This window comes from Malikia spinosa (assembly GCF_002980625.1).
GTDB lineage: Bacteria > Pseudomonadota > Gammaproteobacteria > Burkholderiales > Burkholderiaceae_C > Malikia > Malikia spinosa.
Genome location: NZ_PVLR01000016.1, coordinates 53454 through 109441, shown reverse-complemented (window position 1 = coordinate 109441; position 55988 = coordinate 53454). Strand labels below are relative to the sequence as shown.

Sequence of the window (55988 nt, the reverse complement as noted above, 5' to 3'; positions counted from 1 at the left end):
TGCCTGTAATTATCAAAATAGGTCCCAGCAGGGCCAGTGCCTTGATGGTCCAATGGACGGGAGGGGTGAGGGTGCCACCGTTATGTTTTGCAGCCCATGTTTGTTGACTGGAAAATGCAATCAGCAGCATCTCTACCAAGGCAATCAAGGCAGGGATGTATGTCCAGCAGAAGAGCAGGTACAGAATACCTGAGACAGTTTTCCCGAGGTAAAAACGGTGCGCACCAAAGCCTCCAAGGAAGCCGCACCACAATCCGGCTACCGTCTGGGATTTGAGGGTGCCCGATACAACCTGCTGCAAAGCTCCACAGTGTGGGCAAGTCGGCGCTGTTTCGTGGATTTCCTTGCCGCAACCCCGGCAATAGACCATGGCCATTTTTTACTTCTTTCTTGGATTTTTGTTGTCAAATTCTCTCATGGATTTGCACAGCATTCTGGTCTAGCATGAGGTCGTGCTGCAAGGCCGTGGCCGCCAGCAGTCTGTCGATGGTGGGCAGCGGTCTGTGCCGGCCTGGGCCATCAGGCGGTCCCTGCAGGTCGAAAAGTTCGCGGGAAATCATGACTGCCACCGAACGGCCATGCACTCACCACCGCGTCAACTGTTGCAGCGGTGGTGTACGACTTCAAGTAGTTCAAGACCGTAGTCTGGTCCTGCCACAGATTTATCCAATATGACAAGGTATCATCTTTTCAAATGGATGCCAAACTGTCAATTCTCATGATCGCGACCCTGTTCTCCTGCGCTGCCCAAGCCCGAGACGCGGCGCAGGAGTCTAGCGATGGCTGGCGCGGCTTTCTCCTCGACAACGTCACTTTCCAGCAGAGTACGCAAGACGCCCTGCGCAACCGGCACAGCCCCTTCCGGCCGGATCTCGTGACCGACCAGGGCGGGCGCCTGCAGAACCTGTTCGTGCTGCAGTTCAAGCAAGGTGACTGGACCGTCATGGGCTCCTATGCCGACAACCGCACGCTCGGCGGCGGCAGCGCCTATTCGCTCACCAATCCGATGGCTTTTGGTGTCAACACCGTCGAGACCGTCGGGACCTCGCGCGAGGCCGTCGACTACAAGTCTGGCCTGCACGAACTGGCGGCGACGTACCTGAAGGGCGGCACGATGGTGATGTTGGGCAAGATCGATACCTCGAACTGGTATCTCGCCGATCCGATCTTCGGCGGTGATCTGAACCATGGCAACGACTACGGCAACGCCGCCACCCGCGTCGTCGCGCCTCCCTTCCCCTCGGTGGCTTTGGTTGTCAAGCAGGACTATGGCAATGGCCTGTCCCTCACCGGCATCGCTGGCGACGCCTTCGGCGATCGTGAGACCCTCGATGCTGCGCGTAATCTGGTCAAGGGCGATCCGGCCTATGTTGTCGAACTGAACTTCCAGGACCAGCAGCAGCACTACCAGCTGACCTTCAACCACATCGACGCCTTCCGTTTTTTCGACAAGGACGCCGTGTGGCCGGTTCCGGGTGAGAAAGCGCCGCAGGTCAACGCCGTGATGGCCTCCGCCAGCTACCGTTTCAACAAGAGCTGGGCGGGCTTTGGCCGCGCCAGCTATGCCAAGGGTGAAGGGCAGCTCGAGGATGTGAACTTTCTCGTCGGCATGCGCTACGACCTCGGCAAGTTCTACGCGCTGGTTTCACAATCGGCAACGCGCGTCGGCACCGACAACACGCCATACCAACAGGGTGCCAAGGGCGATATCACTTTTGTGAGCGAGCTCACGCTCAACTACAAGCTCAATTCGTTCGTCACCCTGGGCATGACCTACGACATGTACCACAGCAGCGGTGATTCGCTGCTTGCCAAGGATGGTGGCTGGAACGGGGCCAAGCGCAACCAGGTCATGGGTTTGCGCGTGACCTCTTTCTTGCCCTTCTGATTTCCATCGGTCAGGGTAATGGTCACAATGCCGAAAATTTTCAGCGGTGAGCCATCACCAGTACACCCATCGCTGCAGCCGTCCCTGTTCAAGATTTACGGTGCACTGCTGGTCTTTTTCATGGTTCTTGGAGGATGGCTCGCCTTCGATCTGCAAAAAGGATACGTGAAGGTTCTGGCCGACCAGTCGTATCGAGCCATGCAGCGCAGCCAGATCATTGGTCAGTCCTTTCGTACCCAGGTACTTGCTACCGATTACGTTTTGCGCGACCTGCTGGGGAGAATCCAGCCGCAGGATATTGTTTATCCGGATTACGATCGGAATCATGCGCAACGCATGACCCAGTTGCTGAAGGAGAAATCCGATACGGTGCCTGATTTCTTCCTGGTTGTTTTCAACAAGGATTGTGTATTTACAGCAACCGAATCCGGTGATCATACGGGCGCCAGTTCAAAGCCGGCACTTTGCGAGGCCCGCAAGGCGCACGCCGGCCCTGGTCCGCTGGTCAGTTATGTTTCCGGGGCGAAGTCGGCCTCGGGATCGAGCGTGCTGATGCTCTCGAGAAACTTCACATCGCCGACAGGCGACTTTCAAGGCGGTGTGATGGCTGTCATGGAGCTTGAGAAGGCGCAACACTGGTTTGATTCACTGAATCTCGAGTCTGGTGATTCTATTGCCCTGCTTGATGATGCTCAGATCCTCCTTGCTCGCCGTCCCCTGTTGGAAAAATCCATGGAAGAAAAGGCGACTGACCTGAGTATTCCAGGTCCTCTGATCTCAACGGCAGCGCAGTCCGCTGCCCTGACCCGACTGGATCTTGATGGAAGCGAGCGCATATTTGGATTCAGCCAGATCGAGGGATTCCCCTTTTTCGTCGCTTTTGGTTTTGATAAATCAGGAGTGATCGAGGAGTGGCAACATCGTGCCGTGGAACTGACAACAGGATTTTGCATCCTGCTGCTGCTGGCGTTGGCCGTTGCGAGGTCGCAATGGACGATGCTGCACCAGCGTGAGGAGCTACGTTCCAGCGAAGAGCATTTCCGCATGCTGGCAGAAAACATGGCTGATCTGGTCTGGTGTACTGATGCACAGATGCAGTTCACCTATGTCAATGCGGCAGATCAGCGTGTGCGTGGATTTGCTCGCGAGGAAGTTGTCGGTACCCACATCATGGACAACCTCACCCCGCAGGGGAAGGATATCTTCGCTACCATACTCCAGGAGCGCCGTGAACTCGAATTGTCATCCCATCACGGCCTGGTGCTGAAATATGAATTGCCGATGAATCTGAAGAATGGGGGTGAGGTTTGGATAGAAATGACCTCGGTACCAATCTATGATAGCCATGGTCGTATCAGCGGCTATCAAGGCGTGGGCCGTGACGTCAGCAAGCGCAGACAGCATGAAACCAATTTGCTGCAGTCGAAACAACAACTTGAAGAGCAGCTTCTCGAGGCGGCAGAAGAAACTTCCGCCTTGCATGAGCTTGCAACTCACGATGCGCTCACTGGCCTCTATAATCGCCGATTTCTTGATGCCACTTTACCGCGCGAATTCGCTCGCGCGAAACGCGACGGCGACCGGTTGGCAGTCATCATGCTGGATCTTGATCATTTCAAGCTGGTCAATGACAACTTTAGCCATGCCGCAGGTGACAAGGTCCTTGTGACGCTGGCTGATTTAATGAAGGCAGGTGCCCGTGAAAGCGACTTGATTTGCCGCTATGGTGGGGAAGAGTTCGCTGTCATTATGCCGGGCATGTCGGTCGATCAGGCGCTGGAGCGGGTCGAATCGTGGCGAAGGCAACTGGAGGAGATGCTGGTAGTCTACGGTGATTTCAAAATCAGTATCACGCTTTCGGCCGGCGTTGCAGTCTTTCCCGATCAAGGTGACAGCCCCGGTCTGCTACTCGCCCTTGCTGACCAGATGCTGTACAAGTCCAAGAAGGAAGGGCGAAATAGAATCTCGGTTTGCTCCTTGTAATGACTTTGGATGTGCGCGTCATGCGCCTGTTGGTATTGACCCAGCGCTTTCTGCTCAGTCGCGCAGCGCGTCCGCGTGGTGGCTGAAGTGGTCGGCCAGGAAGCTGGCGATGAAGTAATAGCTGTGGTCGTAGCCCGGGTGGCGCCGCAGCGTCAGCGGATGACCGGCGTGCTGGCAGGCGGCTTCGAGCAGTTCGGGGCGCAACTGGCTGGTCAGGAATTCGTCCGCCTCGCCCTGGTCCACCAGCAGCAGCAGCCGCTCCGTTGCATTGGCAATCAGTGCCACCGTGTCCCAGTCCTGCCAGCGGCTACGGTCCTCGCCCAGGTAGGCCGTCAGTGCCTTCTGGCCCCAGGGCACCTGGCTGGGCGCCACGATGGGCGAGAAGGCCGAGACGCTGCGGTAGCGGCCTGGATGCCGCAGCGCCGTCACCAGCGCACCATGGCCACCCATCGAATGGCCGGAGATGCCGCGCGCTGCGGTCGCGGGAAATTGCGACTCGATCAGCGCTGGCAGTTCGTCGGCCACATAGTCCTGCATCCTGAAATGCGACGCCCAGGGCGCTTGGGTGGCGTTGACGTAAAAGCCCGCCCCCTGGCCCAGATCGTAGGCCGGGTCGTTGGCGACCGCTTCGCCGCGCGGGCTGGTGTCGGGCGCGACGACGATCAGCTGGTGTTGCGCCGCATGTTGCTGCGCCCCGGCCTTGGTGATGAAGTTCTGCTCGCTGCAGGTCAGGCCCGACAGCCAGTACAGCACCGGGCAGGGCTGGCCGGCGAGCGCGGCCGGCGGCAGGTAGACCGCCAACCGCATCGCGCAGCCCAGCGTGACCGAGTCGTGCTGCCAGACTTCCTGGCGTCCGCCGAAGCTGGCGTGCTGTTCTATGCGTTCCATGGCAGCGTTCATCCGTAGTGGACCACGGAGCGGATCGACTTGCCTTCGTGCATCAGGTCGAAGGCCTCGTTGATTTCGGTCAGTGGCATGGTATGGGTGACGAAGGGCTCGAGCTGGATCTTGCCGGCCATCGCGTCCTCGACCATGCCGGGCAGCTCGCTGCGGCCCTTGACGCCGCCAAAAGCGGTGCCCAGCCATTTGCGGCCAGTCACGAGCTGGAACGGACGGGTGGAGATTTCCTGTCCCGCACCGGCCACGCCGATGATGACCGACTGGCCCCAGCCGCGGTGTGCGCATTCGAGCGCGGCGCGCATCACGTTGACGTTGCCGATGCACTCGAAGCTGTGGTCCACGCCCCAGCCCGTCATCTCGACGATGACCTGCTGGATCGGCTTGTCGAAGTCCTTCGGGTTGACGCAATCGGTAGCGCCGAAGGTGCGCGCCAGGTCGAACTTGCCGGGGTTGGTGTCAACCGCGATGATGCGACCGGCCTTGGCCAGCTGCGCGCCCTGGATCACGGCCAGGCCGATGCCGCCGAGGCCGAACACGGCGACCGTGTCGCCTTCCTGCACCTTGGCGGTGTTCTTGACCGCGCCCAGGCCGGTGGTCACGCCGCAGCCCAGCAGGCAGACCTGCTCCGGGTTGGCGTCGGGGTTGACCTTGGCCAGCGACACCTCGGCCACCACGGTGTACTCGCTGAAGGTCGAGCAGCCCATGTAGTGGTAGATCGGCTCGCCGTTGTAGGAGAAGCGCGTGGTGCCGTCGGGCATCACGCCCTTGCCCTGGGTGGCGCGCACGGCCACGCACAGGTTGGTCTTGCCGCTCTTGCAGAACAGGCATTCGCCGCATTCGGCGGTGTAGAGCGGGATCACATGGTCGCCCGGCTTGACGCTGGTCACGCCTTCGCCGACCTCGACCACGATGCCCGCGCCTTCATGTCCCAGCACGGCAGGGAAGATGCCTTCTGGGTCGTCGCCCGAGAGCGTGAAGGCGTCGGTGTGACAGACGCCGGTGTGCGTGATCCGGACCAGCACTTCGCCCTTTTGCGGCGGTGCGACGTCGATCTCGACGATTTGCAGGGGTTCTCCAGCCTTGAAGGCCACGGCGGCGCGGGATTTCATGAACGGACTCCGGAAAAAGTGGGATTGAGGAAAGTGGAATGGAAAGGGCCATGAAGGCCAGGGCAGCCGGTTGTTCTCATTTCAGGTAGGAGCGCACCAGGCGCATGAGCTGCTCGATCTCGGCCTCCATCCCGGGTTTGGCGTCCTGGGCCTGGCCAAAGGTCTCGCGCAGGTGGCTGTCGAGCACCTCGGCCATCAGGCCGTTGGCTGCCCCTCGCAGTGCAGCCAGCTGCTGCAGCAGCGATCCGCAGTCAGTGCCGGCCTCCACGGCGCGCTCCATGGCCTCGGCCTGGCCACGAATGCGGCGCAGCCGGGTGATGACGCGCTTCTTTTCCTGCGGGGAATGTGGCATTGCAACGGGTTGTATTTTGTACTGGGGGGTAGTATATCAACAGGCCCATGAAAATGCCACTGAAGGCATGAACCTCAACCTTGCCGGCCTGGTGGGCGGCCGCACCGTCGGCGCGCAATTAGCCGCTGATCTCACCGCCAGGACGTCACGCTCACTTCGTGCCAGCAGATGACTGAAGCTGTTCGAGCGAGACAAAATCCAGCGCACGCCGGTGCGTGGATTCCAGAACGACTGGGGGTGCCAGGCCGGCATCGAAGGCCTCCTTCCAGCGCATGGCACACAAGCACCATCGATCACCGGGGCGCAGCCCTGCAAAACGGTATTCCGGCCGCGGCGTGATCAAGTCGTTGCCACGTGACAGCGAAAACTGCAGGAACTCCGCTGTCAGGCGTGCGCAGATCACATGCGATCCCGTGTCGTCGGCGCGCGTGTTGCAGCATCCATCCCGGAAATACCCGGTCAACGGGTCGTAGGAGCACGGGACCAGGGGGGTTCCCAGAACGTTCAAGGCAGGTGTATTCATGATTGGTCGTGTTGGCCCAGCGAATTCGTCGCTGTGGTTTTCTACCGTCTTGGTTCAGGCACTCGTGTGCTCGCAGTCTTCCCAGGGCAGCACCTTGCAGCCGCAGCCAGCGATCACAGCCCCATGGGTGACGATGGGGCCGGTCGTCTGCTCGGGGCTGGTGGAGGCGGGCGAGTCTGTGATCCAGCGCGCGAACGGGGTCAGGTCGGCGACGTTCTGGATGTACCAGCATTTCTTCTTCGGGTCCCAGCGGGCGCCGAGTGCCTTGGCTTCTTCCTTCTCGGCGAAGGGTGTCTTGAGGTTGATCCGCATGGCGCTATTGTGATCCGCCATCCCGGAGTCGGCATCGTGGTGCTGTCGGTTGGCGCGCTGATGGTCGTGACTGCAGCCTTGTCATGCCACTGCCATGAACCTGGGGTAATCCCCAGCATCCGTGCCCAAAGCTGTGGACAAGCTTGGAAATCAGTGGCTAAGTGACTGTCGTGCTTGGATTTCATTGCCCTGCTTAAAAAACGGGCGTAATGGGTCAGCCGTGCCGCTGGGGGCGCATCAAGCCGCGGGCCAGCAGTGAACCCTGCGCGTTTACCAGAAAAGCCTCGGCCATCGCAGGGTAGGCACCGGTCAGCCCGGTCATGATGACCTGGTGCGTGACCCATACCTCCAGCTGGCCTGCAGGCAGTTGCAGCAGGCGTTCGCGCAGCATTTGCAACTGCTGCTCGTGTTGACCTTGGCCGGCAAAGGTGGAATTCAGGGCCGGCCAGTCCTGCTGGCGGCCGAAGGCCAGCCGCGCCGTGTGCTGGCAGCGGCACCACTGGCTGCTGAGCACGGTCTGCGCTTGCAGTCGCTGCTGCCTGAACCATTCGCCCATGGTTTGGGATTCGGCCCGGCCGACCTCGGACAGGTTGCGCTGGCTGCTGCATTGGCCGAGGGTGAAGCCGGGCGGATCGCCCAGGCCGGGCTCGGTGCTGGCATGGCGGACCAACAGCACCCCACCCCGGCGCGCTTGCTCGGCCAAGTCATGGGCAGGTGTTTCACCGAAAGCCGCAGAGGCCAGGGCCCACAGGCCCGATCCGATGAGCAGCGAGCGTCGATGCATGGTCAATTCTCCCAATTCCGCACAGTGCAGACCAGGAGCCAGCGAGGTCGCACAAGTGATCGATCCTGCTGGCCGAGGTCATGGGGGTACTTCACAAAGCCCTGATCTTGCCCAAATCCGGGGCGATTTGCTCCAGCGGCGACCAAGACCCCATTGGCGCAGGCAACGCGCTGCTGCCCCGCTGTCCGTACCCGTCAAACCCAGCCCATGATCCCCAGCATGGCGCCAGCGGCCAGCAGCCACAGCATGTGCAGCCGGGTGCGCCAGACCAATATCGCACAGACCAGAGTCAGCAGCCAGAGCCGGCCATCCTGTGCCGCTTGCCCGCCCGAGCGGCCCAGCAGCCAGCTGGTCGCCAGCAGCAGCCCGACCACGATCGGGGCCAGGCCCTGGCGCAACGCCTGGACTGTCAGCCGTTCGCGGTGCTTCTGGCACCAGCGCGTGGCGACCAGGGTCAGGATCGAGCTCGGCGTCATGACTCCCAGCAGGCAGACCAGCGCACCGGCCGCCCCCAGCAAGGTCGCCAGCCAGGCCGCGGCAGCGGGACCGGCCGACTGGAAACCGACGTTCCAGCCCATCATGGCCACGAACAGCACATTGGGGCCTGGCGCGGCTTGCGCCAGCGCCATCGACTGATTGAATTGCGCCTCGCTCAACCAGCCTTGTTCGCTGACCAGCTTGCGGTGCAGATCGGGCGCCAGCGTGATGGCGCCTCCCACTGCCAGCAGCGACAGCGACAGGTGGTACAGCAGCAGTTGGGCCCAGTCCGCCCCGTTCATTGAGCGACTCTCCGGCGCAGCAACCACCAGGTCAGGCCGCAGGCCAGCCCGCCCAGGCCCAGCACGATCAGGTGCAGCGCCAGGTGCAGCCACACCACGCCTGCGAAGGCGGCGCTCGCCAGCAGCAGGACCAGGGGAAAACCCAGCGCATGCTGCCGCAGGCCAAGCAGCAGTTTCAAGGCCGAGCCTGCAATCAGGCCGGCAGCGACGGCACCCATGCCGCGCAAGCCACCCGCAACGGCGGCCTGGTCCGTCAACTGGCCCATCAGGGCGCCCAGGCTCAGCAGCAGCAGCAGCGGCAGTGCCAGCAGTCCCGCCAGCGCCGTGATGGCCCCGCGCCAGCCAAAATGGCGATCGCCGAACATCAGCGCCAGATTGCACACGTTCGGGCCGGGCATCACCTGCGCGATGGCCCAGTCCTCCAGAAAACCCTCTGGCGTCAGCCAGCCGCGCTTTTCCACCAGTTCCCGGTGTACCACTGCCAGCACCCCGCCAAAGCCTTGCAGCGACAACCAGGAAAAGGCCCAGAACAGCTCGCCCAGATGGGCCGGTGTGGGCGCAGCTGGCGCTTTCATCACTTGGAGGTGAGCGCGGCGCGGTGGTTGACGGGGTCCAGACCGGTGGCGCGCACGATGTTGGCCACTGCCGGCGAGGTCAGGAAGGTCAGCAGATGGCGCGCGGCCTGCGGTTCCTGGGCACCTTCCACCATGCCGGCAGAAAAGAAGATGGTCTGCTGCACGGCAGCAGGCAGGGTGCCGATGAAATCCAGCTCCTTGAAATAGATCAGTTCACTGACCTGCTGGAAGCCGATCTCGGCGTCGCCGCGCGCCACCACGGCGCCGACCCGCTCGCTGTAGATCTTCTTCCCGGTCTGGGCCAGCCGGTCCTGCACCCCGAGCTTGGGGAACAGCTCGCTCGACAGGTAGGTGCCGCTGGCGCTGGCCGAGTAGGCGACGGATTTCGCCTCCAGCAGGGTCTGCTTGAGCGCTTCGACCGTGCTGATGTCCGGCTTGGGCGTGCCCTTGCGCACGGCAGCCCCGATCTGCGAGCGCACGACATCCACGCGCGAGCCCGGCACCAGCTTGCCCGCACTCATCAAGGCTTCCAGCCCGCCTTCGGACAGGATGACCAGATCGAACTTCTCGCCGCGCGCAAAGCGGCTCGGGATCGAGTCCGGGGCGTTGCCGATCGACGCGCCATAGGAACTGATGACCTTGTGCCCCGAGGCCTCCTCGAAGATCGGCACCAGCTGCTTGTAGGCTTCGGTGAAGGCACCCGAGGTGACGACCCGGATCTCGGCCGCCAGCGCCGATTGGCTGACCAGTACGGCCAGCAGCATTCCGCCCAGGGCGCGGCGGGTGATGGATTGGAAGAATTTCATGTCTGTCTCCTCTGTACCGATTGTCTTGTTGGGTTATTGGTTGATCGTGATCTTGCGGTCGCGCACCACGCGGCCCCAGGTCATCGACTCACGCTCGATTTCCTTGGCCAGTGCCTCGCGCGTGCCGGGCTGGGGCGGCATGCCGTGCTTGTTGAGTTCGGCCACCACGTCCGGCGACTTGAGCACCTTGACCAGCTCGGTGTTCCAGCGCTCCAGCAGCGGCGTCGGCACCTTGGACGACGCGACAAAGGCATACCAGTTGCTGGCGCTGTAACCGGGATAGCCCGATTCGGCGATGGTCGGTACCTTGGGCAGTTGCGGCAGGCGCTGGGCGCCGGTCGACGCCAGCGGGATCAGCTTGCCGTTGTCGATATGGGCCTGGGCCGTGTTCAAGGTCGAGTAGTACATGGCGACCCGGCCGCCAAGCAGGTCCTGCAAGGCGGGCGCGCCGCCCTTGTAGGGCACGTGCACGGTGTCGATCTTGGCCATGTCGTCCATCAACTCGCCGGCCAGGTGCGAGGCCGAGCCCGCGCCGGTGGAAGCGTAGTCCAGCTTGCCCGGGTTCTTCCTGGCGTAGGCAATGAAGTCCGCGAAGGTCTTGATGCCCAGGTCGGCGTTGACCACCAGCACGTTCGGGAAGTTGACCCCCATCGTGATCGGCGCCAGGTCCTTGACCGGGTCGTACGGCAGCTTCATCAGGTGCGGGGCAATCGCCAGCGGGCCGACCGAGCCGAACAGCAGCACGCTGCCGTCGGTCGGGGCGGTCTTGGCGACATACTGATGCGCGATGTTGCCGCCTGCGCCTGGCTTGTTCTCGATGATCACCGGCACCGCCAGTTGATCACCCAGTTTCTTGCCGATCAGGCGGGCGGCAGCGTCCGCCGCGCCGCCAGCGGCAAAGCCGACCACGATCGTGACGTTCTTCTTGGGCGGAAATTCCTGGGCTTGCACCCAGGAAGCGGCCAGCAGCGCGAGGGTGGTGCCTACGCCTGTGCGCAGCAGATGTCGTTTGTTCATTGTTGTCTCCTTGGTTGACGCGAAAAAATCGGCTCAGTCGGCGCCCAGGCCGATCGGGTTGGGCTGGCGCTTCTCCACCGCGTGGCGCAGCAGCGAGGCGGTGCGGAATACCCCATGGGCGAACTTGCCGTAGGGCAGGGTGGCGAACAGCGCCATCACGGCACCCAGGTGCAGGCACAGCAGCAAGGCCAGTGCAGGTGTGGCGCGTGCCAGCCACAAGGCCAGGCCGCTGGCCGCGACCAGGAACAGCAGCGCGATGAAACCCAGGTCCATCGGCTTTTGCTTGGCATCGCCGTGCATCGGGTGGCGCTTGCGGTTCAGCTGCCAGAGCCCGGCCGTGCCCAGCATCAGGCTCACGCCGCCCACCGCACCCAGCAGCTTGGGCAGCGACGGCAGGTCGTAGGGCGCTTCCCAACCGAACAGGTAGTGGTAGAGCGTGGCGACGCTGGTCGCGGCAAAGCACAGCGCAAAACCGTAGAAGGTCAGGTGATGGAAGCGGCGGCGCTGCAGCGTGTAGGCGTCGTCCTCGTTGTGACAGCCTTCGCCGTGACCGCCGTCGAGATACTTCAGCTTGAGCACATCGTGGGTGGCCTCGGCGGCTGCCGGGGGACTGACGTCAACGCCACTCGTGACCGGCTTGATGTCCGACCAGAAACGGCGCACGCCCATGCTCAGGGCGAACACCACGAACAGGAATACCGGTGCGAACATGCCCACCAGCAGGTTGTGCGGGAACAGCTGGTAGAAACTGCCCTGCAGCTGTTCGCCCCAGAGGGCGCCCAGGCCACCGCCTTGCAGCAGCACGGCCAGCAGCAGGAACAGCGTCAGGCCGAACACCAGGGCCAGCGACAGCGTCAGGCCGTTGCGCTGGTAGAGCTTGCCCAGCGCCGGCGGCCAGGCATATTCGGCATAGGTCTGGCCACGCACCTCGGCCATGGCCTTGGGGATGTTGATGGCGAATTCGTGCGGCGGCGCGTACTGGCAGGCGTGCAGGCAGGCGCCGCAGTTGTGGCACAGGTTGGCCAGGAAATGCACGTCAGCCTGGCCGAATTCGAGCCGGCGCGTCATGGCCGGGAACACGGCGCAGAAGCCCTCGCAGTAGCGGCAGGCGTTGCAGATCTGCAGCGCGCGTGCCACTTCGGTCTCGGCGGCGCTGCTCACGGGCACGATCGGGATCACCCGGCCCTTGGGGGGGGAGGAGTTCAGTTGTTGCATGGTTCAGACCTCGTCTTTCACGGCGCCCGCCAGCGCGGGCTTGCCTGCTGCGGCCAAGGCGGCGTTGCGACCCGCGATGCGACCGAAGGCGGTGCCGATCGACATGCCCACGCCGGCGGTGTAACCCTTGCCCAGCACGTTGCCGGCCATCATTTCGCCGGCCACGAACAGGTTGCGGCTGGGCTGGTCGGCAAAGCGCACGGCGCTGGTGTCGTCGACCTTCAAGCCGAGGTAGGTGAAGGTCACGCCGGGGCGCAGCGCGTAGCCGTAGAACGGTGCCGTGTCGATCGGGCGCGCCCAGTGGGTCTTGGCCGGGGTCACGCCTTCGGTGTGGCAGTCGTCGAGTGCGGTGTGGTCGAACTTGCCGACGCGACAGCCGGCGTTGTAGCGGTCGAGCGTCTGCATGAAGGTCGCCCGGTCGAGCCCCAGCTTGTCTGCCAGTTCGGGCAGGCTGTTGGCGGTGACGCCCGGGAACACCGGCGGCATGAAGCGTCCGATCGCCTTGGCGTCGATGATCGAATAGGCAACCTGGCCCGGCTGCTGGGCGACCAGGCGGCCCCAGATGGCGTAGCGCTTGGGCCAGAAATCCTCGCCCTCGTCGTAGAAGCGTTTCGCCTCGCGGTTGACCACCACCCCCAGCGACACGCAGTCGATCCGGGTGCAGATGCCGCCGTCATACAGCGGTGCCCGCGCGTCGATCGCCACCATGTGGGCCTGGGTTGGGTCGCCAATGCCATCGGCCTGATGCTGTTCCAGCATGTGGCGCAGCAGCACGCCCTGGTTGTAGGCGGTGCCGCGGATCAGGAAGTTGTCCGAGGGCCATTCGCCACGCTCGTTCTGGCCCCAGGCTTCGCGCAGCCAGTCGCGGTTGGACTCGAAGCCGCCGGCTGCCAGCACGCAGGCCTTGGCACTGATGCGCTCGCCCTTGCACCAGGCGGCGCGGAACTCACCGTTCTCGATTTCCAGCCGGTCCACCGGCGACTCGTAGCGGATCTGCACGCCGAGCTTTTCCGCGCTGCGGTAGTAGGCGTTGACCAGCGCCTTGCCGCCGCCCATGAAGAAGGCATTGGTGCGCGCCACATGCAGCGCGCCCGAGAGCGGCGGCTGGAAATGCACGCCATGCTTGCGCATCCAGTTGCGGCAGGTCGACGAGGCGCGGATGGTCAGCCGGGCCATGTGTTCGTCGGTCAGTCCACCGGTGACCTTGAGCAGGTCCTGCCAGAACTCCTCTTCGGGGTAGGCGTCGACCAGCACATCCTGTGGTGCGTCGTGCATGCAGCGCAGATTGCGCGTGTGGGCCGAATTACCGCCGCGCCAATCGCGCGGGGCGGCCTCCAGCAACATCACGCTGGCCCCCGCTTCGGCAGCCATCAAGGCTGCGCACAAGGCGGCATTGCCACCGCCGATCACAAGCACATCGGTGCCCATAGAGACTGCCTCCAAAAATATGAGGCTGATTCTCCAGGGCTGAGATTATTTTGAGAAATGAATCATGAGTCTTGATTATTGCGATAAACGCATAAGAATCAAAGCTGGGCAGACAGCTCGCGCAGCACTTCGTGAAACGCCTGTGCCGCTGGCGACAGGCCGCCGCGGCGCAACTTTAGCAACACCACCTTGCGCTTGACCGTGGGGTGGTTCAGCGGAATCTTGCGCACATCCGGGCGGTCACCTTCCTGGAAGCAGGAGGACGGCAGGATGGCGCTGCCGACTCCGGCGGCCACCAGGTTCATGGCGGTGGCATGGTGCTGGACCTCGTAATTGCCATGCAGGCGGATGCCCCGCTTGGCCAACTGGTAGTCCATGAAGATGCGGGTGGCCATGAAGCTGCTGATGCCGATCAGGTCGGCGTCGCGCATGTCGTTCCAGCTCACGCTCTTGCTGGCCTGCAGCGGGTGCGAGCTGCGGCAGATGAAGACCAGCGGGTCGGCGAACAGCACCGTTTCGCTCAAGTCGGGGTGTTTTTCTCCCTGCACGGCAATGCCCAGTTCGGCTTGACCGCTCAGGACCGCGGCATGCACTTCGTGCGACGCACCATCCAGCAGCCGGATGCGGTTGTCGGGGTGCTGGGCCGCGTAGCTGCGGATCACCTCGGGCAGCACATGCGAGGTCATGGAGGGGATGCAGGCCAGGGTGAAGTTGCCCTTGGCGCGCTGCGACATGTCCTTCAGGCGCTCGACCGCAGTCGTCATGTCGTGCACGATATTGCGGGCCTGGGGCAGGAATTCCCGCCCGACCGCCGTCAGCTCGACACGGCGCGTCGTGCGGTCGAGCAGCTTCAGGTCCAGATAGGCTTCCAGCTTCTGGATGCGCCGCGTCAGCGCGGTCTGCGTGATGTGCAGTTGCTGTGCGGCCTTGCTGAAGCCGCCCAGCTCGGCGATCATCACGAAGGCTTGCACGCCATCAAAGTCGATTTTCATGGGGTCTTGGTAGGTCTGGAAATAGGGGGGATCAGTGGGCGGCAGCGTAGCGCAGGACGCAATCGGAATGGTGTGACAAAGAGTTGCCAATTTGTCGGTGGGGGGATCGGTCTTGCTGCCGGCCGCTACTGGCCTGACGTCGAGAATTTTAGGTATGTAGTTGAATCTGAAAGATATATTTTTCAGTCTGGACTGATTGGTGTTCGGATGAAGGACTGGCATGCTTCTTGTGATGACAGGTTGTTGACTCTGTCAAACCCAAGATTCATTCATCCACAATCACCAGAGAAATCCATATGAGCACTTTCGACCACGCCGGCCTGATGAAGGACATCAACGCGAACCTGGCCCCGTTGCGCAAATCGCAACCGGAAGCCATGGGCGGCTTTGCCAAGCTGGCCCAGGCCTCGATGGCCGAGGGCGTGATCAGCGCCAAGCACAAGGAACTGATCGCGCTGGCCATCGGCATCAGCCAGCATTGCTCGGGCTGCATCGGCTTTCACGTCAAGGCGCTGATCAAGCTGGGCTGCAGCCGGGCCGAGCTCGAGGAGATGCTGACGGTCTGCGTCTACATGGGCGGAGGCCCCTCGCTGATGTACGCGTCCGAGGCGCTCGCAGCCTGGGACAAGCTGCAACAGGCCTGAGCCTGAGCCCAAGCTGATTCCACTAGCTGGTCAGCTTGACCCACCACAGCCGCAAGCGCATTCCCATTTCAGTCTGGTAGCCCACCGCGGGGGTGCGGATCTGGCCCTTGGCATCAACCACGAGGAAACTGGGCACGGCATGGAAACCATGGGCCCGAGTGATGTCGCCACTGGGGTCGATCACGGCTTGCCAGGGCAATTCGCGCTGGCGCAGGGTAGCGCGCACCTGATCTGCGCCGCCTGACTGCATCGCCACCGTCAGGACGGGCCAGTCACGGCTCAGGCGGGTGATGCTGTTTTCTTCAGTCCGGCAAATCGGACACCACTCGGCCCAGAAGTGAATGGCCACTGGCTCGGCTGGGTGAAGGGCTCGCCATGCCGATAGCGTGGTCGTGACCAGTTTGCCATCCGCACCGAGCACCGAGACCGCCAGCTCCGGTGCCGGTCCGCTCGTGACATCGCGGGTTTGCCAGAGCTGAACCCCTGTCAACACCAGCAGCAGCAGGACCAGATTGCCCAGGTAGCTTTTCCACTTGATCCGCAGCTGCTGGGCGAGGCGGACAAGGAGCGGGTTTTTTTGCACGGACATCCTGCACGACTGTTTGACTGAAGCTTCTGCCTCGATCGTAAACGGCGACCCGGTCGAACTGGGGCCGCCTGATGCGATCCGACGGCGGCAGATCAATTGGTAAACAAATTGTCAACGATTGTCGTTGCCAGCATGACCGGCCTGAGATTAGTTCGATGGATTTCTTCAGGAGGTTGAGGTGAATGTCATTAAAAATCAATGGTTTGAGAAATAATTGGCTTGATTTTTCGAGATGGCACATTCATTGCTAATTGGACATGGCCAAGCAGACATTCTTCATTTTCTTGTTCAGGAGCTTTCATGTCCATCGCCACTGCCCCGACGACCGCCCCCGCCCCCACCACCGTGAAGGCCTATCTGCGCCCGATCGATCGCGACGGCCTGATGGCCTTTGCCGACAAGGGGCGCAACAACCCTGGCTCTCGCGGCACCAACAAGGTACATACCGTGATGGAGGGCCAATACCGCTCGCTCAGCCATGTCGGCAATCACCAGCCGGTCGTGGTCGATGAACCGCTGCATCTGTTCGGGCAGGACACCGCTCCCGCCCCGGGCGAGATCGTGCTGTCCGGCCTGGGTGGCTGTCTTGCGGTGGGTGTCACGGCTGTCGCCACCTGGAAGCAGGTCAAGCTGACCCGGCTGGAGATCTTCATGGAAGGCGACATCGGCAACCCTGCGGCCTGGGGTGCCGGCGGGGCCTTGCAGAAGATGCCGTCCGAGATGGGTTTCCAGGCCATTCGCGTCAAGGTGCTGGTGGAGGGCGACGCGCCGCGCGAAGTGCTCGACGAGATCGTGCAGCACGCGAACTTCTATTCGCCGGTGGCCAACACGATGCGCAACCCCATCCCCTTCACGATCAGCCTGGCTGACTGAAGCCGACCGCTTGCTGCCTCAAGGAGTCCATCGTGAACCCAGCTGACATGCCCCAGCACCTAGCATCGCCCTCGGCCGAGGCGCCTACTGCCCTGATGGCAGCCATCGAGGCCATTGCACAAGGCCCCTTGAAGCAGCAGGTCGATGCCATCGACCGTGGCCTGTATCCGCAGCTGATCATGCGCGACCTGGCCAGGGTCGGCGCCATGAGCGCCCACCTCGATACCGATACCCAGGGCGCTGACTATGGCCTGGCCATCCGGGCGATGGCCGAGGTGTCCCGCGTCTGCGGAGCCACCGGCTTCATGATGTGGTGCCAGGCCGTGTGCGGGCTGTATCTGCAGCAAAGCGGCAACCCCGCCTTGACCGGCAGCCTGTTGCAGGCGCATATCGAAGGTCGGGGCCTGGGCGGCACTGCGCTGTCCAACCCCATGAAGAGCTACGCCCAGATCGAAGGCATGCTGCTGCGTGCCCGCGCGGTCGAGGGCGGCTATCGGGTCAGCGGTACGCTGCCCTGGGTCAGCAACCTGGGGCCCGGCCAATACTGCGGGGCCATTGCCAGCGTGAATTCAGACGCGGACGGCGAGCCGCATGAAATCATGTTCCTGCTGCACTGTGACGCCCCAGGGGTCGAGTTGCGCGAATGCCCCAGCTTTTCGGGCATGGAGGGCACGGGCACCTATGCCCTGCGCCTGACCGAGCATTTCGTGGGCGCCGACCAGCTGATCGCCGATCCCACCCGGCCCTTCATCGCCAGCATCCGGGCGGCCTTCGTGATGCTGCAGTGCGGCATGGCGGTGGGAGTGACCCAGGGCGCCATCGATTCGATCTGGGCTGTCGAGGGGCAGCTGGGCCATGTCAACCAGTTCCTTGATGACCGACCCGACGCCTTGCAGGCCGAGCTCGACGAGCTGACGGCCCGGGTCATGCAGCTGGCCGAAACCCCGTTCGACACCAGCCAGGAATTCTTCATCGACGTGCTGGATGCGCGGGCGCATGGCGCCGAGCTCTGCCTGCGGGCGGCGCAGTCGGCCCTGATGCATCAGGGCGCGCGCGGCTACCTGCTGAGCTCCGAGGTGCAGCGCCGCGTGCGGGAGTCGCACTTTGTCGCGATCGTGACGCCCGCCATCAAGCACCTGCGCAAGGAGATCGCGCGCCTGAGCGCCGAGGAGATGCCCGCATGACGGTCCCCCTTCCTTTCCAGCAGTACATCTGCGAGGCCTGTGGCTACGTCTACGACGAAGCGCTGGGTGACGCCGACGGGGGACTGCCCCCCGGCACCCGACTGGCCGACATTCCCGATGACTGGGTCTGTCCCTTGTGCGGCGTGAGCAAGCACGACTTCGTGCCTTACGTCGCACCCTGTCTGGACCAGCTGCGTCAACAGGCGGGCCAGGTCACGCTGGTGCGGTCGCGCAAAGTGGGCAGAGCGGGCAGAGCCGGCCAAGGCGCCGAGGGTTCGGTGGTGATCGTGGGCGGCGGCAGTGCCGGGTGGCAGATGGCCGAGGCGCTGCGTGCACGCGATTCCGAGCTGCCGATTACGCTGGTGAGCGCATGCGCCGGCGACAGGTATGACAAGCCGCTGTTGTCGGTGGCGCTGGCCCGCGGCCTGCCACCCGGGCAGCTGGTCAAGGAAAGCGGCGCGCAGGCGGCAAGCCGACTGCGGCTGAACCTGATGGCGCACACCCATGCGGTGCGTGTCTGCCCGGCCACGCGCCAGTTGCGCACCACGCGTGGCGCTGTCCCCTACAGCCATCTGGTCCTCGCCCATGGCGCCGAGCCAGTGCTGCCCGACATGCTGGCTGCCTCACTGTGCTGGCGCATCAACCACCTGGCGGTCTACCAGAAGCTGCGCGCCGCCCTGGACGGCGCCTCGCATGAGCTGCTGATCGTGGGCGCGGGCCTGATCGGCAGCGAGCTCGCCAACGACCTGGCCTTGGGCGGGCATCGCGTCACCTTGCTCGACACCCAGACCGAGCCGCTGGCGCGCTGGCAGTCAGAGCAGGCAGGGCAGAAGGTGCTGCAAGCCTGGCAAGGCCTGCCCATCCGCTTTGTCGGCGACGTGCAGCTGGCTGCGGCAGAGCGGGTGCAAGGGCGCATCCGCGTGAGCACCCGTTGCGGTCAGGTGTTCGAGGCCGACCAGCTGATTGCCGCCACGGGCTTGCATACGCCCTCGCGCCTGGCCCGCACGGCGGGTTTGAGCTGGGACCAGGGCATCGCCGTCGAGGCACAAACCTTGCGTACCAGCCAGGCAGGTATCTATGCACTGGGCGACTGCATCACCGTTGAGGGCCAGGCCAGCCGCTACATCGAGCCGATTGCCCGCCAGGCCAAGACCATTGCGGCGCAAATCTGTGGGGGTGAGCCGCAGCCCTATCAGGTTCGCCCCATGGCGGTGCGAGTCAAGACCACGTCGATGCCGCTGACCCTGCATTGAGCCAGACCAAGCCGATCCATTTTTTCACTGTTTGACCGAGGGCCACGCCATGACGAACTCTGACGACAACATCTATCGCCCGTATTCGCCGGTTTCCCGACTGGGCGGCTGCACCTGTAGCCAACACGCCAGCGTTGCCGAGCATGACGCTGCCGCGCTGGCAGCGACCGAAGCACGCGCCACCGATGTGGAAACGCTGTCGCGCGACTTCATCGAAGCGGCTGCGGTCAAGGCGCTCTTTCCGCTGGAGGCCACCCGACGCGCCTTCCTCAGTGCCGTCGGGCAGCGCACGGCCATGGCGGCCATTGCCAGCGTGCTGCCCCTGAGCAGCCTGCAAGCCATGGCTCAGGACAAGGGATCGCTCGAGAAGACCGATCTGAAAATCGGCTTCATTCCCATCACCTGCGCCACGCCCCTGATCATGGCGCACCCGCTGGGCTTCTACCAGCAGCAAGGTCTGAACGTGGAGCTCAGCAAGACCGCGGGCTGGGCCCTGGTGCGCGACAAGATGCTCAACAACGAGTACGACGCCTCGCATTTCCTGAGCCCGATGCCCCTGTCGATTTCGCTCGGCCTGGGTTCGAGCGCCAAGCCGATGCAGGTGGCGACGATTCAGAACGTCAACGGTCAGGCCATCACCCTGGCGCTCAAGCACAAGAACAACCGCGACCCGAAGCACTGGAAGGGCTTCAAGTTTGCCATTCCGTTCGAGTTCAGCATGCACAACTTCCTGTTGCGCTACTACCTGGCCGAGGCCGGCCTGAACCCGGACACCGATGTCCAGCTGCGCGTGGTGCCGCCAGCCGAGATGGTGGCCAACCTGCGTGCCGGCAACATCGATGGCTTCCTGGGGCCTGACCCCTTCAACCAGCGCGCGGTCTACGAGGAGGTGGGCTTCATCCACCTGCTGACCAAGGAGATCTGGGACGGCCATCCTTGCTGCGCCTTCGGCACCAGCGCCGAGTTCGTGCAGAAGAATCCGAACACCTTTGCCGCGCTCTACCGCGCCGTGCTGACCGCAGCGGCCATGGCCCGCGGACCCAAGAACCGCGAGCTGATTGCGGGCGTCATCTCCAAGCCTCAGTACCTGAACCAGCCCGAGGTGGTGGTCAAGCAGGTGCTGACCGGCCGCTTTGCCGACGGCCTGGGCAATGTGCAGAACGTCCCGTCGCGCGCCGACTTTGATCCGATGCCCTGGGACAGCATGGCGGTGTGGATGCTCACGCAGATGCAACGCTGGGGCTACCTCAAGGGCGATGTGAACTACCGGCAGATTGCCGAAAAGGTGTTCCTGATGACCGATGCCAGAAAGCACATGAAGGAGCTCGGGCAGCCGGCACCGGCTGCGGTCTCGCCCAAGTTCAAGGTGATGGGCAAGGAGTTCGATGCCGCCAAGGCCGACGCTTATCTGAAGAGCTTTGCCATCCGAAAGGCGGTGTGAGATGAGTGTCGCCAACCACCTGAAGCTGCGAGCCGGTTTGCTGTCGGGTCTGATCCTGCTGGTCATTCTCGGCCTCTGGTACGCCGCTACCGCGACCTCGGGGGCCACCGCCAGCGCGGCTGGCCTGACGCCGGCGCAGATCGAGTACGCGCAGATGATGGGGCAGGACCCGTCGGCCATCAAGGCCGATGGCTTTCCCACGCTGGGCCAGATGGGGCAGACGGCGTGGTCGCATCTTTCCCGGCCGTTCTACGACAACGGTCCCAACGACAAGGGCGTCGGCATCCAGCTGGCGCATTCGCTGGGCCGCGTGGCGCTGGGTTTCGGCCTGGCCTGTCTGGTCGCGGTCCCGCTGGGCTTCGTGATCGGGATGTCACCCCTGTTGCACCGGGCGCTCGATCCCTTCATCCAGGTTCTCAAGCCCATCAGTCCGCTGGCCTGGATGCCGCTGGCGCTCTACACTATCAAGGACTCGACCCTCAGCGGGATCTTCGTGATCTTCATCTGCTCGATCTGGCCGATGCTGGTGAACACCGCCTTTGGCGTGGCTGCGGTCAAGAAGGAGTGGCTGAACGTGGCCGCCACCCTGGAGGTCAGCCCCTTGCGCAAGGCACTGCAGGTGATCCTGCCGGCTGCGGCACCGACCATCCTCACCGGCATGCGCATCAGCATGGGCATTGCCTGGCTGGTGATCGTGGCGGCCGAGATGCTGGTGGGCAGCACGGGTATCGGCTACTTCGTCTGGAACGAGTGGAACAACCTCTCCCTGAGCAATGTGATCTTTGCCGTGCTGGTGATCGGCGTGGTGGGCATGCTGCTCGACCTGGCCTTTGGCCGACTGCAAAAGGCGGTGACCTATGTGGATTGATACCTCGGCAGGCGGTGGCCTCAAGGCCGCATCGCCCGTCCCCGATGGCGCTGCAGGCGCAGGAAAGGCTCCCGTGAAGACTCCGTTGCTTCAGGTCGAACGACTCGGCAAGGCCTACGTGGCGGACAAGCCGGTCTTTGCCGATGTCTCCTTCATGCTGGACCGCGGCGAGTTTGTCTGCGTCATCGGTCACTCGGGCTGCGGCAAGACCACGGTGCTCAACGTGCTGGCAGGGCTGGACACCGCCACTGCGGGTCATGTCTTCATGGAGTCGCGCGAGATGGTCGGGCCCAGCCTGGAGCGCGGCGTCGTGTTCCAGGGGCACGCCCTGATGCCGTGGTTGACGGTGCGCCAGAACATTGCCTTCGCCGTCAAGTCGCGCTGGCCGGACTGGCCTGGCGCTCGGCTCAACCAGCAGGTCGAGAAGTTCGTCCAGCTGGTGGGCCTGTCGCACGCGATCGACAAGAAGCCCAGTCAGTTGTCAGGCGGCATGAAGCAGCGGGTAGGCATTGCCCGCGCCTTCTCGATCCAGCCCAAGATGCTGTTGCTCGACGAGCCCTTTGGTGCCCTGGATGCGCTGACGCGCGGCACGATCCAGGACGAGCTGATGGCCATCGTGCGCGAGACCCAGCAGACGGTGTTCATGATCACCCACGATGTGGATGAAGCGATCCTGCTGGCTGACCGCATCCTGCTGATGAGCAACGGCGCCGAGACCGCCGCGGGCTACAAGCCGGGCGGCATCGCCGAGGTGGTGGTCAACCCGCTGCCCCGCGAGCGCACCCGGGCCACCCTGCATCACCTCGATGGCTACTACGAGCTGCGCAACCACATCGTCGACTTTCTTGTTTCGCGGGCGAAGGCGCACTGAGCCGTCCCCAACTTTTTCCTGGCCACTATTTTCTTTCCTTCATCAAGACTGGAGTCCTCATGAACCGCATCGACGTCACCGAAAAGATCATCAGCACCAAGGTAGCCAAGGGCATCAAGTGGGAACAGGTGGCCCAGCAGGTCGGCCTGTCCAAGGAGTGGACGACCGCCGGCTGCCTGGGCCAGATGACCTTTGATGCCGCCCAGGCCGCCATCATCGGCGACATCTTCGACCTCACTGAAGAGGAACGCAAATGGCTGCAGGTGGTGCCGTACAAGGGGTCGCTGCCGACGCCGGTACCGACCGATCCGCTGATCTACCGCTGGTACGAAATCGTCAGCGTCTACGGCAGCACGATCAAGGAGCTGATCCACGAGGAGTTTGGCGACGGCATCATGAGCGCGATCGACTTCAGCATGGACATCCAGCGTCAGGAGGACCCCAAGGGCGACCGGGTCAATGTGGTGCTGTCCGGCAAGTTCCTGCCCTACAAGCAGTACTGAATGGCACCGGCGCGCATGCACAGCCCTGCCGTGACCCCTGACCTGCCGGGCCAGCCTGCTGCCGAGGCGGCTGCGAGTGCCGGCAACTGGCGCGCGCAGGAAATGCTGCTGATGCGCGAGGTGATGAAGCATATCGGCAAGAGCCTGGCGCCGGACCTGGTGCTGCGGGAGATGCTGCACCTGTGCTCCGAACTGCTCGGCCTCAACCGCGGGCGGATCCTGCTGGCCGACAACCTCGAGGCCATCATGGAGCTGCCGCCCGGCAGCAGCCTGCAGGTGACTTCGGCCAGCATCCGCTATGCCTACGGACTCACCCAGCCAGAGTGCGAGCGGGGGCGCTTTCGCAGAGGCGAGGGCATCACGGGCCGGGTGCTGGCCACCGGCCAACTGATCATCGTGCAGGACATCGACCATGAACCGACTTTCCTGTGCCGCACGGTGCCGCGCGATGACTTGCCGCCGGGTCCGGTCTCCTTCATTGCCATGCCCGTGCGGGTCGGGCTCTCGACCGTGGGAGTGCTGGCCTGCCATCGCATCCGGCATCGCTTTCGCTCGCTGGCCGACGACCTGTCGATCCTGGGCATCCTCGCCACGCTGATCGGGCAGTTGCTCGAGCTGCGCTTCACGGTGGAGCAGCGTACCCGCTCCCTCGAAGCACAGAACATGGCGCTCACGCAGGCGCTGGAAGCCTCGCCGGCTCGCTATGGCATCGTGGGCACGGCCCCGGCCTTGCTGCGCTCGATCGCCGAACTCGAGCAGGTGGCCGCCACGAAAGCCACCGTGCTGCTGCTCGGAGAGTCGGGTACCGGCAAGGAGATGTTCGCCCGTGCGCTGCACCTGGCCAGTTCGCGGCGCGACCAGCCCTTCATCAAGGTCAATTGCGCGGCCATTCCTGAAACCCTGTTCGAGTCCGAGTTGTTCGGCTACGAAAAGGGCGCCTTCACCGGGGCAGTCGGTGCGCGCGCCGGCCTGTTCGAGCAGGCCGACAGGGGCACCATCTTCCTGGACGAGATCGGCGAGCTGCCGCTGTCCATGCAGACCAAGCTGTTGCGTACCCTGCAGGAGGGCACCCTCGTGCGCCTGGGTGGCAAGCGCGAGCTGCGCATCGATGTCAGGCTGGTGGCCGCCACCAACCGCGATCTGGCGCATGAAGTCGCCTTGGGGGCTTTTCGCGAAGACCTGTACTACCGGCTCAACGTGATCCCGATCCAGCTGCCGGCCTTGCGCGAGCGCAGCACCGACATCCACGCACTGGCGATTCATTTCCTCAACCGCTTCAACCAGGAGAACCAGCGCAACGTCAACCTGAGCTCAAGCGCCTTGCACAGGCTGCAGGCCCATTCCTGGCCTGGCAACATCCGCGAGCTGGCCAACCTGATCGAGCGCATGGTGCTGCTCGGTGACAAGGCGGTGCTGGAGGCCGTCGACATCGAGCGCTTCCTGCCTCGCGCTTCGCCTGCGGAGGCGCTGCGCGCCCGTGCCATTGAGAACGACCGTCTGCCACGCAGTCCTGCAACCGGCAGCTACACCGTGCGCCCCTATCTGCCGGCGGGCTCCCATGCGCTGTCCGATCTGCAGGAAGCGTTGCGCCAGCAGGCAGGCAATCGATCGCGTGCGGCCCAGGCCCTGGGGCTGACCTTGCGCCAGTTCAATTACCGGATGCTCAAGCTGGACGGCAAGCCAGCCCCGACCCAGAGCCATTCTTGAAGCCTGGTCCCAAAGTAGCGGCTGGGACTAGACTCAAGGCTATCGACTCCTCATTGCCGTTGGCCGCCATGTCCCGCATTCGCATTCAAGCGCTCGCCGCCAGCAGCCTGCTCTGGGCAGCTGCCGCGCTGGCCGGTCCGCCCGTCACGATCACCTTCAAGAACCGCAACACCGTTGCCGATGCCAGCTATCAGGTCATCGGCAGCAACGAAGCCAGCACTCATGCCAACGCGACGCCGAAACCGGCCGCCACGGTGTCGAAGTCGGGCTTCGATGTCTATGTCGTCACCAGCTTGATCAATCCGGACGTCAATTTTGCCAATGTCCGCTACCGGATCGGTTCCAGGCAGTGCGTATTCGGCACCAGCTTTGTCAACGCGCTCAAGCCCGGCGGCTACAAGGTCCCGCAGTGGAACAAGACCGCCAAGGGCAGTGGCGGCGCGGTCTGCACGGCGACCATCACCTCGACCCACCTGGGCAGCCATGCCTGGTCGGTCGACTTTGTCATGCAATAGCGGCTGGGGCGGCTGGCGGCTGGGCCTTACCTGATCTCGTACACCGCCAGCGAGCCACTCACCTCGTAACCGGCCAGCAGCAGGGCGTTGCCGGTCGGGCTGTGGGCGGCGGGCACAAAGGCCAGCCCTTCGGGCGACAGGTCACCATTGGTCAGGTCGGTGCTGTTTTGCAGCCACTGCACGAAGCGGGGCGCTGCCGGCTTGCTCACGTCATAGATCGCAATTGCGCTGGCGCGCTCCAGACCGACAAAGGCGTACAGCCTGCTGCCGACCTGACCCACCACGACGCTCTCGGGCTCGGGGCCCTTGTTGTCCAGGCGGCCCTTGACCTGGGCGTGGCCGAGCAGGCTGGCATCCAGCTTGGAGTAGGCCAGGCTTTCCAGTTCCGAGCCGGACTCGTAGACCTGCGCGCCGGTGCGGGCGTTGTGGATCGAGAACGAGCGCCCGCCCAGGGTATGGAGCTTCTCGTACTGCCCCTGGCTGTTGCGCCCCATGGTGTTGAACACGTTCAGGCGGCCCAATTCGTGGTTGGCCTGCAGTGCTGCTGCATCGGGGAAGGCGGCGGCGTCCAGCGCCAGGCTGCGCACGCGAGCGGTTTCGCCCGGCTTCTGAAAATCGTCCCGGTCATCGCCTTCGTTGGCGGTGATGAAATACTCGCTGCCATTGACCCGGAAGGTGGCAATGCCGTCGGGCATGTACAAGCCAAACAACTGGTTGTAGGACTTGAGCTTGAACGGCGGCTCGACCTGGTCCGATGCGGCCAGCGCGTTGCGCGCGAGGCCATGGTCCTTGATGCCCATCGGCAGCAAGCGCTCGATGTGGGGCTGGCGCAGGTTCACCACCGCCACGGCATTGTTCTCCTGCAGGGTGACATAGGCCCGGCTGCTGTCGGCGCTGATGCTGACATATTCGGGTTCCATGTCTTGCGCCACGCTGGCGCCGATGCGGCCAATGCGCACTGCCGCCGGCAGCTCGATCGATCGCTTGGCACCGGCATTGAAGTCCGAGAAATCGAGCGTGACGGCCTGGTCAGCGGGCATGCCCTGCTTGACCGGGATGATCGAGATGCTGCCCACGGGGTCGATGCCGTCGGTGGCGAAGGTCGCACTGAGCTCGCCTTCGTTGGCCACCACCAGCTGGCTGCCGTCGGGGCTGAACTTCAGGCCGTCGGGCAGGCTGCCCACGTTCACCTTCTTCAGGAAGCTGGCATTGCCTTGCGCATCGAGGCGGTAGAAGGCCACCAGGCCCGGATCGGTCTTGGGGCTGGCCTGCACCGCGATCGCCAGCAGATCGCCGGCGATATCCAGCGATTGCACCCCGCCAGCGCTGAATCCATTGCCGTTGACATGGCTGGCCACCGAAGTGATGGCCCCGCTGGTCAGGTTGCTGGCCTGGACCGGATTGGCCAAGGCGCTGCTGCTCAGGCCGCGCAGGCTGACCCGCTGAAAGGAGGAGGGCTGGTTGCGGCGGTCCACCGTGATGAACGCCGAGCGGCTGGCGGCATGAAAGGCCACGATCTCGGCGGTACCGGCCGAGACGCCATCGGCGAAGCGACCAATCAGCTGGGCCTGAGGCACTGGCGGGGCGGAGTCGCCAGCATGAGCCCCGAAGGCTGACATGAGGGCGGCAGCGAGCAGGCTGCGGAACAGGAACTGGCGGGTGGATTTCATGGCAGGCGCAATCAGAATGATCAAGACCTGGCAGAACATAGGCCTGCCTTGTTGCACGGCGATGACATCGTCCGGCCACCGAGCAGTCCTGGCGCCAGCTCCTGACCCAGCCTGGCTAGCGATGCGCTTTCAGCGCAAGCGCCTGATGACCGAGGTCACCACGCCCCAGATCGGCCATGGCTGGCCCTCGGACGGGACGAGTGCCGCAAAGGCCGGGTTGGCCGGCAGCAGCCTGAGCTGCCCGTCCTGCAGGCAGAGCTGCCTGATGCGGTATTCGTCGTCCAGCCGCACCAGCACGATGTCGCCTGGCTCCGCGACCAAGGCCGGGTCGACCAGCAACAGGTTGCCGTCGAGGATGCCCAGGTCGCGCATCGAATCGTCATCGGCCCGTACCAGCAGCGTGGTCGGCCCGTCCGGCCCCGCTTGCGCTGACAGGCCCAGCGCCGAGGCCAGCGCGGCAGGTGAAGCCGGCTCGCTGCCCGGGATGTCGGGCCATGCTGCCGGTGCGCCAGGCTGGTCATGGGCCTGGTCCAGCCAGCCTGGATCAACCTCGCAGGCCTGCTCGAACTGCCGCGCCAGCTTGCTGCCGACCGGCGTTCCCGACTTGACGCGGCTCCATTGCGCCCCTGTGATCCCGAGCCGGGCGGCAAAGGCGCGGTCCTCGCCCGGCAATCCCTGGGCAATCTCGTGCAGCCGCCAGCGCAGGAACAAGGCCATCACGTTATGACGGCGCAGGGCCAGCAGTTCGGGCGGAATCGGTTTGGGCGGCATGGGGTGAAGCAGGAGACTTGATCCAGTCTACCAGTAGCCCAGCACGGACCACCAGACGCCGCCGATCACGATCCAGACCACGAGATTGACCGCGCTCATGACCAGACCCGCCAGCCACCATTGACCCAGAGTCGTGTAGCCCGAGTTGAAGATGATTGGCGAGGTGCCGGTGGCATAGTGGGTCAAGGTCATCATGATGCTCGATGCCGCCGCCATGATCAGGGCAAACACCATCGGCGGCGCGCCCAGCGCGATGCCGGCCGCATAGAAGGCGCCGAACATGGCGGTGATATGCGCCGTGGTGCTGGCGAACAGGTAGTGGGCATACAGATAGGCCAGCAGCAACAGCAGGCTGGACCAGATCCAGCCAATGCCGAGCTGCTTGATGCCGCCTTGCAGGCTGCCTGACAGCCAGCCCACGATGCCCATCTTGTTCAGGAAGGTGGCCATCATGACCAGGGCGGCGAACCAGGTTATCGTGTCCCAGGCGCCTTTCTCGGCCAGTACCTCGTCCCAGGACAGCACGCCGGTCACCAGCAACAGTGCCAGCCCGCTGACGGCCGCCGCGGTCGGGTCGACGGCAAACGCCTGACCAAAGGCCAGTTCCGGTACGCCAGCCCAGAGCACCAGCAGCCAGCCGAAGACGCCGAGCAGGATTTTCTCGCTGTGCTTGACCGGCCCCAGCTCGGCCAGCTTGCCTTGCGCGAAGTCGCGTGCGGCATGAGTGTCGGTGATTTCGGGTGGGTAGAGCTTGGCCAGCACCAGCGGCATCAGCAGGATGGCGACCAGGCCGGGCAGCAGCATCGCGATCGCCCAGGTGCCCCAGGACAGGCTGATCTGCGCACCGGTGGCTTCGGCGACCAGCTTGACCACCAGCGGATTGGGCGCCGTGGCCGTGATGAACATGGCGGAAGTGATCGGGTTGGCGTGGTAGTTGACCAGGGCCAGGTAGCGGCCGATCTTGCCCTCGGTGCCTTGCTCGGGGGTGGAGCCGAAGCTGATGGCGATCGACTTCATGATCGGGTGCATGATGCCGCCGCCGCGCGCCGTGTTGCTTGGCGTGACTGGCGCCAGCACCAGCTCCGACAGGCTCAGCGCATAGCCGATGCCGATCGTCTTGCGGCCGAACAGCGCAATGAACCAGTAACCGATGCGCGCGCCCAGGCCAGTCTTGATCAGCCCGCGCGAGATCATGATCGACAGGCCGATCAGCCAGATCAGCGGATTGGCGAAGCCGCTCAGCGCGTCGGCAATCGCGGTGCCCGGCTTGTCGCTGGTGACCCCGAGCAGGGCGACCAGCGCGATGGCGATCATGGCCAGGGCGCCGATCGGCATCACCTTGCCGATGATGGCGGCGATGGTGCCGACGAACAGGGCCAGCAGATGCCAAGCCGCCGGCTTGACGCCTGAGGGCACCGGGATGATGAACCAGATGATGAGTGCCAGACCGATGGCCAGCAGGGCAGGCCGGAACTTGAATCCATCGTTACTCATGGCGGTCTTTCATTCTCTTGTCATACATTGCCGAAAATTTCCAGGCCATGGTCATTTGCCCGCATCCGGCAAATTCATTCTAGTCCAGGCAAGCTCTTCCAGGCTGCCCCGCCATCCTTGTCAACACGGGTTAACAAAACTCTCGTGTCAGGCAACAAATCCGTGTGCGCCAGACATCTTCGGCCCCTGGCATTGAGTCAATCTGGAACCGCCTGATTGAGTCATCATGCGCGTCATTGCCTTTTGTCGGCGTCGGAGCTGGTCGTGCTGCGGGTCAAGGGGGTGCCGACGACGACCCGCAGGGCGTGGCGATGATAATCAGGCACTGGTTGCCGTTGCCGTCGTGCAAGAGCGACTCTGGCAGGCCAGCCGTGCGGGCGCAAGCACTCGACTTTCAAGAAAATCAATCATGCCTACCGATAACCTGTCCGGGTGGATACACGACCATGTCTTTGATGCCGGCAACGCTGCCGCCGAGCGCAGCACGCGACTGGTGATGGCGATCGCGGTCGTGATCGCCATGCTCGGTCTGCTGGTGAACAGGGTGTGCGCCTTGATTCTCGGCCGGGCGCACTATCACGATCATGGGAATTCTCGTGGGTATGATGATGATCGCCATGATGAGCATCATCGCGATCTGAATCTCAAATCGACCTATCTGCATGTCATCGCCGATGCCGCCACCCCGGATGGCGCTCTGACCGCTGCTGACCTGCGTGCGCGATTGTCGGTGCACGAGGAAATCGTGCATTCGACCATCGAAATCCACCGGTTTCCGGACACGCAGCCCCCTGCGCTCGCCTAGGAAACCCCATGGTCGGTTATCAGTATGTCAGTGGTAGAATTGATAAATTGCGTTTCGCTACTAATGAGTAAAATACCACAGTGACCAAAGTCAGTAAAGCAGCAAGTCAAGCTGACTATTCAGCGTGCAAGCATGCGGCCATTCTGGAAATGATGGTCGTTGCTTCTGGCCGCCTGAAGCAGGCCGCTGGCGGAAACGGTCAGCATATTCAACTGACAGGGACGGTGTGTCTGTCTTTTTTGTGCTGACGTTATTCACCTTATTTCTTGAGGCGCAGGATCAATTCTGATCATGGATTCTACATCATCCATCCTGATTGCCAGTAATTCAGCGGCAGATGCCGAATTGGTGCGGAATTTATTGCTCAAGACCTGCAGCCGGATGACTCTTTCGGTGCAGCCCGAGCATCACGTGTCCGACTTCGACACCCATTTGCCCGATGTGCTGGTGCTGGCTTTCAGTGACCTGGAGGAAACCAGGGCTTACTACCAGGGCTTGTGCCGTTCGAGCCAGGTAGCCGCGTCTCACCGGTATCGGACCGTGCTCCTGTGCCGCAAGGAGGATCTCAAGGCGGCATACGACCTCTGTCGGCAGGAGGAGTTCGATGACTACGTGCTTTTTTGGCCGATGTCGTTCGATGCCACCCGGTTGTCGATTTCTGTCTTGCTGGCCGTGCGGGCGGTTCAGGCATTTCGTCAATCCCAGGTCAAATCTCCGGTTCGACCCCTGGTCAAGCCTGCGATCAAGTCCGCGTCAGCGCCAGAGTTGAAGATCGATCCAAGCCTCGCGCATATGAAGCTCAAGCTTGAGCCGCCGGCGCGGTCCACGATCATGTTGATCGATGACGAGATATTTCAGCACAATCTGGTGCGCTTCCTGCTGACCGGTCTGAATTGTGATTTCATCTTCGCCTTTTCGGGTACCGAGGCCATTGCCAAGCTTCAGTATGTGAGGCCAAGCCTGATATTGATGGATGTCTTGATGCCTGGAATGAGTGGTCTTGACTTGACGCGCCATCTGAAATCGACCCCGGTCGGAATGGATATTCCGATCGTCATGGTCACCGGAAACAGCGACAAGGATGTGGTCGAAAAGAGTCTGCAGGCCGGTGCGTCGGATTTCCTGGTCAAGCCATTCAGTCAAGACATGTTTCTCAGGAAGTTGCAGCGTTTCCTGCGCTGAGTCTTGGTCCTGGTCTGGGTATGATTTATTTTTTCGATTGGACTCAAGGCGATGGCTTCTGATTTGAATGTCAACTATACGCCTGCCATTTTTTCCGCTCAGGCCGGGCTGATCAGTGCGCTGGATGATATCCAGGGCATCATCAAGTTCGATATCAATGGCTATATCCTGGAGGCCAACAAACTGTTCCGCCAGATCATGGGTTACGAAATACATGAATTGGTGGGGCAGCACCACAGGATGTTTTTCGATCCGGTGTATGCCTCGGGCGAGGAATATCGCCTGCTATGGGAGTCGCTGCGGGCTGGGGAAGCTCGCGCCGGGCAGTTCCACCGACTCAGCAAGCAGGGGCAGACGGTCTGGTTGCAAGCGTCCTACAACCCTGTGCGGGGCAGCGATGGACGGATCGATCACATCGTGAAGTTCGCGACTGACATTACCGAGCGCCAGAACAGCGAACTGCTGCTGTCGCGCACCAAGCAGGCACTGGAGTTGGCCAACCAGTCGGCGCAGATTGGCTCCTGGGACTACGAGGTGGCGAATGACGTGGTTCATCTTTCGCCATTTTGCGCCACGCTGCTCGAGATCGATTCCGAACCGCCATTGACGATCGGCAACTTGCTGGCAAGGCTTGAACCACGTGAGTATATCGAGCAAGCCATCCAGCAAGCCATTCAAAGTGGCACCGGGTGGGACTTGGAGTTGCTCCATTTCAATCTCGGGGGGGAGCCGCGCTGGTTCCGCAGCATTGGGCGGGCCGAAATGTCTGAGGGCAGTTGTGTGCGCCTGGCGGTCATGATGCAGGACATTCACTCCATCAAGCAGCGTGAACTGGAGCTGCTGCATGCGCAACAGATGGCTGAGGCGGCAGTCAACAGCAAGGATCAGTTTCTCGCGACCGTCAGTCACGAGTTGCGCACGCCGCTCAATGCCATCCTCGGTCTGGGTCAGATTCTTGCGCTCGACAATCGGCTTGATGGCGATGCACATGATTTTGTGCTCGAAATTGTCAATGCTGGCGAGCATTTGCTTTCCCTGGTCAACGACTTGCTGGATTTGGCCAAGGTCGATCAGCAGGATATCCAGGTCACGCTGGATGCGGTTTCCCTGGGTCCTGTCCTGCAGGAGTGCATGGGCCTGATCCAGCAGGCAGCCCAGGCGCGCGGAATCTCCCTGCATGTCGCTGACGCCTCCGGCTACACCGTGCAAGCGGATCGGATCCGGCTCAAGCAGGTCTTGCTGAACTTGATGTCGAATGCCGTCAAGTACAACCGTCCAGACGGAAAGATCGATATCACGATCGATCGGGTTCCGACGGGATATGTCAGACTTGAAGTCCGGGATACCGGGCTGGGAATTGCGCAAGAGCATCTGTCAGGGCTGTTCAAGCCCTTCAATCGACTGGGTGCCGAAAATTCGACCGTCGAAGGCACGGGTATCGGTCTCAACATTGCGCAGAAGCTGGTGCGCAAAATGGGCGGTACCATCGGGGTCGAGAGTCAGGTGAATGTGGGCAGCATTTTCTGGGTCGAATTTCCGCTTGCCATTCAGGAGCCGGCGGTCGCGCAGGGCGAGGCGCTTTTGTCGCGGGTGGATTCGGTCGCGCCTGCCGCCGTCGCTGCACCCGCCATGCCGGCTGCGGGCCTTGCCGCCGCGGGCGAGCCAGACCGTCGTCTGATCCTGGTGGCTGAGGACAATCCGGTCAATCGCAAGGTGATCGGCCTGCAACTCAAGCGTCTCGGTTATGCCCATGACTTTGCCGAGGATGGCGAGGCGGCCCTGTTCCGTTGGCGTGAGCAGGCTTACGACCTGGTCCTGACGGACCTGCAGATGCCTCGCATGGGAGGCTATGAGCTGGCGCAGCAGATTCGTTCTGAGGAGAAGGACGGACAAAGCGTGCCGATCATCGTGTTTTCTGCCAATGCCATGGATGCCGCATGGACTGGCTGGCGCCTGTTGGGTGTGAACGATTTCCTGACAAAACCGGTCAAATTCGAGCTGCTTGGAGAAAAGCTGGCTTACTGGCTGTCTTCCATCCCGCATTCTGATGCCGCCTCCACGGCCCAGGCCGGATTTGGCGGCATGGCCGTGCCAGCCATGCTCGATCTTGCCGTCCTGGCCGATCTCGTCGGGTCTGATCCCGGGACGATCCGCGAATTCCTGCAACATTACCAGGACTCTGCCGAGGGTTTGGCTGCGCAGTTGCAGACCGCGTTTGTTCAGGCGGACTGGTTGCAGCTGGCGCGTTTTGCCCATTCGCTCAAGTCGTCGTCGCGCTCGGTCGGAGCGATGGCGCTGGGGCAGGTGTGTGAACAGCTCGAGCAAGCCGGTACGCGGGAGCAGGCAGCCGAGCTCTCTTATTTGATGCCCCTGTTTGACTCGGTCTGGAAACGACTGTGTCAGGCCATGGCGACCGTCCTGTCTGTCTGACCATACCGCCTACCGTGGCGCCTTCGCTGGCCCTTACCCGTTCCACGAATCCGACGGACAGTTGATTGATGCTTATGCGAGTGGCTTTTCTGGACCTGGACCATACCCTGCTGGCGGCCGACAGCAACCAGCTGTGGATGGACTTCCTGCAATCCCGGCAATGGGTGGCGGCGCCCGAGATGGCGCAGCACCAGCGCTTCATGGACGACTATGCCCAGGGCGTGCTCGACTTCGATGCGCTGCAGGCCTTCAGGATCGGGCTTGACGCGTCCTTGCCGCCAGGGCAGCTCGAGCAATGCCTGGCCGTTTTCCAGCGCGAGATCCTGCTGCCCGCTGTCGCGCCGCTGGCCCCCGACTTGCTGTCCGAGCTGCGTGCGCAGGGCTTGACCACCGTGGTGGTCAGCGCGACCCGGGCCGCGCTGGTCGAACCGGTGGCACGCCAGCTGGCAGTGGATCACCTGATCACGTCCTGCTTTGGCCCGCAGAAGGTGCACCGGGTCGAGGCCTGGCTCAAGGCCCAGGGCTGTTCCCTGGCCGGGCTCGAGGAAAGCTGGTTCTACAGCGATTCGCACAATGATTTGCCGCTGCTTGAAGCCGTCTCCCATCCGGTGGCGGTCGACCCGGACTTCCGGCTGGCCCAGCTGGCCGGGCAGCGTCAATGGCCGGTGCTTTCCCTGCGGCGCGACATCGACCAGCCCCTGGCGGCTTGAGCGACGGTTTTAGTGCTGGCGCCTACCAGGGCGTGGCCGGCAGTGCCGGCATGTCGGTGCGGTAGCCGGCGAAGCGATCGGCCAGGAAATCCAGGAAAGCCGTGACCTTGGCGGACAGGTGATGGCGCTGGGGATAGAGGGCGTGGATGTCGGCCGCCTCGCCGGCCCAGGGGGCCAGCAGGCGGCACAACTTGCCCTCGCGCAGGTAGGCCGCCACATCCCATTCCGAGCGCAGCACGATGCCATGACCCGCGAGCGCCCAGTCGACGGCGACTTCGCCATGGTTCGTGCTCAGGGGACCGTTGACCTTCACCATCAGCTTGTCCTGGCCATCCGTCAGCTGCCAGTGGTTGAAGGTGGCGTTGTTTTCCCGGATCACGATGCAGCGGTGGCGCGCCAGCTCCTGCGGCGTGGCCGGCAGCCCGAAGCCGGACAGATAGGCGGGTGACGCGCAGAGCAGGCGGCGGTTGCGCGCGATGCGCCGCGCCATGATCCGGCTGTCGGGCGGACTGCCGAAGCGGATGCCGATGTCCATCGCATGTTCGGTCAGGTCCAGCGGGTGATCGCTCAGCTCGAGCATCACCTCCACCTGGGGCTGCTGGCGTACGAAGTCTGAAATCAGCGGCGCCAGATGGCGGCGGCCGAAGCCGAAGGTGGCATTGACCCGCAGCAGGCCCCGCGGGGTTTCGCGGCCGGCCGTCAGCGCTTGTTCCAGCCCTTCGAGGTCCTGCAGGATTCGCTCGCCCTCGTCGAGGTAACGCTGTCCTTCCGCCGTCAGGCTCAGGCGGCGGGTGGTGCGGTTGAGCAGGCGCAGGCCCAGACGCCGCTCCAGTGCCGCCAGCCTGCGGCTCACATTGGGTGGCGTGATGCCCATTTCCTGCGCCGCCGCTGCCAGGCTGGGCTGGCGCGCCAGCACCACGAAGAAGGCCAGGTCGGAAACAATGTTCATTCGTGCGTCCAGCGCAATTCTGAAGTACTTCGGCGTGGATTGTAGTGATCCTTTGAATCAATATCATGGGCGGCATTGTTCTCTGCCTTGCCATCCCCATGACCCTGTTTCTCCATCTGTCCACCGTCTTGCTCATCGGCGCCAGCCTGGGGTTCTTTGGCGGCCTGTTCGGCATTGGTGGCGGCATCATCGCCGTGCCCCTGTTCGCGCTCGGCTTTGGCATGGATCAGGCGCTGGCGCAAGGCACGGCCCTGGTGTTGATGGCGCCCAATCTGCTGCTGGGCTGGTGGCGTTACCACCAGCGTTATCCCATGCCCTGGCAGGCCATCTGCACCATCGCCCTGTCCGGCACGCTGACGACCTGGCTGATTGCCCGGGTCGCTACCCAGCTCGACCCGCAACTGCTGCGCTGGATCTTCAGTGGCTTTCTGGCCTTGTTGGCGCTGCGCCTGCTCGTCAGCGCCAAGCAGCAGGCCTGTCAGCAGGAGCGGCGCCTGAACCTGCGGGTCCTGCCTCTGGTTGGCCTGGTCGGTGGCAGCAGCATGGGTCTGCTCGGCATCGGTGGCGGCCTGCTGGCGGGGCCGCTGCTGTCGGGCTGGCTCGGGCAGCGCCAGACCACGGCGCAGGGGCTGTCATTGGCGCTGGTCGCGCCGAGCTCGGTCGTGGCCCTCGCCACCTATGCCCAGAACCAGCGCGTCGACTGGACCCTGGGCCTGCCGATGGCGCTCGGCGGGCTGTTGACGGTCTCGGCCGGCGTGACCCTGGCGCATCGCCTGCCGGAGCGGCCGATGCGGATCTCGTTTGCCTTGCTGGTGCTGGCGGCAGCCCTCTGGCTAATCATCGGGCCGCAGCTGATGGTTTGATGGCGGGCTCATATCTTTTGATTTCATGCATTACTATTGATATCAGGAGGCTTATCTAAGGACCACCAGCAACCCGGCCCCCTTTCTCGCATGAACCCGCCTGCCCATATCCTGATCATTGACGACATCCCGCTCAACCTTGAGGTGCTGGGCGCCAGCCTGGCCAGAGAATACGACGTCCAGTTCGCTACCTCCGGGGCACAGGGGCTGGCGCTGGTGCAGCAGCAGGCACCGGACCTGATCCTGCTCGACGTCATGATGCCCGGCATGGACGGTTACCAGGTGCTGGAGATCCTCAAAAGCGATCCGGCGACCCAGTCCATTCCCGTCATTTTCGTCACGGCCAGAAACGATGTCGAATGCGAAACCCGGGCCCTGGAAGCCGGCGCGGTCGATTTCATCCACAAGCCGATCAATCCGGTGCTGGTGCGCGCGCGGGTGCGACTGCAGCTCGCGGCGGCGCTGGCGCAGCGTGAGCTGCAGCACAGCCTGAGCGAATTGCGCCAGGCCCAGGGGCGCTTGCGCGTGTTGTCGATGGCCACCGAGCAGAGTCCGTCAGCCGTCGTCATCTGTGGCCCCAACGCCGCCATCCAATATGTCAACCCGCAGTTCTGCCAGGTGACGGGCTATGACGCCGCCGAAGTGCTGGGCAAGAATCCCCGCATTCTCAATTCGGGACAGAACGATCCTGCCATCTACCTGGACATGTGGAGCCGGCTCAAGCGCGGCGAGCCGTGGTCGGGCGAGCTGATCAACCGGCGCAAGTCGGGTGAAATCTTTCGCGAAGAAGCCCATCTGGCTCCGATCAAGGACGATGAAGGCCGCACCTTGCACTATGTGGCGGTCAAGACCGACATCACGGCGCGCCATCAGGCCGAGCAGGCACTGGCCCAGGCGCGCCAGCGCGAGCTCGAGACTGCCGCCTTCATCCAGCACAAGCTGCTGTTCGGCCAGGTGCCGACAGACCTCGAGGCCTGTCAGGTGGTCTGCTACACCGAGCCCTGCCAGGGGGTCGATGGCGACTTCTACACCTTCACCCGCCTCAGCAGCTCGGTGTTCGAGGTCCTGACCGGCGACGTCATGGGCAAGGGCGTCACCGCGGCGCTGATTGGCGCCGGCCTCAAGAACACCTATCGCTGGTTGTTCTCCGAGCTGATGGCGGACCAGACTCCGGGTAACTACCCCAGCGCCGCCACCTTGATGAACGCGCTGCATGCCGCGGTCACCCCGGAACTGATCGCCGTCAACGCGTTTGTCACGATGTCGCTGCTGCGCATTGACTGCAAGGCAAAAACGTTGAGCTGGGTCAACGCCGGCCATACCCCGACGCTGCTGGCGCAAGGGCAGCAGGTCACTGAGCTGATCGGTGACAACCTGCCCATCGGCGTGCTGGAGCACGAGGTCTATGCCGAGCATAAGGTGCAGCTGCAAGCTGGTGACACGCTGTTGCTGTACTCTGACGGACTGTCGGAGTCGGCCAATTCGTCCCGCCAGTACTACGGCGACCAGCGCATTCAGCAATTGCTGAGTCAGGGCCAGCAGGCGGGTCACAGCCCGGAGCTGATGATGGCGACCCTGCGCAGTGACATCGAGGCATTCACCGAGCAGTCCCCAGCTGAGGACGACAGGACGGCGGTTTTCATCCAGCTTCAGGCGGCTTGAGGCCTGGTCTGCCATGCCGACGCCGCCATGACCAGGTCAGGGAAAACGGCTGCAATCGGGTGCTGCTGTACCAGGTTCGGCCAGCCTGACAATCTGCTGCGGTCGTGGAGTGGCAGCGCGTCATGATTTTCTGTCATTGTTCGACCTGCCCGGAGAGTTGGCTCAAGTGAAACGTTTTCTGACTCTTTATCTGCCGCCGCTGCTGCTGGTCGGCGGCTTGACGGCTTACCTCGGCGTCAACCTGAGCCAATCCAGGCAGGCCACCTTCGAGTCGGGCGAGGCGACGCAATTGCACTCCAGTGCGCTGCTGTTCAGCCAGGATCTGGAGCGTCCGCTGGAGCAGCTGCAGGGGCTGGCGCAAGAGCCGGCGCTGCAGCAGGCTTTTGTCGCGCCGCCAGCCATGGCTCGCAGCCTCATCCAGCACTCGCTGCAGTCGCTGCTGTTCCGCAATCCGCGCTATCTGCAGGCGCGCTGGCTCGGTGCTGACGGCATCGAGCAGGTGCGCGTCGATCGTGTCGGCGATACGCCGCAGCTGGTGGAGTCGAGCCAGTTGCAGGACAAATCCGATCGCCCCTATTTCATCGATACGATCCGCCTGCCGCCCGGCCAGCTTTACCTCTCGACGCTGGACCTCAATGTCGAGCATGGTCAGGTGGCCGTACCGTACCAGCCGGTGATCCGCGCGGTCATCCGCCTGCCACGGGTGCAGGGGCGCGACCAGGGCCTGCTGGTGCTCAATATCTTGGCCCAGCACCTGATCGACGAATATGTCACCAACAACCCGTCTGCCCGGGGCGAACAGCTCATGCTGCTCAACTCCCAGGGCGGCTGGCTGGTGGCCCCCGACCCGCAGGATGCCTGGAGCCACCTGCTGGGGCGCGACAGCACGCTGGCCAGGCGCCAGCCGCAGGCCTGGGCACGGATTGCCGCGGCCCCCTCGGGCCGGATGCTCGATGAAAGCGGCCTCTGGGTCTGGGACAGCATCGATCCGGCCACCCTGTTTCCGGGCCGGCTGCAAGCGGCGGATCGCTGGAAACTGGTCAGTCACCTGGATCGCCACCAGCTCGGGCAACTCTGGTGGCAGGGCTGGCCGCCGCTGCTGCTCAGTGGCGGCGTCGTTCTGCTGCTGCTGGTGTTCGGCGTGCGGCGCTACAGCCAGCTGTTGAGTGCCCATGATGCGGCGGCGGCTGAGCTGGCGGCGGCGCGCCAGCTTGAACAAAGCCAGGTCGAGCTGCAGAAATCGCATGACCTGCTGTCGCTGACCGAGCAAGCGGCCGGCGTCGGCTTCTGGGACTGGGACTTGAGTCTCGGTCCCGACCGGCTGAATTGGTCGGACCAGATGTTCCGGCTTTTCGGTCTGGAGCCCACCAGCGTATCGGCCAATTTTGATACCTGGCGCCAGGCGGTCCATCCCGACGATTTGCCGGCCGCCGAGGCTGCCATTGCCGAAGCTCTGCGCGAGCATCGACCGTTTGCAGCGACCTACCGTGTCATCTGGCCCGATGGCCAGATCCGCTGGATCGACGCCTTTGGTCATGACAGTTCTGACGCCGCCGGCACGCCAACACATTTTTCGGGCCTGTGCCTGGATGTGACGGCACGCAAGCAGTCCGAGCAGATCCTGCGCGACCTCAATGCCAGCCTGGAGAGCAAGGTGCGCGAGCGCACCGCCGAAATCCAGTTGCTGGCCGAGAACGCCTCGGATGTGGTGTTCCGCGGCAACAACAGCGGTGTGTTCGAATGGATATCGCCGTCGGTAACAGTGCTGGTGGGCTGGCTGCCCGAGCAGATGATCGGCCAGCCTTTCCTTGAATTCATTCACCCGGATGATCTGGCTACGGCGAGGGCGGCTCAGCAACGCCTGCTGCAAGGCGAACGCACGACTTTCGAAACCCGCATCCGCACCCGTGACGGCGGTTTTCACTGGGTCTCGATCAGCGCCAAGTCGATTTTCAATGCGGCCGGCCAGGTCGAGGCACGGGTGGGCGGCTGGCGCGACATCCAGTCCGAAGTCATGGTCAGGGACCAGCTGAGTCAATCCAGGAATCAGATCGAGCAGGCCCTGGCCGAGATGACGGCATCTGAGACGCGCTTCCACGCCATCTTCGCCCAAGCCCCGATCGGCATCGCGCTGACCGGTTCGCGCAGCGGGCATATCTACGAGTGCAACGAGCGCTATGCGGCCATCTCTGGCCGCAGCGTCGAGCAGATGCGCCATGCCGACTGGATGCAGATCACGCATCCGGACGACATCCAGCCCGATCTGGACAATATGGCGCGCCTGAACGCCGGGGAAATCCCCGGCTTCCAGATGAACAAGCGTTACCTCAGGCCCGATGCTTCGGTGGTCTGGGTCCGCATGACGGTGGCACGGATCCAGGTCGATCCGCGTGAGAGTCCGCGCCACCTTTGCATGGTGGAAGACATCACCGAGCAAAGACAGATCGAACAGAGCTTGCTGGCCGCCAAGGACGCAGCCGAGCAGGCCAGCCGGGCCAAGAGCGCGTTCGTGGCCAACATGAGCCATGAAGTGCGCACGCCGATGAATGCGGTGCTCGGCTTTCTCGACATCCTGGCCGATTCCGGCCTGGACGCCCAGCAGCGCACGCTGGTCGACAAGGTGCAGAAATCGTCCCGCTCGCTGCTGCGCATCCTGAACGACATTCTGGACTTCTCCAAGCTTGACGCTGGCGCGGTCGATCTGGAACTGGCGCCGTTCGGACTCGAGGAGGTGCTGCGCGACGCCACCGACCTGTTCGCGCTGGCGGCCAGTGCCAAGGGGCTGGAACTGGTGCTTGATGTGCCGCCCGGATTGCCGCCGCATTATTCGGGCGACGCCTTGCGGCTCGGCCAGATCCTGGTCAACCTGCTGGGCAACGCCGTCAAGTTCACCGAGCGCGGCAGCGTGCACCTGGCGGTACGTGCGCTGGCCGACGAGGGCACACAGCAGCGCCTGCGCTTCGAGGTGAAGGATTCCGGCATCGGCCTGACGCCCGAGCAAACGCAGCTGCTGTTCCAGCCGTTTGTGCAGGCTGACAGCTCCACCACCAGGCGCTTTGGCGGCACCGGCCTGGGGCTGACGATTGCCAAGCGCCTGGTCGAGTTGATGGGCGGCGAGATCGGTGTGCGCAGCGAGCTGGGCCGTGGCACAACCTTCTGGTTTACCGTGCTGTTGACACCCGACAGGCGTGCGGAAGCTACCGCGCCGCCGCAGTTGAAGCCGGGGCGAGTGCCACCGTCAAGCAGCTTTGTGCCCCTGCCGGCGGTCGAGGGCAAGGTGCCCGACCCTTACCAGCAAGCCAGGCCGATCCGTGGCGCCAAACTGCTGCTGGTGGAGGACAACTTGACCAATCAGGAAGTTGCACTGGCCATGCTGACCAAGATGGGCCTGCAGGTGGCAGTGGCCAATAACGGACGCGAGGCGCTGCAGAAGCTGGCCGAGAAGCCCTGTGCGCTGGTGTTGATGGACCTGCAAATGCCGGTCATGGACGGTTTTGAGGCGGCCGCCGCGATCCGTGCCACCCGCTGGGGCCACAGCTTGCCGATCATCGCCATGACCGCCTCGGCCTTTGCCGATGACCGCCGGCGTGTGCTCGATGCCGGCATGAACGACTTCGTCAGCAAGCCGGTCGATCCACAGCAGCTGCTCAGGACCTTGTTGCGCTGGTTGCCGCAACCCCCGTCGACTGCCGAGACCGCAGTAGATGCCCGTGCGGCCAAGGCAGCCGTGCCCCAGCCTGCCATGGCGCCGCAGGGCATGCTGGTACCGCCTCTGGACGGCTTCGATTTGGCACAGACGCTCGATCGGCTCGGCCAGGATCAGCAACTGCTGCTGAGCGTGTTGCGCCAGTTCCTGTGCGACTTCAAGCCAGATGAATGGGCGGCGCAATTCGACGCTGCCTGTCTGGACGGACAGCGGACCCATGCGCAACGACTGGCCCATACCCTGCTGGGAGTGGCCGCCAATGTCGGGGCGGTGCGGCTGCAGGCCGCTGCCGCAGCACTCGATGCGGCGCTGAAGGATGAGGAAGGCGATCCGGACAAGCTGCAACAGTATCGCAACGACTGTCTGGACGCCTTGCGCGCTGCGGTGGCAGCGGTGCAGGCAGGCCTGCCGGCTACGAACCCCCAAATCCAGGCGGTACAGCAAGATCTGGCCGCGGTCGAGCTGCTGCTGCGTCGCAATCGTCTGGTGCCGGTAGCGCTGCTGACCAGTCTGCATGAGCATATAGGCCAGCACGCGGCAGCCATGCTGCTCGGGACGCTGCGCGATCAGATCGATGTCTTCGATTTCGATCGCGCCCTCAAGACACTCCAGGCCATGCAGGACAGTCTGTCGTCTTGAGCCCCTGGTTAGTTTGGCCAGCCGGCAGCCGCGCGGCCCAACGGTTGCGGCGGCAGTCCTCTGCCGGGTCCTAGGGCCGTAGCTGATGGCTATGCCGCTGGCGCCCGATGCCACTGGCTTGCCGCTTCCTTGTTCTCCGTGAGGTGGCTATGATTCATCCTGCATCCAATATGAAAAAAATAAGAATTTGGTCGAAAGGCTGATTCAGGGAGTGAAGTCATGGTCTTTTCTACGCTGCGGCTGAAAAATCAACTGCTCTCCTCATTGCCCGATGCCGAGTGGCCGTACTGGCATCCCTGGCTCGAATGCGTCGACTTGCCCGCCGGCAAGCTGCTGTACGAGTCGGGCAGCTCCATCCATCACGTCTACTTTCCCTTGACGGCGGTGGTGTCGCTCTACCATGTGACCGAGAGCGGGGCCACTGCCGAGGTGGCTCTGGTGGGGCACGAGGGTGTGGTCGGCGTCTCCAGCTTCATGGGCGGGCGGGGGGCGATCAGCCATGCCGTGGTGCTTTGTGCCGGCCAGGCCTTGCAGCTGCCGTCCTCGGTCATCCGGCGCCGCTTCGAGCAGTCCAGCCAGGTGCAGAGCCTGATGCTGTGCTACACCCAGGCACTGATCGCCCAGATGACGCATACCGCCGTCTGCAACCGCCACCATTCGGTCGACCAGGCCTTGAGTCGCTGGTTGTTGCTGAGCCTGGATCGTGTTCCGGGTCATGAATTGCAGATGACCCAGGAGCTGATTGCCAACATGCTGGGCGTTCGCCGCGAGGGGGTGACCGAGGCGGCGCTCAAGCTGCAGCGTGCCGGTCTGATCCGCTATGCCCGTGGCCGCATCGCCGTGCTCGACCGGCCGGGCCTGGAGCACCGTTGCTGCGAATGCTATCGCGCCATCAAGGCGGAATACGACCGCTTGCTGCCCGAGCCGGTGCTGGATCGACCGCTTCCTGCCAGTGGCGCGCGCTTTGAGCCGCTGCTGGGCCGATTGCCGGAAAGCGCGGTCGGCTGAGTATGCCGCGCCGTGCCAGGTCGAGCGGTGCCAGGCCACGTTGCAGCGCCCGCCCATGAAAAAAGGACCTGGGTTACCCAAGGTCCTTGTTTTCGGGCGCGCCGAGCTGGCGCGCCGCTGGCTGGCACAGTCGGGTCAGAGGACCGGCTGTGCGCTGATCAGCTGATCAGTAACGGCCGCCGCCGTAGCCGCCACCGTTGCCACCGCCGTAGCCGCCGCCATTGCCGCCACCGAAGCCGCCGCCGCTGCGACGAGCGCCGCCGCCGAAGCCGCCCGGACGGTCTTCCTTCGGACGTGCGACGTTGACGGTGATGGCACGGCCATCAACCGACATGCCGTTCAGGGCTTCGATGGCAGCTTGCGCTTCTTCATCGGTGCCCATTTCGACAAAGCCGAAGCCCTTCGAGCGGCCGGTTTCGCGGTCGGTCATGACCTTGGCCGAAACGACGGTGCCGTACTCGGAGAAGTTTTGCTGCAGGCTGCCATCGTTGACCGAGTAGGGCAGGTTACCGACGAAGAGTTTGTTGTTCATATGAGTTCCTATTGAGGCGCGTGCAAAAAATTGCTGAACGCGCCGGGTTGCTATTGGTGGGGTGGGTAATCAGCGGAACTTGCGTCGCGCTGGTGCCGCTCCGCCGCCGGAGCGGGGCTCCAGATGGCGGAAGGTGATGCGGCCCTTGGTCAGGTCGTAAGGAGACAGTTCGAGCGTCACTTTGTCGCCGGCCAGGATGCGGATATGGTTCTTGCGCATCTTGCCGCCCGAGTAGGCGATCAGGGTGTGACCGTTGTCCAGGGTCACGCGGAAGCGAGAGTCGGGCAGCACTTCGTCTACCTTGCCTTGCATTTCGATCAGGTCTTCCTTCGACATGAGGGGCTCCTTGTAGCGGTATGGATGGGGATGTCTGGGGCCTCAGGCCGCAAGCTGCGCAGGCAGCAGGCCGGGGCATTGGTTCAAGGCGTATTGCAGCGCTTCGTCACGGCAGCTAAACCGGGGCACGAAACGGAACACGCGGTCCAGCGTGCCGCTACCGCGGCCGCTGCGAATCGACAGCGAGGCGGCATAGTCGCCGGACTCGGTGGAATGAGTAAAGGGGGAGACAAGGAACTTGCCCACCGAAAATGTTTTTTCTAGTGTGGTGGTCATCAATCAAGGCCATATCCATGGCCGGCTGCAATATAAGGTTGTCGAGACGAGCGCCTGTAGTGGGGCGGCTCTTAGCGACCAAGGTCTTGGGGTGGCTGGTCCTGTATCAGGAACTGACCAGCAGTTAGGCTCGCCGCGAAGGGGGGAGTGTGACAACCCATGAGACCGAGAACGTCGCTAGGGAGCTGAGGTGGCGGGATAAAATAAACCGCAGACCATGTCAGACAACAGTCGTTGCAAAGGTAAGCAAATCGCAACGATGTTGATATTCTACTACTGATCCTGAATCTGTGCGGGCTTGTGGCTCGTTTTATTGCGTAGCGGCTTTCATCGGCTTGTCATCAGGGGTGGAGAATTTCTGTCCGGGCTTTAGTTCTGCCCGCATTTCATGACCTAATGTCTACATGGTTCGCATACATGCCCGCATCGGTCTCAGCTACGACGTCGGTCCCCAGGGCGCCGACTTTATTTTCAACCTCCAGGCGGCTCGCACGGCACAGCAGAGCGTGGTCTGGGAGCAGCTCGATATCCAGCCCTTCGTCTTCAGCGTCGAGAGCTTCGATCCAGCCACCAACAACCGGATGCTGCGCCTGACCGCGCCGCCCGGGCATCTCGAGCTGGATTACCGCTGCACGGTCGACCTGCGCCACCATGTCGAGTTGCCGCATGAAGTCGCCGAGGTCCCGATCGCGCAGCTGCCGCCGTCGGTGCTGCCCTATCTCTATCCGAGTCGCTACTGCCAGTCGGACTGCCTCGGTCCGCTGGTCATGGAGCAGTTCGGCCATCTGCCGCGTGGCTACCGCCGGGTGCAGGCGGTGGTCGACTGGGTCGGCAAGCAGGTCAGCTTCAAGTCCAACACCAGCAACTCCGCGACCTCGGCGCTCGACACGCTGCGCGACCGCGTGGGCGTCTGCCGCGATTTTGCTCATCTGTTCATCGCGCTGTGTCGCGCGCTCAATATTCCGGCGCGCTTTGCCACCGGCATCGACTACGGTGCCGACCCGGCCCTGGGGCCGCAGGACTTCCATGCCTATGTCGAGGTCTATCTGGGCCACCGCTGGTATATCTTCGATCCTTCGGGCACGGCGATTCCGATGGGCTTCATCCGAATCGGCACCGGGCGCGATGCCGCCGATGTGTCGTTTGCCACCATCTTCGGCGCCTTCCAGTCGGCAGCACCCCTGATCGAGATTCGCGCCGAGGTCGGTCCGGTGCCCGGCTTCGAGCTGCCGGTCCATCGGTCCTGGGCCATTTCGACCGCGGCCTGAGGGCCGGTAGCGGCCCTTTTTCCGACACCCGTTTTTCCCTGTGATGATCCTTCATCACCCTCCTGTGGAGCATTCATGGCCAACTCCCCCGATCAAGTCAGCATGGCATTGTTCTGCGACTTCGAGAACGTCGCGCTCGGCGTGCGCGATGCCAATTACGACAAGTTCGACATCAAGCGCATCCTCGAACGCCTGCTGCTCAAGGGCAGCATCGTGGTCAAGAAGGCCTATTGCGACTGGGACCGCTACAAGGGCTTCAAGGCCACCATGCACGAGGCCAATTTCGAGCTGATCGAGATCCCGCATGTGCGTCAGTCGGGTAAGAACTCGGCCGACATCCGGCTCGTGGTCGATGCGCTCGACCTCTGCTACACCAAGTCGCATGTCAACACCTTCGTGATCATCAGCGGCGACTCGGACTTCTCGCCGCTGGTCTCCAAGCTGCGCGAGAACGCCAAGAAGGTGATCGGCGTCGGCGTCAAGCAGTCGACCTCGGACCTGTTGATCGCCAACTGCGACGAGTTCATCTTCTACGACGACCTGGTGCGCGAGAGCCAGCGCGCGCTGGCCAGACGCCAGCCGGCCGATGCGCCCGCCGCGCCACGCCGTTCGGCCGAGGAGGAGCGCCAACGCAAGGAGACGCTGGACAAGCGCCGTACCCAGGCGGTCGAGATCGCGGTCGAGACCTTCGATGCGCTGGTGTCCGAGCGCGGCGACAGCGGCAAGATCTGGGCTTCGGTGCTGAAGGAGGCGATCAAGCGCCGCAAGCCTGACTTCAACGAGACCTATTTCGGTTTCCGCGCCTTCGGCAACCTGCTCGAGGAAGCCCAGGCGCGCGGTCTGCTCGAGTTCGGCCGCGACGAGAAATCGGGTGCCTATGTGTTCCGCAGCAACGCGGCCACGGCGCAGGGGCCGGCCGAGTCCGAGGGCGAACGGCCCGCGTCCGGCCAGGCTCGCCCGGCTGCGCCAGCCAGGAGCGAGTCCGCCAGCGAGGGCAAGGAGCCTCGGCGGCGCGGCCGGGCCGGGCGCAAGCCAGTCCAGGTCGAAGTCGATGTCGAGCCGGAGTTTTCCGAGACAGCAGAGTCTGCAGCCCAGGACGTTGAGCCGGATGATCAGGCACAGGCACAGGCACAGGCACAGGCACAGGCACAGGCACAGGAACGCCCGGCCAGGCGCGAGCGCACCTTGCCGCTGCAACCCGAAGTCGAGGCCAAGGACGAGTTCGAGCCCGAGCCCGAATTCGAGCGGCCGAGCTATTTCCGCCAGCAGGCGCCCAGGCCGCAGCCCGTGCCGCAAGCGCTGCCCGAGGTGGTCGAGGTGGTAGCGGAGGTCGAGGTTCAGGCCGAAGCCGAGCCCGCTCCAGCACCCGTACCTGTACCCGAGAAGGCCGCGGCACCGCGCCGGGCGCGCGCCCCCCGCAAGACGGCGGCCAAACCCGCTGTCGCGGCGACGGCTGCCGAGCCTGAGCCTGCCGCAGCCAGCCCGATCCCGCTGGATTCGCCCGCACGGTCCGAGTCCGAACCCGAGCCAGCAGCGTTGCCGGAGCCGGCCTTCGCCTGGCCCGCCAAGCCGGCCGAGCCTGTTCCCGTCAAGGTCGCGCGCCCGCGCCGCGCCCGCAAGACGACCGGTGGCTCCGAGCCTAGCTGATCCTGCAGCCGGCCAGCAGCCCTTCGGCGGCCTGCTGGCCACTGCGCACCGCGCCTTCTAGCGTGGCGGGGTAAGGGCCTGCCACATAGTCGCCAGCGGCCCACAGCCCCGGCGCGATGGCCGCGCCTGGCCGCTGCAGTCCTGGCGTGCAGGCGAAGGTCGCGCGTTTCTCGACCACCGTTCGCAGTGGCTGCAGGCTGGCCAGTCCGAGTTGCTCGCGCGCCTGCGCCAGTACCTGGCGCTCGATCTCGGCGCGCTCGCCCCGGCTGGCGCTGACGACGAAGGCCAGCAGACCGGCCGGCCCACCGAGCTGGCCGCGATCGAAGGCGAATTGTGCCGGCGCCTCGGCCGAGCTGCGCAGCGCGACCATGGCGGCGCCGGCTGGCAGTCCGCCCGGGCTGCCGTCCGCGTTGCTTGCCTGGGCGTAGCAGGTGGCGATGGCTTCATGCGCCAGGGCTTCGGCCTGTGCGATCCAGCGCCCGCTGGCCGACTCTGCCAGCCCGTTGCCCAAGCCGTCCGCATCATCCATCTTGTCCAGGCCAGCGCTGCGCACCAGCCTGGCGGCCTCGCGCGGCGGGCAGGCCAGCAGCACCGCGTCGTAATCTTTTTCCTCGATGCGCCAGCCCGCGGGCCGGCGCTGCAGCGCCGTCACGCGCCGCCCGGCATGCAGGACGGCACCGCGATCGGCCAGCCAGCGCAGAGCCGGGCCGGGCAGCAGCTCGCCGAGGTCGACGCGCGGCAGCAGCAGGTCGGCGCCGCGCCAGTGGCCGTGGCCAGCACCGAACAGCGCATCCTGCAGCACGCGCAGTAGCACCGCCGAGCTCGCCTGCGCCAGCGGGGTGTTGAGCGCGGACAGGCAAAGCGGCTCGATCAGTTCGTCGATCACGCGCGGAGGCAGTCCGGCGCAGAGTCCGGCCACGCTCAGGTCCGCCGGGCAGGAAAATCCTGTCGCCCGCCAGCGCAAGCTGGTCTGGAGCAGCGCGAAGCGGTCGCGCCAGCCCCAGCCGCGCGCGCCCAGGATGGCGGCCAGCAGATCCAGCGGTGCTGGCCAGCGCGCGGCCCATGCCGGCACCGCCAGCCCGGAGCCGTCGGCGTAGCGCAGATCGAGCGGGAGCTGCAGCAGGGCAGACTCGAGGTCCACGCCGAGCTGCTGCATCAGGCCCAGCGTCGCGCGGTAGCCGCCGATCAGGATATGCTGGCCGTTGTCGAGTCCCGGCATCTCGGTCGGCCCCTGTCCGGTCTGGCCGCTCAGCGCGCGGGCGCGACCGCCCCATTGGCGCGCGGCCTCAAAGACCTCGACCTGCCAGCCCAGTTCGGTCGCGCGCACCGCAGCGGCCAGGCCGGCCCAGCCGCCGCCGACCACAGCCAGCCGGCGAGCTGGTCCGTCCGCCTGCTGCGAGAGCGGCGAGGAGGGCATCACAGCCGGCCCAGCGCCTGCACCTTCCAGGCCAGCCAGAGCTTGCGCAGCGGCGTCAGGCTGACGCGCCGGGTCAGCACCAGCTGCGGCTCGCGCGCGATCTCGTGCAGCAGGGTACGGTAGATGCTGGCCATCATCAGGCCGGGCTTCTGTGCCTGGCGGTCCTGCGCCGGCAGCAGGACCAGTGCCTCGTCGTAGGTCGCCAGGGCGCGCTCGATCTGGAACTGCATCAGCGCCTCGAAGCGCTGCGGGAAGCTGGCGTCGGAGGTGCTGCCGCGCTTGATCAGCTCATGCGCCTTGACGTCGAAGCGCTGCAGGTCCTCGATCGGCAGGTAGACGCGGCCGCGCACCGCGTCCTCGCCGACGTCGCGGATGATGTTGGTCAGCTGCAGCGCCAGCCCGAGCCGATGCGCATAGTCGGTGGTGCGCGGATCGGTCTGGCCGAAGATGTTGGCCGCGACCTCGCCGACCACGCCAGCGACCAGATGGCAGTACTGCTTGAGGTTGGCGAAGTCGAGGTAGCGGGTCTGGGTCAGGTCCATTTCGCAACCCTCGATCACCTGCAGCAGATGGCGCGCCTCGATGCCGAAGGTCTGGCTGTGCGGCAGCAGGGCCTGCAGCGCCGGGTGGCTGGCCTGGCCGGCAAAGGCGTTCCTGACCTCGCCGCGCCACCAGTCGAGCTTGGACTGCGCGATGCCGGGGTCCGACACTTCGTCGACCACGTCGTCGATCTCGCGACAGTAGGCATAGAAGGCCGTGATGGCGGCGCGCCGCTCCGGCGGCAGGAACAGGAAGGCGTAATAGAAGCTGCTGCCCGAGGCGGCGGCTTTTTGCTGGGCGTATTCTTGTGGCGTCACGGTGTCACGGCGTCATGGCGTCATATGGGACCCAGAGTGTAAGGGGCCAGCCCCTGGGCCGGGCTGGCTGGGCTGCTCAGGTCCGCATGCGCAGGGCGCGCCACAGCAGCAGCGGCAGGTCGGCAGCGCCGAGCTTGGGGCGCGAGCGCCAGGTCCGATGCTGCAGCCGCTCGATCTGGTCCAGTATCCGCAGGCCGCCTTGCACCACCAGCCGCAGTTCCCAGCCCAGGCGTCCGGGCAGGCGGGTGGCCAGTGGAGCGCCGTCCTGCATCAGCGCGCGCGCCTGTTGCGTCAGCTCGGTCAGCAGCGCGCGCGCGGCGCCATCCTGTTGCGGGTCAAGCTCCGGCACCAGCAGCGCGGCCTCGTCGACGCCATGGCGGGCCAGCGGCTCCAGCGGCAGGTAGTGGCGCCCGCGCTGCAGGTCTACGCCGAGGTCCTGCCAGAAGTTGATCAGTTGCAGCGCACTGCAGATGGCATCGCTCTGGCGCAGCGACTTGGCGTCATGCACGCCATACAGGTGCAGCAGCAGGCGTCCGACCGGATCGGCCGAGCGGCGACAGTAGTCGAGCAGGGCGGCAGGGTCGGCATAGCGGCTGCCGGCTGCGGTGTAGCGCACATCCTGCTCGAAGGCGTCGAGCAGGTCATGCAGTGGCTGTGCCGGCAGTTGGTGCGCTGCGATCGCGCGCGCCAGGGCTGCGAACTGGCCCGACCAGCGCGGATCGACGGCTGGCTGGCCGGCCAGTGCGCGTTCGAGTTCGGCCCGGTAGGCCGCCAGTTCGGCCAGACGCTGGGCCGGACTCGCATCGCCTTCGTCGGCGATGTCGTCGGCGCTGCGCGCGTAATGGTAGAGCGCCGTGACGGTCGGGCGCAGCCGCGCCGGACAGAGCCAGGAGGCGACGGGGAAGTTTTCGTAATGGTCCACACCTTGCATGGGCCTATGCTGCCACAGGATGGCGGCGCAAAAGCGGCCGTTTCTGGCCTTACAATCTTGACTTTCGCTGATCAGCCCGCAACCGGCTGGTCACGAATGGACTGCGCGGGTGGCGAAATTGGTAGACGCACCAGGTTTAGGTCCTGACGGTGGCAACACCGTGCCGGTTCGAGTCCGGCCTCGCGCACCACCCTTTCTTTATATCTCTCGGTTCTATTGCCCGGTCCAGCCCGGGATACCGATTGATGCGACTGTTACATCAAGGTACAGGATCGCCTCGGGCCATGCGCTGCACAATGTAGCTTCCGCATTCGAGCTCATAAGATGAACATCCCATTCAAAACCACGCTGGCAGCCTTGTTGCTGGCTGCGGCTGTCGGTCAGGTACAGGCCGACGGCTGGCGTGGTCATGGCCGGCAAGGGTTCAACCACTACCGATCGGCTCCGGCGCGCGTGCATGGCTCGGGCTGGATCGCGCCGTTGGTCGTGCTCGGCATTGCCGGCGTGGCGCTCAGCGCCGCGAGCCAGGCACCCGCGACCGTGGTGGTACAGCCGCCGCCCCAGCCGGTCGTGGTCTATCCGCAGTCATCCGGCTATGCCGCGCAGCCGGCCTATGTTCTGCCGGCAGGCGCCGCCTATGCCAGCCCCGATTACGCGGGGCCGACCTATGCCGCACCGCCGCAGGCCGTCGAATCGGCACCGGATGGCGTCGCCTATTACTGCCCGAGCTATGGCCAGTACCACCCTCAGGTGCAGTCCTGTCCTGGCGGCTGGCAGCTGGTGGCCATGACGCGTTGAACGCCGGTTGACGCTCGACCTGCGAAGTTCCTGTCAGGCCGCCGTCGGATTCAGTGGTCCACGCGCCAGATCGGCAGCTGCCAGTCGCGCCAGAGCGCCAGCATGCGCAGCCCGGCCGTGAAGAACACCGTCGCGCTCAGGGCCAGCCAATCGGGTGTCTGGAGCGCCTGCAGGCCCAGATAGACCCAGCCGCCCAGGAAGGCGCACAGCGCATAGGGCCGATGGTCGCTGAAGGCAGCCGGGATCTGGTTGCAGACGATGTCGCGCAGTACGCCGCCGAACACCGGGGTCACCACGCCCATCAGCACCGCCACCAGGGCTGGCATGCCGTGCGCGCTGGCCAGATCGACGCCGACCGCAGCGAACAGGCCCAGCCCGAGCGCATCAGGCAGCTGGATGGCTTTTTCGGTCGGTTCGAAATGGCGCCGTCGCATGAACATCATGGCCACCGTGCTCAGGGCCAGCACGCCCCACAGGTATTCGACATGCCGGACCCAGAAGAAGGGTCGCAGGTCGAGCAGGATGTCGCGCAGGGTGCCGCCGCCGAGTGCAGTCAGGAAGGCCACGGCATAGACCCCGACGGCGTCGAGCCGGCTGCGCGCCGCAGTCATGACTCCCGACAGCGTGAAGGCGATGGTGGCTGACAACTCCAGGGCATGTCGCATCCACTCGCCCCAATTCGAAAAACTGATCATGCTCGGGTTTCCTGTGCTGTGGCCATGGCTGGGTCTTGACGGGTGCGAGGCTGGCAGTGCGTGTGCTCAATGGCCATACAAGCCCATGCGATGCGCCAGTTCGACCGCCGACTGGACTTGCAGCTTCTCGAAGATGTTGGCGCGGTGGAACTCCACCGTGCGCGGCGTGATGCCCAGGTGCTCGGCAATGTTCTTGTTGTAGTGGCCTGCGAGCAGTTCGCCCAGCACCTCGCGCTCGCGCGCGCTGAGCCCGGCCAGCGCCTTCTGGAATTCGAGCTTGTCGCGCGAGCCGGCCTGCAGCGCCAGCGCGGCCTGCCTGGCCGCCTCGACCCGGTCGACCAGCAGATTGTTCTGGAACGGCTTCTCGAGGAAGTCCCAGGCGCCCTGCTTGACCGCCGCCACCGCCATGCCGACGTCGCCGTGTCCGGTCAGGAACAGCACCGGCCAGGGCCAGCCCATGGCCTTGAGCCGCTCGAAGGTCGCCAGGCCCGACAGGGGCTCCATCCGGATGTCGAGCAGCAAGACGCAGCAGGCCCAGGGTTCGCTGCCCGCACGTAGCGCCTGCAGGAAGGCCTCGCCGCCGCTCCAGCTGCGCACGGGCAGGCCGCGCGAATCCAGCAACCAGGCCAGGCCATCGCGAAAATCCTCATCGTCGTCGACGATGTGTACGGTTGGGTTCAAGTTGTCAGGGGCAGCCACAGGGTGAATTGTGCCCCGTGCAGCGCGGCGCTGTGCCCGACCTCGATCCGGCCGTGATGGGCCTCGACGATCGAGCGGCAAATCGACAGGCCCATTCCCATGCCGCCCGGCTTGTGGCTGGCGAAGGCGTTGAAGATGCTGGCGCGCTGCACCTCGGGGATGCCGGGTCCGCTGTCCTCGATCCGGATTCCGGTCAGGCCGCTTTCCTGCACCAGGCTGACGCGTACCAGGGCCGGACCGCTGGCTCCGACTCCGGCCCATTCGGTCGCGTTCAGGATCAGGTTGTGCAGCGCGTGTTCGAGCAGCAGCGCATCGGCCGACACGCTCGGGCCTGTATCGGCTGATGAGCCGGCTGATTCGGGCAGCTCGAGCTGCAGCGCCACTCCTGGCGGCAATGTCAGCTGCTGCGCAACGCGGCGCACGAAGGGCACGAGCGCCAGCGGCTGGCGGCTCATTTCCTGGCGTCGGGCAAAGGCGTTGATGCGCTGGATCACCAGGCCGGCTTTCTCGGCCATGCGCTCGATGCGCTCGAGCACCGGCACGATTTCAGCCTGGCTGATGCTGTCCTGGCGCACCCGGTTGAGCAGGCCGCTGGCAAAGCTGCTGAGCGCGCCCAGCGGCTGGTTGAGCTCGTGCGCCAGCGTCGAGGCGACCTCGCCGACTGCGACCAGCCGGCCCGAGGCCTCGAGCTGTTCCTGCTGGCGTGCCGCCAGCCGTTCGACCCGCTTGCGCTCGGTGATGTCGAGCAGGGCGTACATCCAGCCCATCACGCGGCCGTCAGCCTGGGTCAAGGGCGCGCCGTGGACCAGCAGCTCGAGCTCATGGCCGTCGCGGTGCTGCAGCTGCAGCTCGATGCCGGAGCTCAGTCCGGAGCTCACTGCCGCCGCCGTCGGCAGCGCATCCAGGCTGGCCGCCAAGGCCTGCGGCCAGTCGCTCGTGGTGGCCAGCTCGCGCGCCGACCAGCCCAGCATGCGGCAGAAGGCCGGGTTGGCGTAGAGGCATTGACCGTCCAGGTCGCGTGCCAGCAGGCCCAGCGTGACCGAGCGCTCCATCGCACTGCGCAGCGCAATCTGGGTTTGCAGTCGCCGCTCGGCTTGGCGCCGGCGCAGCGTGCCGCGCCAGAAGAAATAGAGTGCCACCAGCATCGCGGCCAGGCAGACCAGCGCAATGCCGAAGAAGGCGCGCGGCGCGATGGCCGGACGGGCTTGCAGCAGCTCGACCGCCAGTTTCCACTGCGCGCCGGGCAGCGGCATGGCGACGGGATAGCGCAGGGCTGGCTGGCCTGGCTGGACTGGCGCCGTCAGCCCGGGCTCGTCGTCCAGCGTCAGCAGGGCGTGGTCGGCCAGAAACCAGGCCGGCACGATCTGTTCCAGCGCGCGCTCGATCCGGATCGCCGCGACCTGGTTACCCAGGAAGCGGCCTTGCTCGAAGCGGGGCACCGCCAGCCAGAGCAGCGCGTCGCCTGGGCGCTGGTGGCCGCGCAGCGGGCCGGCATAGGCGGGGCGTTGCAGGCCGCGTCCGGTGTCGAGCATCACCGCCAGCGTGCCGCTGTCCTCGGGCTGGAGCTCGGTGGCGGCCATGATGGCGGGCCATTGCCCGGGGTGGTCTTGCTGCTCGGACGCCAGCCAGCCCTGCCAGGCGATCACGCCCTCGCCACGCCAGAGCAGGCCGGCGCGTGGTGGCTGAAGCGGCTGAGGCGGCGGGGTGCCCGGCGCCGGCTGGGCGCTGTCGAGCTGGGCCAGGTCGCGCTCGAGCCGCTGGAAATGAAAGCGCAGCGTCTGCTCCAGCCACTGGGCGTCGGCAGCGCGGCGCAGCTCTTCTTCCTGCGCCTCGACATCGCGCAGGAACAGCACCAGCAGCACGATGCAGGCCGCCACCAGTGTCAGCAGGCCGGCCAGCCAGAGCAGGGCGCGCCGGCTCGAGGCCGAAGCCTGGCGGGCGTCCAGGTCGAGCGGGTCGAGGTCTACGGCGGGCTCGGTCTTCATGGTGGTGGAATGCGCTTAGCATAGCGGACATGCCGCACCGAGTCCGCCCCGACCGCACCCGAGCCTTGCGCCGGCGCCTGCTGCTGGCCAGCGGGCTGGCTGGGCTGGCTGCAATGGGGGTGGCTGTTCCGGCACAGGCGGCCAGGCCCGAGCTGCTGCTGCGTTTTTCGCATGTGGTCGCCGCCGGCACGCCCAAGGGCCAGATGGCGCTGCATTTCCAGCGCCTGGTGGCACAGCGCAGCGCGGGCCGCATTCGGGTCGAGGTCTATCCCGACTCCCAGCTCTACGGCGACGAGGACGAGCTCGAGGCGCTCAAGCTCGGTGCGGTCGAGCTGCTGGCGCCTTCGCTGTCCAAGTTCGGCCAGGCCGGCCTGCCCGAGTTCGAGGTCTTCGATCTGCCCTTCTTGTTCGATGACCTGGCCCAGGTCAGGCGCGTGACGCAGGGCCCGGTCGGGCGCCGCCTGCTCGAGCGGCTCGCGCACCAGCAGATGGTCGGACTCGGCTTCATGGACGGCAGTTTCAAGCAGATGAGCGCGAACCGGCCGCTGCGCGCGCCGGCCGACTTCAAGGGCTTGCGGCTGCGCGTGCAGGCCTCGCGCGTGTTGGTGGCCCAGATGCGCGCGCTCGGCGCCGAGCCGGTGGTGCTGCCCTTTGGCGAGACGCGCCGCGCCCTGGCCCGGCGGGTGGTCGATGGCGCCGAGAACCCGCTCGCGAATTTCCTGACCCAGGGCCTGCAGGCCGTGCAGACCGATCTGACCCTGACCCGCCACGGCTACCTGGGCTATGCGGTGGTCAGTCACCCGCGCTTCTGGGACAGCCTGAGCGCTGCCGACCGGGCACTGTTGCGCCAGGCCCTGGCCGAGTCGCTCGCATTCGGCAACCGGCTCTCGGCCGAACTCGATCGCCAGGCGCTGGCGCAGGTGCTAGATCTGCCGCGCCTGCGCGTCCATGCCCTCAGCTTGCCTGAGCGCGCCGCGCTGCAGCGCACGGCGCAGGCGGTGCAGCAGAACTTCGAGCAGCGGGTCGGTCATGGCTTGCTGGCCGAGGTGCGCGGCGCGATCGCATCCACGACTGCTGCTGAGGATTAGGGTAAACCCGACTGTTGAACGCCACAGTTGGCAGTGTGGCAGGCGCTGCGTATCGTTGCGACCTTTCCCGTGCTGCGGGTGCCGGGACAGGTTCTGGTGCCTGCGCTGCCCCTTCAATCCTTAATCGAGTCCGTCGCCATGGCTACTACAACTGCGCGAAAGCCTCTCTACAAGTCACTCTACGTCCAGGTCCTGGCCGCCGTCACGATCGGCGTGCTGCTGGGCCATTTCCAGCCGGAACTCGGCGCCCAGATGAAGCCGCTCGGTGATGGCTTCATCAAGCTCATCAAGATGATCATTGCGCCGATCATCTTCTGTACCGTCGTGGTCGGCATCGCCGGCATGGAGGACATGAAGAAGGTGGGCAAGACGGGTGGCCTGGCGCTGCTGTATTTCGAGGTCATGTCGACGCTGGCGCTGATCATCGGCCTGGTCGTGGTCAACCTGCTGCAACCCGGC

The 55988-nt window shown here is 64.4% G+C and carries 54 protein-coding genes and 1 tRNA gene (2 of these 55 cut by a window edge); 27 read left to right on the top strand and 28 right to left on the bottom strand.

The window, feature by feature from the left end; genetic code table 11:
• Window positions 1-376: the 5' portion of an NINE protein gene (locus C6P61_RS06745; RefSeq protein ID WP_105729160.1), read on the bottom strand. Its footprint begins 95 nt before the window's first position; 376 of the gene's 471 nt are visible here — the first part of the coding sequence; it begins with the start codon at window positions 374-376; its stop codon lies beyond the left edge, outside the window.
• A gap of 342 nt (window positions 377-718) precedes the next feature.
• Here C6P61_RS06745 and C6P61_RS06740 point away from each other — a divergent pair, with 342 nt between their 5' ends.
• Both C6P61_RS06740 and C6P61_RS06735 read left to right on the top strand, forming a co-directional pair.
• The gene (locus tag C6P61_RS06740; RefSeq protein WP_170067332.1) at window positions 719-1888 is read left to right on the top strand and encodes a hypothetical protein; all 1170 of its coding nucleotides are present in this window, start codon (window positions 719-721) and stop codon (window positions 1886-1888) included.
• Between the two features lie 18 nt (window positions 1889-1906).
• Window positions 1907-3871 carry a sensor domain-containing diguanylate cyclase gene (locus C6P61_RS06735; protein ID WP_105729158.1) on the top strand — a complete coding sequence of 655 codons (1965 nt, stop codon included), beginning with the start codon at window positions 1907-1909 and terminating at the stop codon, window positions 3869-3871.
• 54 nt (window positions 3872-3925) lie between these two features.
• Here the strand turns inward: C6P61_RS06735 and fghA are convergent, their stop codons facing one another.
• From fghA to C6P61_RS06670, 13 genes are all read right to left on the bottom strand, one after another.
• Window positions 3926-4759 (bottom strand): S-formylglutathione hydrolase, encoded by an 834-nt coding sequence (gene fghA, locus C6P61_RS06730; RefSeq protein WP_105729224.1) that lies wholly within the window; start codon window positions 4757-4759, stop codon window positions 3926-3928.
• An 8-nt stretch (window positions 4760-4767) separates the two neighbouring features.
• Window positions 4768-5880 carry an S-(hydroxymethyl)glutathione dehydrogenase/class III alcohol dehydrogenase gene (locus C6P61_RS06725; RefSeq protein WP_105729157.1) on the bottom strand — a complete coding sequence of 371 codons (1113 nt, stop codon included), beginning with the start codon at window positions 5878-5880 and terminating at the stop codon, window positions 4768-4770.
• A 76-nt stretch (window positions 5881-5956) separates the two neighbouring features.
• Entirely contained in the window at window positions 5957-6232 is a 276-nt protein-coding gene (locus C6P61_RS06720; protein WP_105729156.1) for a metal/formaldehyde-sensitive transcriptional repressor, read from the bottom strand.
• A 151-nt stretch (window positions 6233-6383) separates the two neighbouring features.
• Window positions 6384-6755, bottom strand: coding sequence for a DUF2237 family protein (locus tag C6P61_RS06715; RefSeq protein ID WP_105729155.1), 372 nt, complete (start codon window positions 6753-6755; stop codon window positions 6384-6386).
• A gap of 54 nt (window positions 6756-6809) precedes the next feature.
• Complete coding sequence (locus C6P61_RS06710) at window positions 6810-7067, bottom strand: DUF5710 domain-containing protein (protein WP_105729154.1); 258 nt, start codon at window positions 7065-7067, stop codon at window positions 6810-6812.
• 214 nt (window positions 7068-7281) lie between these two features.
• Window positions 7282-7851, bottom strand: a complete 570-nt coding sequence (locus tag C6P61_RS06705) for a histidine phosphatase family protein (RefSeq protein ID WP_146114977.1) — start codon at window positions 7849-7851, stop codon at window positions 7282-7284.
• 194 nt (window positions 7852-8045) lie between these two features.
• Window positions 8046-8630, bottom strand: coding sequence for a chromate transporter (locus C6P61_RS06700; protein WP_105729153.1), 585 nt, complete (start codon window positions 8628-8630; stop codon window positions 8046-8048).
• The gene (locus C6P61_RS06695; protein WP_105729152.1) at window positions 8627-9205 is read right to left on the bottom strand and encodes a chromate transporter; all 579 of its coding nucleotides are present in this window, start codon (window positions 9203-9205) and stop codon (window positions 8627-8629) included. The genes C6P61_RS06700 and C6P61_RS06695 overlap by 4 nt, the downstream gene beginning before the upstream one ends.
• Complete coding sequence (locus C6P61_RS06690; protein ID WP_105729151.1) at window positions 9205-10011, bottom strand: substrate-binding domain-containing protein; 807 nt, start codon at window positions 10009-10011, stop codon at window positions 9205-9207. Before C6P61_RS06690 ends, C6P61_RS06695 begins: the two co-directional genes overlap by 1 nt.
• A 33-nt stretch (window positions 10012-10044) precedes the next feature.
• On the bottom strand, window positions 10045-11028 hold the full coding sequence (locus C6P61_RS06685) for a Bug family tripartite tricarboxylate transporter substrate binding protein (RefSeq protein ID WP_105729150.1): 984 nt from the start codon (window positions 11026-11028) through the stop codon (window positions 10045-10047).
• Window positions 11029-11061: 33 nt separating this feature from the next.
• A complete protein-coding gene (gene tcuB / locus C6P61_RS06680) occupies window positions 11062-12243 on the bottom strand; it encodes a tricarballylate utilization 4Fe-4S protein TcuB (RefSeq protein WP_105729149.1) in 1182 nt (393 codons plus the stop codon).
• Window positions 12244-12246: 3 nt separating this feature from the next.
• Window positions 12247-13671, bottom strand: coding sequence for an FAD-dependent tricarballylate dehydrogenase TcuA (gene tcuA / locus C6P61_RS06675; protein WP_105729148.1), 1425 nt, complete (start codon window positions 13669-13671; stop codon window positions 12247-12249).
• Window positions 13672-13769: 98 nt separating this feature from the next.
• A complete protein-coding gene (locus tag C6P61_RS06670) occupies window positions 13770-14663 on the bottom strand; it encodes a LysR family transcriptional regulator (RefSeq protein ID WP_105729147.1) in 894 nt (297 codons plus the stop codon).
• A gap of 296 nt (window positions 14664-14959) precedes the next feature.
• Between C6P61_RS06670 and C6P61_RS06665 the strand changes: the two genes are divergently transcribed.
• Window positions 14960-15307 (top strand): carboxymuconolactone decarboxylase family protein, encoded by a 348-nt coding sequence (locus C6P61_RS06665; RefSeq protein ID WP_105729146.1) that lies wholly within the window; start codon window positions 14960-14962, stop codon window positions 15305-15307.
• A gap of 22 nt (window positions 15308-15329) precedes the next feature.
• On the opposite strand, the gene C6P61_RS06660 is transcribed toward C6P61_RS06665, so the two are convergent.
• Window positions 15330-15992, bottom strand: a complete 663-nt coding sequence (locus C6P61_RS06660; RefSeq protein WP_244908797.1) for a redoxin domain-containing protein — start codon at window positions 15990-15992, stop codon at window positions 15330-15332.
• 204 nt (window positions 15993-16196) lie between these two features.
• On the opposite strand from C6P61_RS06660, the gene C6P61_RS06655 reads away from it, so the two are divergent.
• The 9 genes from C6P61_RS06655 (at window position 16197) to C6P61_RS06615 (ending at window position 25111) form a co-directional block, all read left to right on the top strand.
• Window positions 16197-16769 carry an OsmC family protein gene (locus C6P61_RS06655; RefSeq protein WP_105729145.1) on the top strand — a complete coding sequence of 191 codons (573 nt, stop codon included), beginning with the start codon at window positions 16197-16199 and terminating at the stop codon, window positions 16767-16769.
• 32 nt (window positions 16770-16801) lie between these two features.
• On the top strand, window positions 16802-17953 hold the full coding sequence (locus tag C6P61_RS06650; protein ID WP_425319735.1) for an acyl-CoA dehydrogenase family protein: 1152 nt from the start codon (window positions 16802-16804) through the stop codon (window positions 17951-17953).
• Window positions 17950-19206: an FAD-dependent oxidoreductase gene (locus C6P61_RS06645; protein WP_105729143.1), complete on the top strand. Its 1257-nt coding sequence runs from the start codon at window positions 17950-17952 to the stop codon at window positions 19204-19206. The genes C6P61_RS06650 and C6P61_RS06645 overlap by 4 nt, the downstream gene beginning before the upstream one ends.
• Window positions 19207-19255: 49 nt before the next feature.
• Complete coding sequence (locus tag C6P61_RS06640) at window positions 19256-20647, top strand: CmpA/NrtA family ABC transporter substrate-binding protein (RefSeq protein WP_105729221.1); 1392 nt, start codon at window positions 19256-19258, stop codon at window positions 20645-20647.
• A 1-nt stretch (window position 20648) separates the two neighbouring features.
• The gene (gene ntrB / locus C6P61_RS06635) at window positions 20649-21515 is read left to right on the top strand and encodes a nitrate ABC transporter permease (protein ID WP_105729142.1); all 867 of its coding nucleotides are present in this window, start codon (window positions 20649-20651) and stop codon (window positions 21513-21515) included.
• A 73-nt stretch (window positions 21516-21588) separates the two neighbouring features.
• The gene (locus tag C6P61_RS06630) at window positions 21589-22386 is read left to right on the top strand and encodes an ABC transporter ATP-binding protein (RefSeq protein ID WP_244908795.1); all 798 of its coding nucleotides are present in this window, start codon (window positions 21589-21591) and stop codon (window positions 22384-22386) included.
• Between the two features lie 59 nt (window positions 22387-22445).
• On the top strand, window positions 22446-22889 hold the full coding sequence (gene cynS / locus C6P61_RS06625; protein WP_105729140.1) for a cyanase: 444 nt from the start codon (window positions 22446-22448) through the stop codon (window positions 22887-22889).
• Entirely contained in the window at window positions 22890-24596 is a 1707-nt protein-coding gene (locus C6P61_RS06620; RefSeq protein WP_425319734.1) for a sigma-54-dependent Fis family transcriptional regulator, read from the top strand.
• Between the two features lie 68 nt (window positions 24597-24664).
• Window positions 24665-25111: a hypothetical protein gene (locus C6P61_RS06615; RefSeq protein ID WP_105729139.1), complete on the top strand. Its 447-nt coding sequence runs from the start codon at window positions 24665-24667 to the stop codon at window positions 25109-25111.
• Window positions 25112-25137: 26 nt separating this feature from the next.
• On the opposite strand, the gene C6P61_RS06610 is transcribed toward C6P61_RS06615, so the two are convergent.
• From C6P61_RS06610 to C6P61_RS06600, 3 genes are all read right to left on the bottom strand, one after another.
• A complete protein-coding gene (locus C6P61_RS06610; RefSeq protein WP_146114976.1) occupies window positions 25138-26781 on the bottom strand; it encodes a choice-of-anchor I family protein in 1644 nt (547 codons plus the stop codon).
• A 129-nt stretch (window positions 26782-26910) separates the two neighbouring features.
• On the bottom strand, window positions 26911-27552 hold the full coding sequence (locus tag C6P61_RS06605) for a LexA family protein (protein ID WP_105729137.1): 642 nt from the start codon (window positions 27550-27552) through the stop codon (window positions 26911-26913).
• A gap of 27 nt (window positions 27553-27579) precedes the next feature.
• Window positions 27580-29046 (bottom strand): DASS family sodium-coupled anion symporter, encoded by a 1467-nt coding sequence (locus tag C6P61_RS06600; RefSeq protein ID WP_105729136.1) that lies wholly within the window; start codon window positions 29044-29046, stop codon window positions 27580-27582.
• Window positions 29047-29455: 409 nt separating this feature from the next.
• Here C6P61_RS06600 and C6P61_RS06595 point away from each other — a divergent pair, with 409 nt between their 5' ends.
• The 5 genes from C6P61_RS06595 (at window position 29456) to C6P61_RS06580 (ending at window position 34173) form a co-directional block, all read left to right on the top strand.
• Complete coding sequence (locus tag C6P61_RS06595) at window positions 29456-29851, top strand: hypothetical protein (protein ID WP_105729135.1); 396 nt, start codon at window positions 29456-29458, stop codon at window positions 29849-29851.
• A gap of 80 nt (window positions 29852-29931) precedes the next feature.
• Window positions 29932-30099 carry a hypothetical protein gene (locus C6P61_RS17905; RefSeq protein ID WP_170067331.1) on the top strand — a complete coding sequence of 56 codons (168 nt, stop codon included), beginning with the start codon at window positions 29932-29934 and terminating at the stop codon, window positions 30097-30099.
• A 43-nt stretch (window positions 30100-30142) separates the two neighbouring features.
• Window positions 30143-31033, top strand: coding sequence for a response regulator (locus tag C6P61_RS06590; protein ID WP_105729134.1), 891 nt, complete (start codon window positions 30143-30145; stop codon window positions 31031-31033).
• 51 nt (window positions 31034-31084) lie between these two features.
• Window positions 31085-33463, top strand: coding sequence for a hybrid sensor histidine kinase/response regulator (locus C6P61_RS06585; protein WP_105729133.1), 2379 nt, complete (start codon window positions 31085-31087; stop codon window positions 33461-33463).
• Window positions 33464-33543: 80 nt separating this feature from the next.
• Window positions 33544-34173: an HAD family hydrolase gene (locus C6P61_RS06580; protein ID WP_170067330.1), complete on the top strand. Its 630-nt coding sequence runs from the start codon at window positions 33544-33546 to the stop codon at window positions 34171-34173.
• Window positions 34174-34195: 22 nt separating this feature from the next.
• On the opposite strand, the gene C6P61_RS06575 is transcribed toward C6P61_RS06580, so the two are convergent.
• On the bottom strand, window positions 34196-35122 hold the full coding sequence (locus C6P61_RS06575) for a LysR family transcriptional regulator (protein ID WP_105729131.1): 927 nt from the start codon (window positions 35120-35122) through the stop codon (window positions 34196-34198).
• A gap of 98 nt (window positions 35123-35220) precedes the next feature.
• Between C6P61_RS06575 and C6P61_RS06570 the strand changes: the two genes are divergently transcribed.
• The 4 genes from C6P61_RS06570 to C6P61_RS06555 all read left to right on the top strand — a co-directional run bounded on the left by C6P61_RS06570 (window position 35221) and on the right by C6P61_RS06555 (window position 43000).
• Window positions 35221-35985 carry a sulfite exporter TauE/SafE family protein gene (locus C6P61_RS06570; RefSeq protein ID WP_105729219.1) on the top strand — a complete coding sequence of 255 codons (765 nt, stop codon included), beginning with the start codon at window positions 35221-35223 and terminating at the stop codon, window positions 35983-35985.
• A gap of 90 nt (window positions 35986-36075) precedes the next feature.
• A complete protein-coding gene (locus C6P61_RS06565) occupies window positions 36076-37647 on the top strand; it encodes a SpoIIE family protein phosphatase (RefSeq protein WP_105729130.1) in 1572 nt (523 codons plus the stop codon).
• 166 nt (window positions 37648-37813) lie between these two features.
• Window positions 37814-41992: a PAS domain-containing protein gene (locus C6P61_RS06560; protein WP_146114975.1), complete on the top strand. Its 4179-nt coding sequence runs from the start codon at window positions 37814-37816 to the stop codon at window positions 41990-41992.
• A 219-nt stretch (window positions 41993-42211) separates the two neighbouring features.
• The gene (locus C6P61_RS06555; protein WP_105729128.1) at window positions 42212-43000 is read left to right on the top strand and encodes a Crp/Fnr family transcriptional regulator; all 789 of its coding nucleotides are present in this window, start codon (window positions 42212-42214) and stop codon (window positions 42998-43000) included.
• A 166-nt stretch (window positions 43001-43166) separates the two neighbouring features.
• Here C6P61_RS06555 and C6P61_RS06550 read toward each other — a convergent pair whose 3' ends face one another.
• The 3 genes from C6P61_RS06550 to C6P61_RS06540 all read right to left on the bottom strand — a co-directional run bounded on the left by C6P61_RS06550 (window position 43167) and on the right by C6P61_RS06540 (window position 44144).
• Complete coding sequence (locus C6P61_RS06550) at window positions 43167-43532, bottom strand: RNA recognition motif domain-containing protein (protein ID WP_105729127.1); 366 nt, start codon at window positions 43530-43532, stop codon at window positions 43167-43169.
• A 69-nt stretch (window positions 43533-43601) separates the two neighbouring features.
• Window positions 43602-43868: a translation initiation factor IF-1 gene (gene infA, locus C6P61_RS06545; RefSeq protein ID WP_105729126.1), complete on the bottom strand. Its 267-nt coding sequence runs from the start codon at window positions 43866-43868 to the stop codon at window positions 43602-43604.
• A gap of 42 nt (window positions 43869-43910) precedes the next feature.
• Window positions 43911-44144 carry a hypothetical protein gene (locus tag C6P61_RS06540; protein ID WP_105729125.1) on the bottom strand — a complete coding sequence of 78 codons (234 nt, stop codon included), beginning with the start codon at window positions 44142-44144 and terminating at the stop codon, window positions 43911-43913.
• Window positions 44145-44548: 404 nt separating this feature from the next.
• On the opposite strand from C6P61_RS06540, the gene C6P61_RS06535 reads away from it, so the two are divergent.
• Complete coding sequence (locus C6P61_RS06535; protein WP_105729124.1) at window positions 44549-45412, top strand: transglutaminase-like domain-containing protein; 864 nt, start codon at window positions 44549-44551, stop codon at window positions 45410-45412.
• 75 nt (window positions 45413-45487) lie between these two features.
• On the top strand, window positions 45488-47059 hold the full coding sequence (locus C6P61_RS06530; protein WP_105729123.1) for an NYN domain-containing protein: 1572 nt from the start codon (window positions 45488-45490) through the stop codon (window positions 47057-47059).
• Here C6P61_RS06530 and hpnE read toward each other — a convergent pair.
• The 3 genes from hpnE to hpnC all read right to left on the bottom strand — a co-directional run bounded on the left by hpnE (window position 47052) and on the right by hpnC (window position 50264).
• Entirely contained in the window at window positions 47052-48476 is a 1425-nt protein-coding gene (gene hpnE, locus C6P61_RS06525) for a hydroxysqualene dehydroxylase HpnE (RefSeq protein WP_105729122.1), read from the bottom strand. The genes C6P61_RS06530 and hpnE overlap by 8 nt on opposite strands.
• Window positions 48476-49333, bottom strand: coding sequence for a presqualene diphosphate synthase HpnD (gene hpnD, locus C6P61_RS06520; RefSeq protein ID WP_105729121.1), 858 nt, complete (start codon window positions 49331-49333; stop codon window positions 48476-48478). Before hpnD ends, hpnE begins: the two co-directional genes overlap by 1 nt.
• Before the next feature lie 76 nt (window positions 49334-49409).
• The gene (gene hpnC, locus C6P61_RS06515) at window positions 49410-50264 is read right to left on the bottom strand and encodes a squalene synthase HpnC (RefSeq protein WP_105729120.1); all 855 of its coding nucleotides are present in this window, start codon (window positions 50262-50264) and stop codon (window positions 49410-49412) included.
• A 103-nt stretch (window positions 50265-50367) separates the two neighbouring features.
• On the opposite strand from hpnC, the gene C6P61_RS06510 reads away from it, so the two are divergent.
• Both C6P61_RS06510 and C6P61_RS06505 read left to right on the top strand, forming a co-directional pair.
• Window positions 50368-50454: transfer RNA gene (locus C6P61_RS06510), tRNA-Leu, on the top strand.
• A 134-nt stretch (window positions 50455-50588) separates the two neighbouring features.
• The gene (locus tag C6P61_RS06505; protein ID WP_105729119.1) at window positions 50589-51062 is read left to right on the top strand and encodes a hypothetical protein; all 474 of its coding nucleotides are present in this window, start codon (window positions 50589-50591) and stop codon (window positions 51060-51062) included.
• A 50-nt stretch (window positions 51063-51112) separates the two neighbouring features.
• Here C6P61_RS06505 and C6P61_RS06500 read toward each other — a convergent pair whose 3' ends face one another.
• From C6P61_RS06500 to C6P61_RS06490, 3 genes are all read right to left on the bottom strand, one after another.
• Complete coding sequence (locus tag C6P61_RS06500) at window positions 51113-51757, bottom strand: trimeric intracellular cation channel family protein (protein ID WP_105729118.1); 645 nt, start codon at window positions 51755-51757, stop codon at window positions 51113-51115.
• A 66-nt stretch (window positions 51758-51823) separates the two neighbouring features.
• Window positions 51824-52438 (bottom strand): response regulator transcription factor, encoded by a 615-nt coding sequence (locus C6P61_RS06495; protein ID WP_105729117.1) that lies wholly within the window; start codon window positions 52436-52438, stop codon window positions 51824-51826.
• On the bottom strand, window positions 52435-54441 hold the full coding sequence (locus C6P61_RS06490; RefSeq protein ID WP_105729116.1) for a sensor histidine kinase: 2007 nt from the start codon (window positions 54439-54441) through the stop codon (window positions 52435-52437). Before C6P61_RS06490 ends, C6P61_RS06495 begins: the two co-directional genes overlap by 4 nt.
• Window positions 54442-54470: 29 nt before the next feature.
• Between C6P61_RS06490 and C6P61_RS06485 the strand changes: the two genes are divergently transcribed.
• Both C6P61_RS06485 and C6P61_RS06480 read left to right on the top strand, forming a co-directional pair.
• Entirely contained in the window at window positions 54471-55529 is a 1059-nt protein-coding gene (locus tag C6P61_RS06485) for a DctP family TRAP transporter solute-binding subunit (RefSeq protein ID WP_105729115.1), read from the top strand.
• A gap of 138 nt (window positions 55530-55667) precedes the next feature.
• Window positions 55668-55988, top strand: the 5' portion of a protein-coding gene (locus tag C6P61_RS06480; RefSeq protein ID WP_105729114.1) for a dicarboxylate/amino acid:cation symporter. It continues 1026 nt past the right edge of the window; only the first 321 of its 1347 coding nucleotides appear in the window; it begins with the start codon at window positions 55668-55670; the stop codon falls past the right edge of the window.

Bases quoted from the DNA above. Each gene is read 5' to 3' on its own strand.
- C6P61_RS06740 (WP_170067332.1), top strand. From the start codon at position 719: ATGATCGCGACCCTGTTCTCCTGCGCTGCCCAAGCCCGAGACGCGGCG.
- C6P61_RS06735 (WP_105729158.1), top strand. From the start codon at position 1,907: ATGGTCACAATGCCGAAAATTTTCAGCGGTGAGCCATCACCAGTACAC.
- fghA (WP_105729224.1), bottom strand. From the start codon at position 4,759: ATGGAACGCATAGAACAGCACGCCAGCTTCGGCGGACGCCAGGAAGTC.
- C6P61_RS06725 (WP_105729157.1), bottom strand. From the start codon at position 5,880: ATGAAATCCCGCGCCGCCGTGGCCTTCAAGGCTGGAGAACCCCTGCAA.
- C6P61_RS06720 (WP_105729156.1), bottom strand. From the start codon at position 6,232: ATGCCACATTCCCCGCAGGAAAAGAAGCGCGTCATCACCCGGCTGCGC.
- C6P61_RS06715 (WP_105729155.1), bottom strand. From the start codon at position 6,755: ATGAATACACCTGCCTTGAACGTTCTGGGAACCCCCCTGGTCCCGTGC.
- C6P61_RS06710 (WP_105729154.1), bottom strand. From the start codon at position 7,067: ATGCGGATCAACCTCAAGACACCCTTCGCCGAGAAGGAAGAAGCCAAG.
- C6P61_RS06705 (WP_146114977.1), bottom strand. From the start codon at position 7,851: ATGCATCGACGCTCGCTGCTCATCGGATCGGGCCTGTGGGCCCTGGCC.
- C6P61_RS06700 (WP_105729153.1), bottom strand. From the start codon at position 8,630: ATGAACGGGGCGGACTGGGCCCAACTGCTGCTGTACCACCTGTCGCTG.
- C6P61_RS06695 (WP_105729152.1), bottom strand. From the start codon at position 9,205: ATGAAAGCGCCAGCTGCGCCCACACCGGCCCATCTGGGCGAGCTGTTC.
- C6P61_RS06690 (WP_105729151.1), bottom strand. From the start codon at position 10,011: ATGAAATTCTTCCAATCCATCACCCGCCGCGCCCTGGGCGGAATGCTG.
- C6P61_RS06685 (WP_105729150.1), bottom strand. From the start codon at position 11,028: ATGAACAAACGACATCTGCTGCGCACAGGCGTAGGCACCACCCTCGCG.
- tcuB (WP_105729149.1), bottom strand. From the start codon at position 12,243: ATGCAACAACTGAACTCCTCCCCCCCCAAGGGCCGGGTGATCCCGATC.
- tcuA (WP_105729148.1), bottom strand. From the start codon at position 13,671: ATGGGCACCGATGTGCTTGTGATCGGCGGTGGCAATGCCGCCTTGTGC.
- C6P61_RS06670 (WP_105729147.1), bottom strand. From the start codon at position 14,663: ATGAAAATCGACTTTGATGGCGTGCAAGCCTTCGTGATGATCGCCGAG.
- C6P61_RS06665 (WP_105729146.1), top strand. From the start codon at position 14,960: ATGAGCACTTTCGACCACGCCGGCCTGATGAAGGACATCAACGCGAAC.
- C6P61_RS06655 (WP_105729145.1), top strand. From the start codon at position 16,197: ATGTCCATCGCCACTGCCCCGACGACCGCCCCCGCCCCCACCACCGTG.
- C6P61_RS06645 (WP_105729143.1), top strand. From the start codon at position 17,950: ATGACGGTCCCCCTTCCTTTCCAGCAGTACATCTGCGAGGCCTGTGGC.
- C6P61_RS06640 (WP_105729221.1), top strand. From the start codon at position 19,256: ATGACGAACTCTGACGACAACATCTATCGCCCGTATTCGCCGGTTTCC.
- ntrB (WP_105729142.1), top strand. From the start codon at position 20,649: ATGAGTGTCGCCAACCACCTGAAGCTGCGAGCCGGTTTGCTGTCGGGT.
- cynS (WP_105729140.1), top strand. From the start codon at position 22,446: ATGAACCGCATCGACGTCACCGAAAAGATCATCAGCACCAAGGTAGCC.
- C6P61_RS06620 (WP_425319734.1), top strand. From the start codon at position 22,890: ATGGCACCGGCGCGCATGCACAGCCCTGCCGTGACCCCTGACCTGCCG.
- C6P61_RS06615 (WP_105729139.1), top strand. From the start codon at position 24,665: ATGTCCCGCATTCGCATTCAAGCGCTCGCCGCCAGCAGCCTGCTCTGG.
- C6P61_RS06610 (WP_146114976.1), bottom strand. From the start codon at position 26,781: ATGAAATCCACCCGCCAGTTCCTGTTCCGCAGCCTGCTCGCTGCCGCC.
- C6P61_RS06605 (WP_105729137.1), bottom strand. From the start codon at position 27,552: ATGCCGCCCAAACCGATTCCGCCCGAACTGCTGGCCCTGCGCCGTCAT.
- C6P61_RS06600 (WP_105729136.1), bottom strand. From the start codon at position 29,046: ATGAGTAACGATGGATTCAAGTTCCGGCCTGCCCTGCTGGCCATCGGT.
- C6P61_RS06595 (WP_105729135.1), top strand. From the start codon at position 29,456: ATGCCTACCGATAACCTGTCCGGGTGGATACACGACCATGTCTTTGAT.
- C6P61_RS06590 (WP_105729134.1), top strand. From the start codon at position 30,143: ATGGATTCTACATCATCCATCCTGATTGCCAGTAATTCAGCGGCAGAT.
- C6P61_RS06585 (WP_105729133.1), top strand. From the start codon at position 31,085: ATGGCTTCTGATTTGAATGTCAACTATACGCCTGCCATTTTTTCCGCT.
- C6P61_RS06575 (WP_105729131.1), bottom strand. From the start codon at position 35,122: ATGAACATTGTTTCCGACCTGGCCTTCTTCGTGGTGCTGGCGCGCCAG.
- C6P61_RS06570 (WP_105729219.1), top strand. From the start codon at position 35,221: ATGACCCTGTTTCTCCATCTGTCCACCGTCTTGCTCATCGGCGCCAGC.
- C6P61_RS06565 (WP_105729130.1), top strand. From the start codon at position 36,076: ATGAACCCGCCTGCCCATATCCTGATCATTGACGACATCCCGCTCAAC.
- C6P61_RS06555 (WP_105729128.1), top strand. From the start codon at position 42,212: ATGGTCTTTTCTACGCTGCGGCTGAAAAATCAACTGCTCTCCTCATTG.
- C6P61_RS06550 (WP_105729127.1), bottom strand. From the start codon at position 43,532: ATGAACAACAAACTCTTCGTCGGTAACCTGCCCTACTCGGTCAACGAT.
- infA (WP_105729126.1), bottom strand. From the start codon at position 43,868: ATGTCGAAGGAAGACCTGATCGAAATGCAAGGCAAGGTAGACGAAGTG.
- C6P61_RS06540 (WP_105729125.1), bottom strand. From the start codon at position 44,144: ATGACCACCACACTAGAAAAAACATTTTCGGTGGGCAAGTTCCTTGTC.
- C6P61_RS06535 (WP_105729124.1), top strand. From the start codon at position 44,549: ATGGTTCGCATACATGCCCGCATCGGTCTCAGCTACGACGTCGGTCCC.
- C6P61_RS06530 (WP_105729123.1), top strand. From the start codon at position 45,488: ATGGCCAACTCCCCCGATCAAGTCAGCATGGCATTGTTCTGCGACTTC.
- hpnE (WP_105729122.1), bottom strand. From the start codon at position 48,476: ATGCCCTCCTCGCCGCTCTCGCAGCAGGCGGACGGACCAGCTCGCCGG.
- hpnC (WP_105729120.1), bottom strand. From the start codon at position 50,264: ATGCAAGGTGTGGACCATTACGAAAACTTCCCCGTCGCCTCCTGGCTC.
- C6P61_RS06505 (WP_105729119.1), top strand. From the start codon at position 50,589: ATGAACATCCCATTCAAAACCACGCTGGCAGCCTTGTTGCTGGCTGCG.
- C6P61_RS06500 (WP_105729118.1), bottom strand. From the start codon at position 51,757: ATGATCAGTTTTTCGAATTGGGGCGAGTGGATGCGACATGCCCTGGAG.
- C6P61_RS06490 (WP_105729116.1), bottom strand. From the start codon at position 54,441: ATGAAGACCGAGCCCGCCGTAGACCTCGACCCGCTCGACCTGGACGCC.
- C6P61_RS06485 (WP_105729115.1), top strand. From the start codon at position 54,471: ATGCCGCACCGAGTCCGCCCCGACCGCACCCGAGCCTTGCGCCGGCGC.